This is a genomic window from Amycolatopsis sp. NPDC004079 (assembly GCF_040610415.1).
In the GTDB taxonomy this organism is placed as follows: Bacteria; Actinomycetota; Actinomycetes; order Mycobacteriales; family Pseudonocardiaceae; genus Amycolatopsis; species Amycolatopsis halotolerans.
This window is the reverse complement of record NZ_JBEXMH010000006.1, coordinates 1-55932: the sequence shown is the minus strand read 5'-3', so window position 1 is coordinate 55932 and position 55932 is coordinate 1. Positions and strand designations below refer to the sequence as shown.

The 55932-nt window shown below is 68.9% G+C and carries 57 protein-coding genes (1 of these 57 only partly in view); 33 read left to right on the top strand and 24 right to left on the bottom strand.

From position 1 onward, the window contains the following. On the bottom strand, positions 1-741 hold the 5' portion of the coding sequence (locus tag ABZX37_RS08415; protein ID WP_354737317.1) for a sugar ABC transporter substrate-binding protein. It extends 261 nt beyond the left edge of the window; the window shows 741 of its 1002 coding nt (coding positions 1-741); its start codon is at positions 739-741; its stop codon lies beyond the left edge, outside the window. A 29-nt stretch (positions 742-770) separates the two neighbouring features. Next, a complete protein-coding gene (locus ABZX37_RS08410; protein WP_354737315.1) occupies positions 771-1643 on the bottom strand; it encodes a sugar phosphate isomerase/epimerase in 873 nt (290 codons plus the stop codon). 108 nt (positions 1644-1751) lie between these two features. On the opposite strand from ABZX37_RS08410, the gene ABZX37_RS08405 reads away from it, so the two are divergent. Beyond that, positions 1752-2762 (top strand): LacI family DNA-binding transcriptional regulator, encoded by a 1011-nt coding sequence (locus ABZX37_RS08405; RefSeq protein ID WP_354737313.1) that lies wholly within the window; start codon positions 1752-1754, stop codon positions 2760-2762. Continuing rightward, entirely contained in the window at positions 2759-3760 is a 1002-nt protein-coding gene (locus ABZX37_RS08400; RefSeq protein ID WP_354737311.1) for a Gfo/Idh/MocA family oxidoreductase, read from the top strand. Before ABZX37_RS08405 ends, ABZX37_RS08400 begins: the two co-directional genes overlap by 4 nt. A 1-nt stretch (position 3761) precedes the next feature. On the opposite strand, the gene ABZX37_RS08395 is transcribed toward ABZX37_RS08400, so the two are convergent. Then, complete coding sequence (locus tag ABZX37_RS08395) at positions 3762-4358, bottom strand: TetR/AcrR family transcriptional regulator (protein WP_354737309.1); 597 nt, start codon at positions 4356-4358, stop codon at positions 3762-3764. A gap of 61 nt (positions 4359-4419) precedes the next feature. Between ABZX37_RS08395 and ABZX37_RS08390 the strand changes: the two genes are divergently transcribed. Beyond that, positions 4420-5079, top strand: a complete 660-nt coding sequence (locus ABZX37_RS08390; protein ID WP_354737307.1) for an SDR family NAD(P)-dependent oxidoreductase — start codon at positions 4420-4422, stop codon at positions 5077-5079. Between the two features lie 53 nt (positions 5080-5132). Beyond that, the gene (locus ABZX37_RS08385; protein WP_354737305.1) at positions 5133-5636 is read left to right on the top strand and encodes a GNAT family N-acetyltransferase; all 504 of its coding nucleotides are present in this window, start codon (positions 5133-5135) and stop codon (positions 5634-5636) included. 357 nt (positions 5637-5993) lie between these two features. Here ABZX37_RS08385 and asnB read toward each other — a convergent pair whose 3' ends face one another. After that, on the bottom strand, positions 5994-7835 hold the full coding sequence (asnB, locus tag ABZX37_RS08380) for an asparagine synthase (glutamine-hydrolyzing) (protein WP_354737303.1): 1842 nt from the start codon (positions 7833-7835) through the stop codon (positions 5994-5996). A gap of 424 nt (positions 7836-8259) precedes the next feature. Here asnB and kdpF point away from each other — a divergent pair, with 424 nt between their 5' ends. The 6 genes from kdpF to ABZX37_RS08350 are packed head-to-tail and all read left to right on the top strand — an operon-like array spanning position 8260 to position 15985. Continuing rightward, on the top strand, positions 8260-8361 hold the full coding sequence (gene kdpF, locus ABZX37_RS08375) for a K(+)-transporting ATPase subunit F (RefSeq protein WP_037358287.1): 102 nt from the start codon (positions 8260-8262) through the stop codon (positions 8359-8361). 1 nt (position 8362) lies between these two features. Further along, positions 8363-10024: a potassium-transporting ATPase subunit KdpA gene (kdpA, locus tag ABZX37_RS08370; protein ID WP_354737300.1), complete on the top strand. Its 1662-nt coding sequence runs from the start codon at positions 8363-8365 to the stop codon at positions 10022-10024. After that, positions 10021-12114, top strand: coding sequence for a potassium-transporting ATPase subunit KdpB (gene kdpB, locus ABZX37_RS08365; protein ID WP_354737298.1), 2094 nt, complete (start codon positions 10021-10023; stop codon positions 12112-12114). Before kdpA ends, kdpB begins: the two co-directional genes overlap by 4 nt. Position 12115: 1 nt before the next feature. Further along, positions 12116-12727 carry a potassium-transporting ATPase subunit C gene (locus ABZX37_RS08360; protein ID WP_354737296.1) on the top strand — a complete coding sequence of 204 codons (612 nt, stop codon included), beginning with the start codon at positions 12116-12118 and terminating at the stop codon, positions 12725-12727. 4 nt (positions 12728-12731) lie between these two features. Further along, positions 12732-15290 carry a sensor histidine kinase KdpD gene (locus ABZX37_RS08355; protein ID WP_354737294.1) on the top strand — a complete coding sequence of 853 codons (2559 nt, stop codon included), beginning with the start codon at positions 12732-12734 and terminating at the stop codon, positions 15288-15290. After that, complete coding sequence (locus ABZX37_RS08350; RefSeq protein WP_354737292.1) at positions 15287-15985, top strand: response regulator; 699 nt, start codon at positions 15287-15289, stop codon at positions 15983-15985. Before ABZX37_RS08355 ends, ABZX37_RS08350 begins: the two co-directional genes overlap by 4 nt. A gap of 67 nt (positions 15986-16052) precedes the next feature. On the opposite strand, the gene ABZX37_RS08345 is transcribed toward ABZX37_RS08350, so the two are convergent. Beyond that, positions 16053-16742 (bottom strand): hypothetical protein, encoded by a 690-nt coding sequence (locus tag ABZX37_RS08345; protein ID WP_354737290.1) that lies wholly within the window; start codon positions 16740-16742, stop codon positions 16053-16055. Positions 16743-16901: 159 nt separating this feature from the next. Here ABZX37_RS08345 and ABZX37_RS08340 point away from each other — a divergent pair, with 159 nt between their 5' ends. The 5 genes from ABZX37_RS08340 to ABZX37_RS08320 all read left to right on the top strand — a co-directional run bounded on the left by ABZX37_RS08340 (position 16902) and on the right by ABZX37_RS08320 (position 22804). Beyond that, on the top strand, positions 16902-17198 hold the full coding sequence (locus ABZX37_RS08340; RefSeq protein ID WP_354737288.1) for an acylphosphatase: 297 nt from the start codon (positions 16902-16904) through the stop codon (positions 17196-17198). 179 nt (positions 17199-17377) lie between these two features. Beyond that, positions 17378-20980, top strand: coding sequence for a chromosome segregation protein SMC (gene smc, locus ABZX37_RS08335; RefSeq protein ID WP_354737747.1), 3603 nt, complete (start codon positions 17378-17380; stop codon positions 20978-20980). A gap of 138 nt (positions 20981-21118) precedes the next feature. Beyond that, positions 21119-21667, top strand: a complete 549-nt coding sequence (locus ABZX37_RS08330; protein WP_354737286.1) for a hypothetical protein — start codon at positions 21119-21121, stop codon at positions 21665-21667. A gap of 168 nt (positions 21668-21835) precedes the next feature. After that, positions 21836-22177, top strand: a complete 342-nt coding sequence (locus tag ABZX37_RS08325; RefSeq protein ID WP_354737284.1) for a beta/gamma crystallin domain-containing protein — start codon at positions 21836-21838, stop codon at positions 22175-22177. A gap of 138 nt (positions 22178-22315) precedes the next feature. Beyond that, complete coding sequence (locus ABZX37_RS08320; RefSeq protein ID WP_354737282.1) at positions 22316-22804, top strand: hypothetical protein; 489 nt, start codon at positions 22316-22318, stop codon at positions 22802-22804. 54 nt (positions 22805-22858) lie between these two features. On the opposite strand, the gene ABZX37_RS08315 is transcribed toward ABZX37_RS08320, so the two are convergent. Both ABZX37_RS08315 and ABZX37_RS08310 read right to left on the bottom strand, forming a co-directional pair. Further along, complete coding sequence (locus ABZX37_RS08315) at positions 22859-24424, bottom strand: sodium:solute symporter (protein ID WP_354737280.1); 1566 nt, start codon at positions 24422-24424, stop codon at positions 22859-22861. A gap of 9 nt (positions 24425-24433) precedes the next feature. Continuing rightward, positions 24434-25648 carry an anhydro-N-acetylmuramic acid kinase gene (locus tag ABZX37_RS08310; RefSeq protein WP_354737278.1) on the bottom strand — a complete coding sequence of 405 codons (1215 nt, stop codon included), beginning with the start codon at positions 25646-25648 and terminating at the stop codon, positions 24434-24436. Positions 25649-25788: 140 nt separating this feature from the next. On the opposite strand from ABZX37_RS08310, the gene ftsY reads away from it, so the two are divergent. From ftsY to ABZX37_RS08270, 8 genes are all read left to right on the top strand, one after another. Then, positions 25789-27144: a signal recognition particle-docking protein FtsY gene (ftsY, locus tag ABZX37_RS08305; RefSeq protein WP_354737276.1), complete on the top strand. Its 1356-nt coding sequence runs from the start codon at positions 25789-25791 to the stop codon at positions 27142-27144. Between the two features lie 98 nt (positions 27145-27242). Next, a complete protein-coding gene (locus ABZX37_RS08300) occupies positions 27243-27893 on the top strand; it encodes a hypothetical protein (protein WP_354737274.1) in 651 nt (216 codons plus the stop codon). Beyond that, positions 27893-29227: a putative T7SS-secreted protein gene (locus ABZX37_RS08295; protein ID WP_354737272.1), complete on the top strand. Its 1335-nt coding sequence runs from the start codon at positions 27893-27895 to the stop codon at positions 29225-29227. The genes ABZX37_RS08300 and ABZX37_RS08295 overlap by 1 nt, the downstream gene beginning before the upstream one ends. A gap of 28 nt (positions 29228-29255) precedes the next feature. Then, positions 29256-29756 (top strand): hypothetical protein, encoded by a 501-nt coding sequence (locus tag ABZX37_RS08290; RefSeq protein WP_354737270.1) that lies wholly within the window; start codon positions 29256-29258, stop codon positions 29754-29756. Beyond that, complete coding sequence (locus ABZX37_RS08285; RefSeq protein ID WP_354737268.1) at positions 29753-30250, top strand: YbaB/EbfC family nucleoid-associated protein; 498 nt, start codon at positions 29753-29755, stop codon at positions 30248-30250. The genes ABZX37_RS08290 and ABZX37_RS08285 overlap by 4 nt, the downstream gene beginning before the upstream one ends. Then, complete coding sequence (locus tag ABZX37_RS08280) at positions 30247-30978, top strand: hypothetical protein (protein WP_354737266.1); 732 nt, start codon at positions 30247-30249, stop codon at positions 30976-30978. The genes ABZX37_RS08285 and ABZX37_RS08280 overlap by 4 nt, the downstream gene beginning before the upstream one ends. A gap of 10 nt (positions 30979-30988) precedes the next feature. After that, positions 30989-31309 (top strand): DUF4333 domain-containing protein, encoded by a 321-nt coding sequence (locus tag ABZX37_RS08275; RefSeq protein WP_354737264.1) that lies wholly within the window; start codon positions 30989-30991, stop codon positions 31307-31309. A 55-nt stretch (positions 31310-31364) separates the two neighbouring features. Then, on the top strand, positions 31365-31865 hold the full coding sequence (locus ABZX37_RS08270; RefSeq protein WP_354737262.1) for a GNAT family protein: 501 nt from the start codon (positions 31365-31367) through the stop codon (positions 31863-31865). Here ABZX37_RS08270 and ABZX37_RS08265 read toward each other — a convergent pair. Then, complete coding sequence (locus ABZX37_RS08265) at positions 31858-32622, bottom strand: IclR family transcriptional regulator (protein WP_354737260.1); 765 nt, start codon at positions 32620-32622, stop codon at positions 31858-31860. The genes ABZX37_RS08270 and ABZX37_RS08265 overlap by 8 nt on opposite strands. A 108-nt stretch (positions 32623-32730) precedes the next feature. Between ABZX37_RS08265 and aceB the strand changes: the two genes are divergently transcribed. Continuing rightward, a complete protein-coding gene (gene aceB / locus ABZX37_RS08260) occupies positions 32731-34305 on the top strand; it encodes a malate synthase A (RefSeq protein WP_354737258.1) in 1575 nt (524 codons plus the stop codon). Next, entirely contained in the window at positions 34305-35501 is a 1197-nt protein-coding gene (locus tag ABZX37_RS08255; RefSeq protein WP_354737256.1) for an aldolase, read from the top strand. Before aceB ends, ABZX37_RS08255 begins: the two co-directional genes overlap by 1 nt. A gap of 19 nt (positions 35502-35520) precedes the next feature. Here ABZX37_RS08255 and ABZX37_RS08250 read toward each other — a convergent pair whose 3' ends face one another. Next, positions 35521-35940, bottom strand: a complete 420-nt coding sequence (locus ABZX37_RS08250; protein ID WP_354737254.1) for a nuclear transport factor 2 family protein — start codon at positions 35938-35940, stop codon at positions 35521-35523. Between the two features lie 133 nt (positions 35941-36073). Between ABZX37_RS08250 and htpG the strand changes: the two genes are divergently transcribed. Together htpG and ABZX37_RS08240 are read left to right on the top strand one after the other, a co-directional pair. Then, the gene (gene htpG, locus ABZX37_RS08245) at positions 36074-37972 is read left to right on the top strand and encodes a molecular chaperone HtpG (protein ID WP_354737252.1); all 1899 of its coding nucleotides are present in this window, start codon (positions 36074-36076) and stop codon (positions 37970-37972) included. Between the two features lie 61 nt (positions 37973-38033). After that, positions 38034-39374: an 8-oxoguanine deaminase gene (locus ABZX37_RS08240; protein ID WP_354737250.1), complete on the top strand. Its 1341-nt coding sequence runs from the start codon at positions 38034-38036 to the stop codon at positions 39372-39374. A gap of 33 nt (positions 39375-39407) precedes the next feature. Here the strand turns inward: ABZX37_RS08240 and ABZX37_RS08235 are convergent, their stop codons facing one another. Both ABZX37_RS08235 and ABZX37_RS08230 read right to left on the bottom strand, forming a co-directional pair. After that, on the bottom strand, positions 39408-39872 hold the full coding sequence (locus tag ABZX37_RS08235) for a ricin-type beta-trefoil lectin domain protein (protein ID WP_354737248.1): 465 nt from the start codon (positions 39870-39872) through the stop codon (positions 39408-39410). Positions 39873-39955: 83 nt separating this feature from the next. Further along, complete coding sequence (locus tag ABZX37_RS08230; RefSeq protein WP_354737246.1) at positions 39956-41350, bottom strand: FtsW/RodA/SpoVE family cell cycle protein; 1395 nt, start codon at positions 41348-41350, stop codon at positions 39956-39958. A 161-nt stretch (positions 41351-41511) separates the two neighbouring features. Here ABZX37_RS08230 and ABZX37_RS08225 point away from each other — a divergent pair, with 161 nt between their 5' ends. Beyond that, a complete protein-coding gene (locus ABZX37_RS08225; RefSeq protein WP_354737244.1) occupies positions 41512-42198 on the top strand; it encodes a DUF998 domain-containing protein in 687 nt (228 codons plus the stop codon). Here ABZX37_RS08225 and tatB read toward each other — a convergent pair whose 3' ends face one another. The 7 genes from tatB to ABZX37_RS08190 form a co-directional block, all read right to left on the bottom strand. Further along, the gene (gene tatB, locus ABZX37_RS08220; RefSeq protein ID WP_354737242.1) at positions 42199-42555 is read right to left on the bottom strand and encodes a Sec-independent protein translocase protein TatB; all 357 of its coding nucleotides are present in this window, start codon (positions 42553-42555) and stop codon (positions 42199-42201) included. A gap of 36 nt (positions 42556-42591) precedes the next feature. Beyond that, positions 42592-43200 carry a TetR/AcrR family transcriptional regulator gene (locus ABZX37_RS08215; RefSeq protein ID WP_354737240.1) on the bottom strand — a complete coding sequence of 203 codons (609 nt, stop codon included), beginning with the start codon at positions 43198-43200 and terminating at the stop codon, positions 42592-42594. Then, positions 43197-44543: a nucleobase:cation symporter-2 family protein gene (locus tag ABZX37_RS08210; protein ID WP_354737238.1), complete on the bottom strand. Its 1347-nt coding sequence runs from the start codon at positions 44541-44543 to the stop codon at positions 43197-43199. Before ABZX37_RS08210 ends, ABZX37_RS08215 begins: the two co-directional genes overlap by 4 nt. A gap of 25 nt (positions 44544-44568) precedes the next feature. Continuing rightward, positions 44569-45459 carry a factor-independent urate hydroxylase gene (gene pucL / locus ABZX37_RS08205; protein ID WP_354737236.1) on the bottom strand — a complete coding sequence of 297 codons (891 nt, stop codon included), beginning with the start codon at positions 45457-45459 and terminating at the stop codon, positions 44569-44571. A 1-nt stretch (position 45460) separates the two neighbouring features. Then, the gene (uraH, locus tag ABZX37_RS08200; protein ID WP_354737234.1) at positions 45461-45778 is read right to left on the bottom strand and encodes a hydroxyisourate hydrolase; all 318 of its coding nucleotides are present in this window, start codon (positions 45776-45778) and stop codon (positions 45461-45463) included. Beyond that, complete coding sequence (uraD, locus tag ABZX37_RS08195) at positions 45775-46260, bottom strand: 2-oxo-4-hydroxy-4-carboxy-5-ureidoimidazoline decarboxylase (RefSeq protein WP_354737232.1); 486 nt, start codon at positions 46258-46260, stop codon at positions 45775-45777. The genes uraH and uraD overlap by 4 nt, the downstream gene beginning before the upstream one ends. A 92-nt stretch (positions 46261-46352) precedes the next feature. Next, a complete protein-coding gene (locus tag ABZX37_RS08190; RefSeq protein ID WP_354737230.1) occupies positions 46353-46829 on the bottom strand; it encodes a helix-turn-helix domain-containing protein in 477 nt (158 codons plus the stop codon). A gap of 108 nt (positions 46830-46937) precedes the next feature. Here ABZX37_RS08190 and allB point away from each other — a divergent pair, with 108 nt between their 5' ends. Both allB and alc read left to right on the top strand, forming a co-directional pair. Next, complete coding sequence (gene allB / locus ABZX37_RS08185; RefSeq protein ID WP_354737228.1) at positions 46938-48266, top strand: allantoinase AllB; 1329 nt, start codon at positions 46938-46940, stop codon at positions 48264-48266. Positions 48267-48270: 4 nt separating this feature from the next. Further along, on the top strand, positions 48271-49290 hold the full coding sequence (alc, locus tag ABZX37_RS08180; protein ID WP_354737226.1) for an allantoicase: 1020 nt from the start codon (positions 48271-48273) through the stop codon (positions 49288-49290). 85 nt (positions 49291-49375) lie between these two features. On the opposite strand, the gene ABZX37_RS08175 is transcribed toward alc, so the two are convergent. The 3 genes from ABZX37_RS08175 to ABZX37_RS08165 form a co-directional block, all read right to left on the bottom strand. Then, positions 49376-51442, bottom strand: coding sequence for a hypothetical protein (locus tag ABZX37_RS08175; protein WP_354737224.1), 2067 nt, complete (start codon positions 51440-51442; stop codon positions 49376-49378). Further along, positions 51439-51771, bottom strand: coding sequence for a type VII secretion target (locus ABZX37_RS08170; RefSeq protein ID WP_354737222.1), 333 nt, complete (start codon positions 51769-51771; stop codon positions 51439-51441). Before ABZX37_RS08170 ends, ABZX37_RS08175 begins: the two co-directional genes overlap by 4 nt. Positions 51772-51908: 137 nt before the next feature. Continuing rightward, a complete protein-coding gene (locus ABZX37_RS08165) occupies positions 51909-52085 on the bottom strand; it encodes a hypothetical protein (protein WP_167545671.1) in 177 nt (58 codons plus the stop codon). 70 nt (positions 52086-52155) lie between these two features. On the opposite strand from ABZX37_RS08165, the gene ABZX37_RS08160 reads away from it, so the two are divergent. From ABZX37_RS08160 to ABZX37_RS08150, 3 genes are read left to right on the top strand one after another with little or no spacing between them, the layout of a single operon-like run. Then, the gene (locus ABZX37_RS08160; RefSeq protein WP_354737220.1) at positions 52156-52320 is read left to right on the top strand and encodes a ribbon-helix-helix protein, CopG family; all 165 of its coding nucleotides are present in this window, start codon (positions 52156-52158) and stop codon (positions 52318-52320) included. Position 52321: 1 nt separating this feature from the next. Next, positions 52322-52648, top strand: coding sequence for a VOC family protein (locus tag ABZX37_RS08155; RefSeq protein ID WP_354737218.1), 327 nt, complete (start codon positions 52322-52324; stop codon positions 52646-52648). After that, positions 52645-53466 (top strand): class I SAM-dependent methyltransferase, encoded by an 822-nt coding sequence (locus ABZX37_RS08150; protein WP_354737216.1) that lies wholly within the window; start codon positions 52645-52647, stop codon positions 53464-53466. Before ABZX37_RS08155 ends, ABZX37_RS08150 begins: the two co-directional genes overlap by 4 nt. Here the strand turns inward: ABZX37_RS08150 and ABZX37_RS08145 are convergent. Genes ABZX37_RS08145 through ABZX37_RS08135 form a run of 3 tightly spaced genes read right to left on the bottom strand, consistent with a single transcriptional unit; the run spans position 53459 to position 55767 of the window. Then, positions 53459-53977, bottom strand: a complete 519-nt coding sequence (locus ABZX37_RS08145) for a DUF6228 family protein (protein ID WP_354737214.1) — start codon at positions 53975-53977, stop codon at positions 53459-53461. The two genes, ABZX37_RS08150 and ABZX37_RS08145, sit on opposite strands and share 8 nt — an antisense overlap. Before the next feature lie 30 nt (positions 53978-54007). Further along, positions 54008-54484: a CoA-binding protein gene (locus ABZX37_RS08140; protein ID WP_354737212.1), complete on the bottom strand. Its 477-nt coding sequence runs from the start codon at positions 54482-54484 to the stop codon at positions 54008-54010. Then, positions 54481-55767 carry an O-acetylhomoserine aminocarboxypropyltransferase/cysteine synthase family protein gene (locus ABZX37_RS08135; protein ID WP_354737210.1) on the bottom strand — a complete coding sequence of 429 codons (1287 nt, stop codon included), beginning with the start codon at positions 55765-55767 and terminating at the stop codon, positions 54481-54483. The genes ABZX37_RS08140 and ABZX37_RS08135 overlap by 4 nt, the downstream gene beginning before the upstream one ends. Positions 55768-55932 lie beyond the last annotated feature (165 nt).

The following is a 55932-nucleotide window of genomic DNA, read 5'->3' as shown; positions in this document are numbered from 1 at the left end:
GATCGCGCTCACCGCACGGGCGGCGACCTGCGAGTTCAGCGTGAGGACCGCGTCGATCGAGGAGTCGGTCTGCACCGCGCCGCGGATGCGCGACTCGGCGTCGGTCGGGTTGGAGATGTCCACCTGCAGGGTCTGGACGGTGCCGGCGAACCCGGTCTTCGCGCCGTCGCAACGCTGCGCCTGCCCGACGTTTCCGGCCTCGTGGATCACGCACAGCAGCTTGTGCTTGCCGAGGTCCTTGAACTTCTTCCCGGCTTCCTGACCGGCGATCGACTCGTTCTGCCCGACGTGCGTGAGCGCCCCGTACGCCGCGCTCTTGTCCTCGCCGGAGTTGATCGTGATCATCGGGATCCCGGCGCGCACGGCGGCTTCGATGGACGGGCGCAGCGCTTCCGGGTTCGCCATCGACACCACGAGTCCGCCGGTCTGCTGCGCGACTGCGTTGTCGATCAGCTTCGCCTGTGCGCCTGGGTCGCCGTCTGACGTGTATTCGACTTGCACACCAAGGTCTTTGCCCGCTTGTTCGGCGCCGTTCTTCACCACGTTCCAGAACGCGTCGCCCGCGGTGCCGTGGGTGATGACCGAAACCTTCAGCGGCCCGGACGGCGTCGGGGCCGCCGCGGGCGCGGTCGTTTTCGGCTCGGCGGCCGGACCGGTGCACGCCGTCAGCAGCAAGCCCGCGGCCAGCAGGCTCGCCACTGAGCGGCCGGAGCGGCCCGCGCGCTTCCAGCGATGGGACATCGTTGTCTCTCCTCGCTTGGTTTTCACGATCAGCCGGTGATTTTCCGCAGGTACGAGAGGCTGGTCGCGACGTCTTGGCCGGGGCGGTCCACCGGACTGTCGTCGCTCAGCGCGGTGTCCTGTTCCAGCACGTACCAGCCGTCGTAGCCCGCCCCGGCGACGGAGCGGACCATGGCCTCGATGTCCACGTCGCCCTCGCCGAGCGGCACGTAGAGACCCTTGCCGACGGCTTCGGTATACGGGAGCTTTCCGGTGCGGACGGCTTCGGCAAGCTCGCCGCGGACGTCCTTGAGGTGCAGATGACCGACGCGCCCGGGGTGCCGCTGGGCGAGCGCGACCGGGTCGGTGCCGCCGATCAGGAGATGGCCGGTGTCCAGGCAGAGCTGAAGATCCGAGTCCGCGAGGAAACGTTCGACCTCCGCCTCGGTCTCCACGTGCGTTCCGACGTGCGGGTGCAGGACGGTGCGGAGGCCGTGTTTCGCCGCTGTGTCGCGGATCTTGCCTGCCGTGCTGACCAAAGTGGACCATTCGGCCTCGGTGAGGGTGGGCCGTTTGTCGTAACCGTCGAGACCGGTTGCGGCGGCGAGGACGAGCATTCCGCCGTCGCAGGCCGCGAAGAGTGCCGCTGAGTCTTCCGCTTCGGCAATGGCCGCGTCCGGATTTTCGTGCAGCGGCACGGCAAGGAAGCCGCCGACGAGTTCGAGCCGGTGGCTTCCCAGGAGCGTCTTCAACTCGGACGGTTCGCGCGGCAAATAGCCAGGCGGGCCCAATTCCGTTGCGGTGACGCCCAGTTCGGTCATTTCGCTGAGCACGACAGGGGCTTCGAGCACTCGGCCCCAGCCGGGCACCTCGCAGACCCCCCACGAGATCGGGGCGGCGGCGACGCGGATCTTCGCGGTCATGGATCCCTCTCCGGTCGGGGGACAGTGCTTCGGTGCCCTTGATTAGAGCGCTCTAAGCTTGTAGCGTCCGACCCGTCGCGTCAAGCGCTTCTCCGGGGAGGTTTTCGGATGGGGAAGCCCACCATGGAGGATGTCGCCGCACGCGCCGGGGTCTCCCGGGCGCTGGTTTCGCTCGTGATGCGCAACGCGCCGAACGTCTCGGCGCAGCGGCGCGCGGCGGTGCGGAAAGCGGCTGACGAGCTGGGCTATTCGCCGCATGTGATGGCACGATCGCTGGCGAGCCGGACGTCGACGGTGCTCGGCGTGATGGTGAACGACCTGCGCAACGCGTTCTTCGCCGATGTCGTGGAGGGTCTGGACGCGGCGGCCCAGGCCGCCGGTTTCGACTTGATCCTCAACACCGGCGGCCGGATCCCCTCGCGGGAAGGTGCTGCACTGCGCAGCCTTTTGTCCTTCCGTCCCGCCGGCGTGGTGCTGTTGTCGCCAGTGGTTCCCGCCGCCGCGATCGAAGCCGCGGCACGGCAGTGTCCGGTAGTGCTGGTGTCACGGACTTCTCGACTGTCCACTGTGGATACTGTGAACGACGACGGCGAGGCTGGCGCGGCGTTGGCCGTCGAACATCTGGCACAGCTGGGGCACCGCCGGATCGCCCACCTCGACGGCGGGGGAGCGGCTGGTGCCGCGGCTCGGCGTCGAGGCTTCCGGCAGGCGATGCGGGCGCACGGTCTGGAGCCGATCGTGGTGCGCAGTGAACACACCGACACCGCGGGCGAAAAGGCGGTGCAGGAGCTGTTGTCTTCGTATTCCCCGGCACCGACCGCACTGCTGGCAGGCAACGACTTCAACGCCGTCGGCGCGATCTCGGCGCTCGAAGAACACGGTTTGCGGGTGCCGGAGGACGTTTCGGTGGTGGGCTACGACAACACGTCGCTGGCTTCCCTTCGGCACATCTCACTGACCACAGTGGACCAGCCGCGCGCGGAAATGGCACGGCTGGCCTTTGACGCGTTATTGGAACGGGTACGGGGTGAACGCACTGAACCGGTGCGGCATCTGCTTCATCCGTCCCTGGTCGTTCGGGAGACCACGGGGCCGAACTCAGGGGAGGCACAGCGATGAGGTTGGGACTGGCAGGGACCGGGCGGATCGGCGCCGCGCACGCGGAAACGCTGGCGGGTTTCGACGAGGTCACGTCGGTGGTCGTCGCGGACGTGGATCCCGCGCGAGCGCGGTCGGCCGCCGCTCGGCTCGGGGTCGAGGCGGTCGACGGTATCGACGCGCTGTTCCGGGCTGGTCTCGACGGCCTGGTCGTCGCGGCGGCCACGGACGCGCATCCGGAGCTGATCATCCAGGCGGTCGACGCGCGGGTGCCGGTGTTCTGCGAAAAGCCGGTCGCCGCGGACATCCCGGGCACGCTCGCGGTGATCGACCGGATCGCGGACTCGGACGTCCCGGTGCAGATCGGCTTCCAGCGCCGGTTCGACGCGGGCTACCAGGCCGCGCGGGTCGCGGTGGAGAGCGGGGAATTGGGCTGGCTGCACAGCGTCCGGGCGACCACTTTGGACCCGGCCCCGCCGCCCGCGGCCTATATCGCGCATTCCGGCGGCCTGTTCCGGGACTGCGGGGTGCACGACTTCGACATCCTCCGCTGGGTGACCGGCCGGGAGGTCGAGGAGGTATTCGCCGTGGGGCGCAACAAGGGCGAGCAGTTCTTCGCCGACGCCGGAGACGTCGACACGGCGGCGGTCGCGATGACCCTCGACGACGGAACCCTCGCGACGGTCTCCCTGACGCGCTACAACGGCGCGGGCTACGACGTGCGCTTCGAGGCCCTCGGCTCCTTGGGGAATGCCGTAGTGGGCTTGGACGAGCAGGCTCCGCTGCGGTCGGTGGAACCGGGCTTCGGGCCGTTGCCGGGACCGGCTTATCCAGGGTTCATGGAGCGGTTCCGGACGGCTTACGCCGCCGAGCTGCGCGCATTCCTGGACGTGGCGGCCGGGCGTATCGCGTCGCCCGCGGGGGCGGCGGATGCGCTGGAGGCGTTCTACATCGCGGAGGCGTGCGAGGTCTCGAGGCGAGAGAACCGCCCGGTGCGGGTTGCGGAGGTGCGGCGGTAGGTCAGGATCGCGGACGAAGAAGCTTCTCCACCAACGTATCCACCAAATCCCCCGGCACCGCCGCCCCCGTCAGTGCACAGTAGACAATCGGCCCCAGCAGAGCGTCCATTGTGGCCTCCGGATCCAGCACCGGGGAGATCTCGCCCACCTCGGTGGCCGTCGTCAGCATCTCGCGTTCCGCGATCTGCCGCGGTTCCAGATAGCGCTCATGGAACCGCGCCGCGGTCCCGACATCGTGCTGCGCCTCGGCCAGCAGCGTGAGATGACATTTCCCCGCCGGGTCCTCGGTCAGGAAATCCGCGAAATCACGCAGGTACGCGCGGATGCTCCCCGCCGTAGGGAGTTCCGTCGGCACCGGCAGGCGTTTAGCGCTGTCCTCGATCAGCGTGTCCAGCAGGATTTCGACCTTGGACGGCCACCAGCGGTAGATCGTCTGCTTCGCGACCCCGGCGCGGCGCGCGATCGCTTCGACGGTCAGCGCGCCGAAGCCGTGCTCGACCAGGAGGTCGTCGGCGGCGTGGAGCACGGCCAGGCGCGCGGTCTCGTCCCGCCGGTTGCCGGAGCGTGCCCTGCGGGGCTGGGAATTCACTGCGGGCATACCGGACACCTTACCGTGCTACTGTCTAGACGTGACGTCTCGTCTAGACAAGGGAGGGGCCATGGCGGTACGCCGGGCATTGGTGGTCGGAGCTTCGCGGGGGCTGGGATTGGTGCTGGTCACCGAGCTGGACCGGCGTGGGTGGGAGGTCATCGCGACCACTCGCGACGGTGCGGTGCCGCGCGAAGGGATGCGGACTGAACGGCTCGAGATGACTGACGAAGCACAGATCGCGGCGCTCAGCGACAGAGTGGACGGTCCGCTCGATCTGCTTTTCGTGAACGCGGCGATCAACCAAGGGAATCTGCCGATCGGCGAAGTGCCGACGACGATGTTCGCCGAAGTCATGATCACCAACGCGTTGAGCCCGCTGCGAGTCCTCGAAGGACTGCACGATCTGGTCGCGCCGGGCGGCACGGTCGCGGTGATGTCTTCCGAGCAGGGCAGCATCTCGATGAACGTCGAACCCGGATACGAGCTGTACAAGGCGAGCAAGGCCGCGCTCAACCAGCTCATGCGCAGCTACGCGACCCGCCACGAGGGCGACGGGCGCACCAAACTGCTCATCGATCCCGGCCACAACCGGACGCGGCTCGGCGGGCCGGACGCGCCGTTGCTGCCCGAGGAAAGCGTTCCGGCGGTCGTCGACGTGCTGGAAGCGCAGGCAGGCGAGCCGGGGCTGCAGTTCCTCGACCGCTTCGGCAAGCCCGTTCCCTGGTAACGACTGGGCCGATCGGGTAGCGCACGGCGGCTTCGCGTGCCAAGCTGCGGGGCGTGCCTGGATCCGGAGAATCCGAGATCGTGCTGATCCCGCTCGACGAGCCGGGGCTCGAGCGGCTTCTGGAAGCCGCGGTGGCCGACGCCGAACCGACTGAGGTCATGCCGCCGGTGGAAGGTCCCGCCGGCTGGACCGAAGCCCGCCGCGAAGCGTTTCTCGCGTTTCACCGCCGCCGATCGCTCAATCCGGACACCGCGATCGAGACGACGTGGGTCGTGGAGGTCGACGGCCGGGTCTGCGGGGCGGCCCGGCTGCGGCCGGTGTCCGGGCGGTCGGCGCTGGAGGTCGAGGCCGGGGTGTGGCTCGGCCGTTCGGCGCGCGGACGCGGGATCGGCCGCAAGGTGACCGCGGTGCTGCTGGACGCGGCCCGCGACGGCGGCGCGGCGAAGTTCGTCGCAACGACCACTGTGGACAATGCGGCGGCCCGGCGGCTGCTGAGCGGAACCGGCGCGGAACTGGACGTCCGCGGCGCCGAGATCGACGCACACCTCGACTTCTGACCGCTCGCCCGGCACCGCTCGCGCAAGCACCCCAATGTGGCATTGGGTGCGCTGAACGCACCGAACGCCACATTGGGTGCGTTGCCCGCTGCTCCCACTGACGTCTGTGAGGGGAACCCTGAGGGACTCAGAGTCCCTCAGGGTTCCCCTCACGGATCTCCGCAGCGCCGGATCAGGTGCATCGGCCGGGAACCTCGGCGTCGCCGACCCGGAACCCGCTGCTGAAAGAACCCCAATGCGGCATTGGGTGCACAGGACGCACCGAACGCCGCATTGGGTGCATGACACGCAACCAATGCGGCATTGGGTGCGTCAGACGCACCCAATGCGGCATTGGGGCGGTCCGGGGCGAGCGGGTCAGTCGAGTTCCAGTTCCGGCGAGTACATGTCGAACCAGTGGTGCAGGTCCAGCGCCCGGTCCATGCCGACCCGCTGCGCCTGGCTGATCGCCGCCGGGTCGGTTTCCGCCGACTGCCGCAGCCACTCCTTGCCGACCATCTGGAACATCGGGTTGTCCTTCTGCGCCAAGGCTTCCTTGAGCTGCTGCTGCAGCGCGATCGCGTACCCCGGGTCCTGAGTGGACGGATACGGGCTCTTCACCCGGTCCCGCACCGACGCGGGCAGCACGTGCTTCGTCGCGTGCCGCAGCAGGCTCTTTTCCCGGCCGTCGTAGGTCTTCAGCGACCACGGCGTGTTGTAGACGTACTCCACGAGCCGGTGGTCGCAGAACGGCACGCGCACTTCCAGGCCCACCGCCATCGACATCCGGTCCTTGCGGTCGAGCAGCTGCCGCACGAAACGGGTCAGGTGCAGGTGGCAGATGACCCGCATCCGGGACTCCCGCTCGGATTCGCCGTCCAGCAAGTCCACTTCGGACACCGCGGTCCGGTACTGGTCGGCGATGTAGGAATCCAGATCGAGCTTCTTGGCGAGGCCCGGTTCGAGCAGCGAACCCCGCTCGTCCATCAGGCTGTTGCGGAACGCCAGCCACGGGAAGGTGTCGGCCTTCACGGCGGCCTCGTCGTGGAACCAGCGGTACCCGCCGAACACCTCGTCGGCCGATTCGCCGGACAGCGCGACCGTCGATTCGCCGCGGATCGCCTTGAACAGCAAGAACAACGACGTGTCCATGTCGCCGAGGCCGGACGGGATGTCGCGGGCGCGCAGCACCTTGCGGCGGACCTCGGGGTCGCTCAGGTCGGCCGGGTTCAGCATCACGTCCTGGTGCGCGGAACCGACGAGCTTGGCGACGTCGCGGATGTACGGCGAGTCCGGGGTGTCGCGCATCTCGTCAGGCTGGAAGTTCTCCTCCTGCCCGAAAAAGTCGACCGAGAACGTGCGCAGCTGCTCGCCCTGCTCGGCCAGCCGGGCGGCGGCGAGGCCGGTGACCGCGCTCGAGTCGAGGCCACCGGAGAGCAGCACGCAGCGCGGGACGTCGGCGACCAGCTGCCGGTGGACGATGTCGGTCATCAGCTCGCGCACGCGGGCGACCGTCGTCTCCTGGTCGTCGGTGTGCTGCTTCGCGTCGAGCTTCCAGTAGGTGCGGGTGTTGATGCCCTCGCGGGTCACGGTCACGACGGTGGCCGGGTCGACCTCGTACATGCCCTTCCACAGCGACCAGCCCGGCCGCTTCGTGAAGCCCATCAGCTCGCGCAGGCCGTCGCTGTCGACCACCTTGCGCGCCAACGGGTTCGCCAGGATCGCCTTCGGCTCGGAGCCGAACAGGACGCCGTCGCGGGTGGGGTAGTAGTAGAACGGCTTGATGCCCATCCGGTCGCGGATCATCACGAGCTTCTGGTCGCGCTCGTCCCAGATCGCGAACGCGTACATGCCGTTGAGGTGGTCCACGACCTCGGTGCCCCACTGCAGGTACCCGTGCAGCACGACCTCGGTGTCGCTGTCGGTCTCCCAGCGGTGGCCCAGTTTGGTGAGTTCTTCACGAAGTTCGGAGAAGTTGTACGCCTCGCCGCTGTAGACCATCGCGATCTCGCCGTTCGGCGTCTTGACGCTCATCGGCTGCCGGCCGCCCGGCAGGTCGATGATGGCGAGCCGGCGATGACCCAGCGCGACCGAACGGCGGACCCACGTCCCCCGGTCGTCGGGTCCTCGGCAGGCCATGGTCTCGGTCATCGCGTCCGCGATCTCCTGCTGCTGCGTGAGATCGGTGTCGTAGGAAACCCAGCCCGCGATTCCGCACATACGAGACCTCCCGGAGTTTAGTTAGTTAGTTGATACAACTATTGGTTACTCAGGTGTAACACGGACCCCCGATTTTTGTCTGCCCGAATTGCACTCTCTGTCCTTGATCCACTACCAGCTGTGCCGCAAGTCACCCACCAACTACGGACAGTCACCCACCCCGGCTGACCCGAATGGCGCTTGACGTAGTGGCGCGGGTCACCGGCCGTCAAGATCGCGTAAACGCCCCCAGGTCACCGCGTCAAGGAGGCGTCAGACGGGGGTGCTCACCCTCCGCTACGACCGCACAGTGGCACTCGACCGACGGTCACCCGTGCCGGGTGACCCTTTCTGAGAGGTGCCTCGTGGCGGATTTGCTGTACGCCCTATTGCTCATCGGCGTTTTCGCGGTGCTCGCCGGTGTCCTGCGCGGGCTGGAGAAGCTGTGAGCGGCGCGGGCACCGTGGCCAACATCGTCGGCGGACTGCTGGCGCTCGGCCTTCTCGGCTACCTGTTCGTCGCCCTCGTGAGGCCGGAGAAATTCTGAGATGAGTGACGTCGCGGCCGGCTTCCTGCAAGCCGGCGTGCTCCTGGTCGCCCTCGCGGTGGTCTACAAACCCCTCGGCGACTACCTCGCCCGCGTCTTCTCCGCCGAGAAGCACCTGCGGGTCGAGAAGGCCCTGTACAAGATCGTCCGGGTCGACCCGAACACCGAACAGCATTGGAAGACCTACGCCTCGGGCGTGCTCGGCTTCTCGTTCGTTTCGGTGATCCTGCTGTACCTGCTGCAGCGCTTGCAGTCGATCCTGCCGTGGAACTTCGGCCGCGGCCCGGTGTCGCCCGCCGTCGCGTTCAACACCGCGGTTTCGTTCGTGACCAACACGAACTGGCAGTCCTACACGCCCGAGACGACCATGGGCCACTTCGTCCAGATGGCCGGGCTCACCGTGCAGAACTTCCTGTCCGCGGGCGTCGGGCTGGCCGTGGCGATCGCGGTGACGCGCGGGTTCGTCCGCTCGCGCGCCGACCGGCTCGGCAACTTCTGGGTGGACCTCACGCGCGGCACGATCCGCGTGCTGCTGCCGATGGCGTTCGTGTTCGCGCTCGTCCTCGTGGCGCTCGGCGTGGTGCAGAGCCTGCGTTCCGGCGTCGCGGTGACGAATCCGGACGGCAGCACCAGCACGATCGCGCTGGCCCCGGCGGCGAGCCAGGAAGTGATCAAGGAACTCGGCACGAACGGCGGCGGCATCTTCAACGCCAACTCCGCGCATCCGTTCGAGAACCCGAACGTCTGGACCAACGTCGTCGAGATGTTCCTGATCCTCGTCATCCCGGTCTGCCTGACCCGCGCCTTCGGGCAGCTGGTCGGCAACCGCAAGCAGGGCTACGTCCTGCTGTCGGTCATGACGGTCCTCTGGGGCGCGATGCTCGCGGTGATCTGGACGTCCGAGGCGCGCACGAACAGCCCGTCGGCACTGGCCGCGGGGGCGAATCTCGAAGGCAAGGAACAGCGGTTCGGGATCGGCGGCACGTCGCTGTTCGCCGACACCACCACCGGCACGTCGACCGGCGCGGTCAACGGCGCGCACGACAGCCTGTCCGGCCTCGGCGGCGGGGGCACGATGCTGAACATGCTCTTCGGCGAGATTTCGCCGGGCGGCGTCGGCACCGGGCTGTACGGGATTCTCGTGATGGCCGTGATCGCGATGTTCCTGGCCGGGCTGATGGTCGGGCGCACGCCGGAGTACCTGGGCAAGAAGCTCGGCAAGCGCGAGGTCACCTGCGCGGCGATCTCGATGCTGGCGATGCCCGTCGTGGTGCTGCTCGGGTCCGGCATCGCCTTGATGATCCCGGCCACGCGAGACGCGCTCGGCAACTCGGGTCCGCACGGATTGTCGGAAGTCCTTTACGGCTACACGTCCGCGGGCAACAACAACGGCAGCGCGTTCGGCGGTCTCACCGCGACCAGCGACTGGTTCCAGGCGTCGCTTTCGGTGGCCATGCTGATCGGCCGGTTCGTGCCCATCGTCGCGGTGCTCTGCCTGGCCGGTTCGCTTGCCTCGCAGAAGAAAGTTCCCGAAACCGCGGGCACGCTGCCCACCACCGGGCCGCTGTTCGGGACGTTGCTGACCGGCACCGTCGTCCTCGTCGCGGCTCTCACGTTCATCCCGGCGCTCGCGCTGGGGCCGATTGCAGAGGCATTGGCATGACCATCACCCAGGAGCGGACTCCCGAAGAGGAGACGCAGCACCACGTAGAAAACGCCGGACGCGTCGGAGCGGGCGTCTTCAGCCCGAAGCAGCTGTGGTCGTCCATGCCGGACGCACTGCGCAAACTGCACCCGAAGCATCAGCTCAAAAACCCGGTGATGTTCGTGGTGTGGGCCGGTTCGGTCCTGACCACCGTCTTCGCGGTCACCGACCCGAGCGTGTTCTCGATCCTCATCGCGGTGTGGCTGTGGTTCACCGTCGTGTTCGCGAACCTGGCCGAAGCCGTCGCCGAGGGGCGCGGCAAGGCGCAGGCGGAATCGTTGCGGCGGACCAAGAAGGAGACCGTCGCGCGGCGGCTCACCGAGGACGGCTCCGAGGAGCAGGTGCCCGGCGTGGACCTGCGCGTCGGCGATCGGGTGGTGGTCGAGGCCGGACAGGTGATCCCGGGTGACGGCGACGTCGTCGAAGGCATTGCCACGGTGGACGAATCGGCCATCACCGGCGAGTCGGCCCCGGTGATCCGCGAGTCCGGCGGCGACCGGTCCGCGGTGACCGGCGGCACCACGGTGCTGAGCGACCGGATCGTCGTGCGGATCAGCACCAAGCCCGGCGAGTCCTTTGTGGACCGGATGATCGCGTTGGTGGAAGGCGCTTCCCGGCAGAAGACGCCGAACGAGATCGCGCTGACCATCCTGCTGTCGACGCTGACCATCATCTTCCTGCTCGCCGTGGTGGCCCTGCAGCCGATGGCGGCCTACTCCGGCAGCGAGCAGTCGGTGATCGTGCTGACCGCGTTGCTGGTCTGCCTGATCCCGACGACGATCGGCGCGCTGCTGAGCGCGATCGGCATCGCCGGGATGGACCGGTTGGTGCAGCGCAACGTCCTCGCGACTTCCGGTCGTGCGGTCGAGGCCGCCGGAGACGTGTCGACGCTGCTGCTCGACAAGACCGGCACGATCACCTTCGGCAACCGGCGCGCGACCGAACTGATTCCGGTCGGCAAGTCCACTGTGGAGGATCTGGCGCGCGCGGCCCGGCTGTCCAGTCTCGCCGACGGGACGCCGGAAGGCCGCAGCATCGTCGAGTTGATCGCCGAGCAGCACGGGCTGCCCGGTGCCGCGGACGAGAGCGAGAAGCTAGCCGAGTTCGTGCCGTTCACCGCGCAGACCCGGATGAGCGGCGTCGACCTCGACGGCCGCGAAGTCCGCAAGGGCGCGACTTCGGCGGTGCGCCAGTGGGTCCGCGAGCGCGGCGGCGACGTCCCGGACGAGACCGAACGCGTCGTCGACGAGATCAGCCAGCAGGGCGGGACCCCGCTGGTGGTCGCGGAAGCCGCCGGGGGCACCGCGAACGTATGCGGCGTGATCCGGCTGTCGGACGTGGTGAAGCCGGGCATGAAGGAGCGCTTCGAGGAACTGCGCTCGATGGGCATCAAGACGGTGATGATCACCGGCGACAACCCGCTCACCGCGCGCGCGATCGCCGAGGACGCGGGCGTCGACGACTATCTCGCCGAGGCCAAGCCCGAGGACAAGATGGCGCTCATCAAGAAGGAGCAGGAGGGCGGGCGGCTCGTCGCGATGACCGGCGACGGCACGAACGACGCGCCCGCGCTCGCGCAGTCCGACGTCGGCGTGGCGATGAACACCGGGACCATGGCGGCCAAGGAGGCCGGCAACATGGTCGACCTCGACTCGAACCCGACCAAGCTGATCGAGATCGTCGGGATCGGCAAGCAGCTGCTGATCACCCGGGGCGCGCTCACCACGTTCAGCGTGGCGAACGACCTGGCGAAGTACTTCGCCATCCTGCCCGCGATGTTCACCGGCATCTTCGCCCAGCTCGGCGCGCTGAACGTGATGCACCTGGCGACGCCGAAGTCGGCGATCCTCTCCGCGGTGATCTTCAACGCGCTGATCATCGTCGGGCTGATCCCGCTCGCCCTGCGCGGCGTCCGGTACCGGCCGTCGTCGGCGTCCGCGCTGCTGCGCCGCAACCTGCTCGTCTACGGCCTCGGCGGGATCGTCAGCCCGTTCCTCGGGATCTGGGTGATCGACCTGATCGTGCGCCACATTCCTGGGATTGGCTGACATGAACGTATTGCTCAAGCAGACCTGGGCGGGCCTGCGCCTGCTCATCGCGATGACCGTGCTGCTCGGCGTCGTCTACCCGCTCGGCGTGTGGGCGGCGTCCCGCATCCCCGGTCTCCAGGGGCACGCCGAGGGCTCGGTGGTGACGCAGAACGGCCAGGCGGTCGGCTCGTCGCTGATCGGGATCGACCCGGTGCCCGCCGACGCCGCGCGCGACCCGTGGTTCCACAACCGGCCCTCCGCCGGTTCGAAGGACGTGCTCGGGCCGGGCGACCCGTCGACGTCGGGGCCGTCCAACAAGGGGCCGTACAACGAGGATCTGACCAAGGCCATCGCGCAGCGGCGGGCCCTGATCGCCCAGCGCGAGGGCGTCACCCCGGCGGAGGTGCCCGCGGACGCGGTGACCGCCTCGGGCTCGGGCCTCGACCCGGCGATCAGCGTCGCGTACGCCGATCTGCAAGTGCTTCGCGTGGCCCGAAACACCGGGTTGAGCGAGGAGAAGGTGCGGCAGCTGGTCGCGGACAACACCACCGGCAACGGGATCGGCGTGCCGGGCGTGAATGTGCTCCGGCTCAACCTTGCCGTGCATTCGGCCGCTCCTGGCGCACACTGACACAGTGAGCACCTCTGACACACCCCCGAAGCCGCGCCGAGGCGAACTGCGGATCTACCTCGGCGCGGCTCCGGGCGTCGGCAAGACCTTCGCCATGCTCGGCGAAGCGCGCCGCCGCCTCGACCGCGGCACCGACGTGGTCGTCGGCCTGGTCGAGACGCACGGCCGCAAGAAGACCGCCGACCTGCTCGACGGGCTGGACGTCGTGCCGCGGCGCACGGTCAGCCACCGCGGGCACGAGTTCGCCGAAATGGACCTCGACGCGGTGCTCGCCCGCGCGCCCGAGGTCGTCGTCGTGGACGAGCTGGCGCACACGAACGTGCCCGGCGGGCGGCACGAGAAACGCTGGCAGGACATCGACGAGCTGCTCGAAGCGGGCATCGACGTGCTGTCCACGGTCAACGTCCAGCACCTGCAGAGCCTCAACGACGTCGTCGAGCGGATCACCGGCGTCACCCAGCAGGAAACCGTGCCGGACGAGGTCGTGCGCCGCGCGGAGCAGCTGGAGCTGGTGGACATCACTCCGGAGGCGCTGCGGCGGCGGCTCGCGCACGGCAACGTCTACCCGGCCGAGCGCATCGACGCCGCGCTGGGCAACTACTTCCGGCCCGGCAACCTCACCGCGTTGCGCGAGCTGGCGCTGCTGTGGGTGGCCGATCAGGTCGACGTCGCGCTGCAGCGGTACCGCGCCGAGCAGAAGATCACCGATACGTGGGAGACGCGCGAACGGGTGGTCGTGTCGATCACCGGCGGTCCGGAAAGCGAGACGCTGATCCGGCGCGCCAGCCGGATCGCCAACCGGGCGGGCGCGGAACTGCAGGTCGTGCACATCCTGCGCGGCGACGGTCTCGCCGGGCTCGGGCCGACCGCGATGGCCCGCTGCCGCACGCTGGCCGAGGAGGTCGGCGCGACTTTCCACGCGGTGGTCGGCGACGACGTGCCGACGGCGCTGCTCGACTTCGCGCGCGGGGTCAACGCGACCCAGCTGGTGATCGGCACGTCGCGGCGGTCCCGGGTCGCGCGGCTTTTCGACGAGGGCATCGGCGCGATGGTGATCCAGCAGTCCGGGCCGATCGACGTGCACATGGTCACGCACTCCTACGCCGGCGGACGGCTGCGGGCGCGGCTGGGCACGAGCCCGCTGGCGCCGTCGCGGCTCGTGATGGGCTGGGTGCTGAGCATCCTGCTGCCGGTCGTCGCGACCGGTCTCGGTGTGCTGTTGCGCGACGCGGTCGAGTTCTCCACCGACGTGATCCTCTTCGTGCTCTCGACGGTCATCGTCGCTTTGGTGGGCGGGCTCGGCCCGGCTCTGGTGGCGTCGATTTTCGGTGCTGGGCTGCTGAATTTCTTCTTCACGCCGCCGCTGTACACGCTGGATGTGCACAGTCCGCAGAACGTCGTGACGCTGATCGCAATGATCGTGGTGGCAGTGATGGTGGCTTTGGTCGTCGCTTCCGCCGCTCGGCGGGGGGTGGCGGCGGCTCGGGCGCGGACGGAGGCGTCGCTGCTGGCGTCGTATGCGCGGACCGTGCTGACCAATCCGAATCCGATCGAGCGGCTGCTGGAGAAGGTGCGGGAGAATTTCGGCCTGACTTCCGTGACGCTGCTGGAGAAACGCAACGGCAAGTGGGACAACGTCGCTTTGTCCGGCGGCGAGCCGTGCGCTGATCCGGACGAGGCCGATGTTGACATCGCGGTGACCGCTGACGTGCACCTGACCCTGCGCGGTCGCGCCCTCCCTGCGGCAGACCGTCGAGTGCTGGAAGCCGTTGCGGGACAAGCATTGCTCGCCTTGCGACAACAGCGGATGGCCGCGGCCGCGGCGGCCGCCGAGCGGAAAGCCGAGGCGACTGAACTGCGCACGACGCTGCTGTCCGCGGTCGGCCATGACCTGCGGACGCCGCTCACGTCCATCAAGGCCGCGATCGGCAGCCTGCGCGCGCCGGACCTTTCGCTGTCCGATGAGGACACTGAGGAACTGATGGAAGCCGTGGAACTTTCGGCGGACCGGCTCGCCGGGCTGATCGACAACCTGCTCGACTCCTCCCGGCTGGCGACCGGCGCGGTCACCCCGCACCTGCGGCCGGTCGGCTACGACGAGGTGGTCGCACACGCATTGTCCAATGTGGACAACACGCAAGGCGTCCAGGTATTTGTGGACGCCCGATTGCCTTCGGTGCAAGCGGATCCGGGCTTGCTGGAACGGGTGATCGCGAACGTCCTGGACAACGCGCTGCGGCACGGCGGCGGCGACGTTTCGGCACGGGCGAGCGCGCATTCGGAGTTCGTGGAACTGCGGATCGTCGACCACGGCAAAGGCCTGCGGAAGGGCGCCGCGGAATCCGCGTTCGCGCCGTTCCAGCGGCTGGGCGGGGACCGCGACTCGACGCCGGGCGTGGGTCTGGGGCTGTCCGTCGCGAAGGGTTTCACCGAGGCGATGGGCGGTACGGTTCGCGCCGAGGACACTCCAGGCGGAGGGTTGACGGTGGTGATCTCGCTGCCGGCCTGTACCGGCCGGGAATTGGTGGAAGCCGAATCGGCTGAGGAGGGCGTGGCGCGATGACTGCCGACCCCATGGCGACGGTGCTGGTCGTCGACGATGAACCGCAGATCGTGCGGGCGCTGCGGATCAACCTCAACGCGCGCGGATACAAGGTGATCACCGCGCACGACGGCACCGCCGCGCTGAAAGCGGTCGCCGAAACGAAACCCGACGTGGTGGTGCTGGACCTCGGCCTGCCTGATCTCGATGGCACCGAAGTGATCGCGGGCCTGCGCGGCTGGACCACGGTGCCGATCATCGTCCTGTCCGCGCGCGGCGATTCGGCGGACAAGGTGCAGGCGCTCGACGCGGGCGCCGACGATTACGTGACGAAACCGTTCGGAATGGACGAACTGCTGGCCCGGCTGCGGGCCGCGGTGCGACGTTCGTCGGTGGCGGGCACGGACGGCGCGGAAGCCGTGGTGGACACCGGATCGTTCACGATCGACCTGGCGGCGAAGAAGGTCCTGCGCGAGGGCCGCGAGGTGCACCTGACCAAGACCGAGTGGGGAGTCTTGGAACTGCTGGTGCGCAACCGGGGACGGCTGGTGGCGCAGAAGCAGTTGCTGCACGAGGTGTGGGGGCCGTCGTATGAGACGGAATCCCATTATCTGCGAGTGTATCTGGCGCAGTTGCGGCGGAAACTGGAACCGGAACCTTCCCGGCCGCGGCATTTGCTGACGGAGCCGGGGATGGGGTACCGCTTCGAAGCCTGACCTGGCCGAAAAGCCGTGAGGGGAACCCTGAGGGAATCAGATTCCCTCAGGGTTCCCCTCACGACTTTCAGCGGCTGGTGGAACTCGTCGGGCCGGAGTCCGAAGTGGACGCGCTCGGCGAGGACGACGGCTGGCCGCCGGTCGAGCTGCTGCCCGGCGGGGGCTTCGGCGACGTGCTGTCCGAGGACGACGGCGGGGTCGGGTCGGACGAGGTCGACGTCGGCGGGGTCACCGTGTGCGTCGGCGGCGACGTCGTTCCGCCGCCCGGGTGGGTCGGCGGGTCGCTGCGTTCGGACGTGGTGCCGCCCGGCGGCGGAACCTGGCCGCCCGGTTGCCCGCCGGGCTGACCGGCGTTCGGCGGAGGAGTGAGCACGCTCGTGGTCGGCTTCCCGTCCGGACCCACTCCCACCACCGTGGTCGGCGTCGGCGGGGCGGTCTGGCCGGGCGTCGGCGAGCCGGGGACGGTCATCGGGCCGCCGGGGACGGCGTTGCCCGGGACGACGACCTGCGAGCTGCCCTGCAGCCCGCCCTGGCCGCCGCCGGTGCTGTTCGTCGCGGTGTCGGTGACCGAGCCGGGGCCGGCCAGTTCGGCGACCGCGGCGAAGGCCGTCGCGACCACGAGGCCGCTGACGCCCAGGATCGCGTAGCCGGAGCGGCTCAGCCTCCCGCTCGCGCCCTTCGGCGGGGCGGTGGGGGCAGCGCTCACCGCGATCTCGGGCGACGCTGAGCTTGGTTCAGGCCCGTCGGGACGGGACATGCAGGCTCCTTAGGAGAGTCAACGCTCAAGTCGAGGGGCGGCACGGGGGAGCGGGGCTCCGGCCCCGGATGCCAGGCGGGAGGTTATCACTGCTCAGGACCCGTTCGCGCGACCGAGGGACCGGGCCGTCACGGTCCGCAGCCGGGGGCGTGCGGCAGGATGGGGCCGGTGAACGAGCAGGAAACGCCCGTCCGGCTGGCAGCCTGGGTGCACGGGCAGGTGCAGGGAGTCGGTTTTCGCTGGTGGACCCGGAGCCGGGCGCTCGAGCTCGGGTTGACCGGATTCGCCAGGAATCTCCCGGACGGGCGTGTTGAGGTCGTCGCTGAGGGTAGCCGGGACCACTGTGGGCAACTGCTGGCCGCGCTGCGCTCGCGAACCTCACCCGGACGAGTGGATCAGGTAGTTGAACGCTGGACCGCCGCGAAGGGCGGGCTCGAAGGATTCCTCGAACGCTGAGCCGGGCGGGGCGGCTGCGGCTGATGGGGTGCTTGGGGTTGCCGGGGCGGTCGGACCTGTGCTAGGCGCGCCCGGGCGGCCTGGCCTCCCACCGAGCTCGGGAACCCCCGGGTAGCCTGTCCCGAACCGGGGGAACCGGTAGCCATCCAGTACCCGTGGCCAAGAGGGGTCGGCAGCACGTGCACCTGAAAAGCCTGACGCTCAAGGGCTTCAAGTCCTTCGCCTCGGCGACCACGCTGCGCTTCGAACCCGGCATCACCTGCGTGGTCGGCCCGAACGGCTCCGGAAAGTCGAACGTCCTCGACGCGCTGCGCTGGGTCATGGGCACCCAGGGCGCGAAGGACCTGCGCGGCGGCAAGATGGAAGACGTCATCTTCGCCGGCACCGCGGGCCGCGCGCCGCTCGGCCGCGCCGAGGTCACGCTCACCATCGACAACGCCGACGGCGCGCTGCCGATCGAGTACGCCGAGGTCTCCATCACCCGCCGGATGTTCCGCGACGGCGCGAGCGAGTACGAGATCAACGGCGACCGCTGCCGCCTGATGGACGTCCAGGAACTGCTGTCGGACTCCGGCATCGGCCGCGAGATGCACGTCATCGTCGGACAGGGCCAGCTCTCGGCGATCCTGGAGTCGAAGCCCGAGGAGCGGCGCGCGTTCATCGAGGAGGCCGCCGGCGTCCTCAAGCACCGCAAGCGCAAAGAGCAGACCCTGCGCAAGCTCAACAACATGCAGGGCAACCTCGACCGGCTCACCGACCTCACCACCGAGCTGCGCCGCCAGCTGAAACCGCTGGGCAAGCAGGCCGAGATCGCGCGCAAGGCCCAGTCGGTGCAGTCCGACCTGCGCGACGCCCGGCTCCGGCTGTTCGCCGACGACCTGGTCACCCAGCGCGAATCCATCCAGCGCGACGAGGCTGACGAACGTACCGCCCGGCAGCGCCGCGCCGAAGTCGAGCAGGCGCTGGAAATCGTGTCCGCCGAGGAAACCGAGCTGGAGGCGTCGCTCGCCGAGGACGCGCCGCGGCTGCAGATCGCGCAGGAGACTTGGTACAAGCTGTCGGCGCTCACGGAACGGCTGCGCGGCACCGTGCGGCTGGCGGTGGAGCGTCAGCGGCACCTTTCTTCCGACGTCTCCGCGCCCACTGGCGGCCGTGACCCGGAGGAACTGCTCGCCGAGGCCGAGCAGGCCGCGGAGCGCGAGCAGGAGCTGACCGAGGCGGTCATGGAGGCCCGCGAACTTCTCGCGGAAACCGTGCTGCGCCGGGAAGATCTCGAACAGCGAGTGCAGGCCGCGGAGCGCGCGCACTGGGCCGCGGTCCGGGCGATCGCCGACCGTCGTGAGGGCATGGCGAAGCTGACCGGTCAGGTCGAAGCGCTGCGCAGCAAGAACGGCGCGACCGCGGAAGAAGTCGACCGGCTGACGGTTGGTCTGCAGGAAGCCGCCGAGCGTGCCGAGATCGCGGTCGAGGAGCTGGAAGAAGCCAAAGCCGTTGGCGGCACGGAGGAATCCGACGACGCCGACCTGCAGCAGCGCCACGACCGCGCGGTGGAGGCGAACAACGCCGCCAAGGCCCGCGTCGAAGAGCTGGTGAAGGCAGAGCGCGGTTCGGAGCGCGAGATCGCGTCGGAGAAGGCGCGCGTCGAGGCGCTGTCGATGGGGCTCAAGCGCAAGGACGGCGCGGGCGCGCTGCTCGGTGCGTCCGCGGAATTGCCGGGCCTGCTCGGTTCGGTCGCCGCGTTGCTCACTGTGCAGCCGGGCCATGAGGTCGCGCTGGCCGCCGCGCTCGGGCCGGTGGCCGACGCGGTCGCGGTGTCCGGCGGCGAGAACGCGCTGTCCGCGCTGAAGTACTTGAAGGACACCGATTCCGGCCGCGCGGGGATCGTTCCGGTCAGCGCTGGGTCCACTGTGGACACCAGCTCGTGGCCGATGCTGCCCTATGGCGCGCGCTGGGCTCGCGAGGTCGTCAACGCGCCGGAACAGCTGCGTCCCGCGGTCGAGAAGGCGCTGGACCGGCTCGCGCTGGTGCCGGATCTGGACGCCGCGCGGCAGCTCGTGGCCCAGCACCCGCAGGTGCGTGCGGTCACCGCCGAGGGCGATGTCTTCGGGGCCAACTGGATCGCCGGTGGTTCCGCCGCCCGCGAGAGCGTGATCGAGGTGCAGGCGGCGGTCGACGAGGCGCAGGAACGCTTGCGCACGGCCGAACGCGCGCTGGAGCAGTACTCCGCGGAACTGGAAGGCGCGCGCGCCGAGCAGCAGTCTCGGCGCGAAGAGGTCGGCCAGGCGAAGGACGCGCTCGGCGACGCCAAGGTGCGCAAGGCCCGTTCGTCCGAGCGGCTCAACCGGTTGCAGCAGGCCGCGCGGTCCGCGCAGGCCGAGGTCGAACGGCTGACCCAGCAGCGCGCGAAGGTCGAGCAGAGCCGCGAGCACGCGCTGGAACAGTTGGCAGAGCTGGAAGAACGGCTCGCCGCGGTCGCCGAGCAGCCGGTCGAGGACGACCCGGACACCGCCGAGCGCGACGAGGCCGCCGAGCAGCTCGCCGTGGTGCGGCAGGAAGAAGTCGAAGCGCGGCTCGCGCAGCGCACCGCCGAGGAACGTGCGCGCAGCATCGCCGGGCGCGCGGAATCGTTGCGCCGCGCGGCTTACGCCGAGCAGCAGGCTCGCGAGCGCGCGGCCAAGGCCCGGGAAGCGCGCGAGCGCGGCGCGGAAATCGCGAACGCGGTCGTCAACGCCGGTGAGTTCGCGTTGGAGCGCATCGAGATCTCGGTGCAGCGCGCGGCCGCCGAGCGCGACGAAGCCCAGGCGCAGCGCCAAACCCGCGAAACCGCGCTCACCGCGGTGCGCGCGAAGGTGCGCGAGCTGTCCGGCGAACTGGAGAAGCTGACCGACGCCGTGCACCGCGACGAGGTGCTGCGCGCCGAGCAGAAGCTGCGGCTGGAAACGCTGGAAGCGAAGATCGCCGAGGACTTCGGCATCGGGCTCGCGGACCTGGTCGAGGAGTACGGCCCGGACGTGCCGGTGCCGCCGAGCGCGGGCGAGATGGCCGAGTACGAGGCGGCCAAGGAGCGCGGCGAGGACGTCACGCAGCCGCCGCCGATGCCGTTCGACCGCGACACCCAGGCCCGCCGCGCCAAGCGCGCGGAGAAGGACCTGACCCTGCTGGGCAAGGTGAACCCGCTGGCGCTGGAGGAATTCGCGGCGCTGGAGGAGCGGTACAAGTTCCTCTCCACCCAGCTGGAAGACCTCAAGGACACCCGCAAGGACCTCGAGGCCGTCATCAAGCAGGTCGACGAGAAGATCCTGGAGGTCTTCGCCTCGGCCTACGCCGACGTGGCGCGCGAGTTCGAGACCGTCTTCGGCGTGCTGTTCCCCGGCGGCGAGGGCCGGATGGTGCTCACCGAGCCGAACGACCTGCTCGCCACCGGCGTGGACGTCGAGGCGCGCCCGCCGGGCAAGAAGGTCAAGCGGCTGTCGCTGCTGTCCGGCGGCGAGAAGTCGCTGGTCGCGGTCGGCATGCTGGTCGCGATCTTCCGTGCCCGCCCTTCGCCCTTCTACGTGATGGACGAGGTCGAGGCGGCGCTGGACGACACCAACATGCGCCGGCTGATCGGCCTGCTGGAGCAGCTGCGCGATTCGTCGCAGCTGATCATCATCACGCACCAGAAGCCGACCATGGAGATCGCCGACGCGCTGTACGGCGTGAGCATGCAGGGCGACGGCATCACCAAGGTGATCTCGCAGCGGCTGCGCGCGGCGGACGAGGAACCGGTCCCGGCTTCCTGAACGGGGTTGCGCCGTCCGGGGCGATCCTGCCCGAACGGGCAGGCCTGACCGGACAGCCGTCCGATCGGCCAACTGCCGCCGTGCCCGCACGTCTTCAGGGGTGTTCGAAAGCAACGCATCCTGGAGGGGATTCGACAAATGCGCACCATGGTGGCCCGCACCCTGATTTCCGGTTCGATGCTCGGCGTTGCGCTGGCAGTCGCCGCGTGCGGCGGCGGTTCGCAAGCCGGGCAGGCCGCGGCGGTGCAGAGTTCGCTCTCCGCCGCGCCGACCGCTTCGTCGGTGGCAGCACCGAGTTCTTCCGCCACGCCCGCGCCGTCCACTCAGGCGCAGGCCCCGACGCACGCGAGCAAGCCCAAGCCGCACCCGACCTCGGCCAAGCCGCAGCCCAGCGACCGCTTGCCGGGCAAGGGCGAACTCGGCAACGGCGCGGACTGCGGGCCGATCGACGGCCCCGGCGGCAAGGTCGACGTGGTGACCGAGGCGATGCCCGCCGGAACCGTCGGCTGCACCGAGGCGATCGACGTGATGTCCGACTACCTCGCCCAGGCGCCGACCAAGGCGCAGGGCACCGGCCGTTTCCTCGACGTCGACGGCTGGAACTGCGGCTACGACGGCGGAAACGGCGGCAGCAAGCAGATTTTCTGCGGCAGCAAGGGACTTTCGTTCCACGGCAAGGCTGTCTGAGCGAGGTCCGTTTCTCTCGCACCCCGGGTACGAACGGGTAGAAGCGGGCGCGACGGCTGTCCGGGCCAAGCCCGCTGCTGGCACGGTCGATCTCGTCCGGCGGCGCGGTTTCGCCGCGGGCCGGGCTCACCTTCAAGGCAGCACTGGGAGAAAGGTTCCACAGCGATCATGCCTTCACTCGTCAAGAGACTCGCGATCGGCGGCGCCGCGGCGCTCGCGCTGGCCGTCACCGTTCCGGCCGGTCAGGCGTTCGCCACCGACCGGGTAGCCTGCAACGGCCGCACCGACTTCGTCCAGCTGCGCCTCGCGGGCGGAAACCCGTGGGACGGCAGCGATGTCGCCTGCTTCGCCAATTCCGGCGCGGTGTACGTGGACCTGGGCGGCGTCACCCGGGTCGACTCCGGCAACAACTCGGTCACCCTGTACTGGGACGGCGGCCAAGCCAGTCTCGGCCACTGGCAGGGCGCCGACCTGAACTTCGTGCACGTGCGGCAGGTCGTCATCCGCTGACGGATTTCCCGCGACGGCCCGGCTTCTCTCGGGAAGCCGGGCCGTTTCGCGGAGAATCGCCGCCACACTGCCGTCCCGGGTGTCACCGATTAGGGTGATCTTGGCCGATCGGCGGCTGCCTCAGGGAGGACTGTGTTCATGCGGTTCACGCGCACGATGGTTGCCGCGGCGTCGGTTCTCTCGCTGGGCGTGCTGGTCGTGGCGTGCGACGGGAGCGCTGACCAGGCTGGTTCCGTCTCCTCCCCGCCGTCGGTCCCGCTCACTGTCACGTCCGCGCAGTCGAGCGCCCCGGCCGCGTCCCCGGGCAAGACGGCCAGCCCCGGCAAGTCCGCGAGCAGCGGCCCGGACACCGGCGAAACGGTCGGCCCGCCGGTCGACTGCGGCCCGATCGACGCGCCGAACGGCAAGGTGGGCCTGATCGCCACCGAGACCAAGGCGGGTCGTCCTGGCTGCACCGAAGCGATCGACGTGATCACCCAGTACTTCCAGGACGCGCCCAAGAAAGCCGAGGGCACCGCGCACGTGCTGAACGTGAGCGGCTGGCGGTGCATGGCCGACACCGGTGCGCAGGGCAGCGGGCGGATCGGCTGCGACAAGGACGGCCTGGTCTTCTACACCCAGCCGTAACGACGTCGTGCGTGGTGATCTCGGCTAGAACCGGGATCACCACGCATGAGCTTTCTACGCCGCGCTCTCCGCGGGTTCTTCGAGCTTCTCGACGTTCGGGTCCACCCCACGCCGCCGCAGCGACAACAGCCCGCCCACCACCAACGTGATCAGCACCCCGGCGAAGGTGTACCAATACGTCGCCAGCGGCACGAGCGTCTTCGTCGCCGCGCCGAAGTGGATGTGCACCTCGGTCGTCGCCTTGTCGAATTTCACGAACAGGATCAGGAACGCCATCCCGACCACTGAGCAGGCGAACGCGATCACCGCGTCGGACTGGCGGGCCTTGCGCACCAGCAGGCCGAGGAAGAACGAGCCGAGCAGCGCGCCGTAGGTGTAGCCGACGATCCCGAGGCCCTGCTGGATCACCGGGTCCTTCGAGTTCGTGAACATCGAGGCGAAGACCGCGAACACCGCCGCCCAGATGAGTGTCCACATGCGACCGTGCCGGAGCAGCTTGGCGTCCTCGATCGACTTGTGCGTGAACCGCTGGTAGAGGTCGGCGATGGTGGAGGTGGACAGCGCGTTGAGCGCGGACGCGAGCGCGCCCATGGTCGAGGCGAGGATGCCGGCGATCAACAGCCCGGCCAGGCCGACCGGCAGGTCGTTGACGATGAAGTTGGAGAACACGTCGTCGCCGGACATCTTCCCGGCCGCGACCGCGGTGGCCGTCGAGCCGGTCTTGCCGCCGGTGTAGACCCACAGCATCGCGCCGACGAGCAGGAACAGCGCGAACTGGATGAACACCACGATGGACGAGCCGATCAGCGCGCGCTGGCCGTCGCGCAGGTTCCGGCACGACAGCAACCGCCCGACGATCAACTGGTCCGCGCCGTGCGAAGCCATCGACAGGAACGCGCCGCCGACCACCGCGCAGAGGAACGCGTACGGGTTGGTGAGCAGGTTCGACGCGAAGTCGGTGAGCTGGAACCGGCCCTGGCTCGAAGCGATCTGCGTCCAGCCGGACGGCAGCTTCGTGGACAGGAAGATCACCGCGCCGATCGCGCCGAGGATGTAGAGCGACCACTGGATGACGTCGACCCAGATCACCGACTTGATGCCGCCGACGAACGCGTAGATCACGGTGAGCAAGGTCAGCAGCACGACGATGTGCCAGTACTCGGTGTGGATGCCGTAGTGGCTGAGGATCGCCTTGATCGGGATCGCCCCGGCGAACAGCCGCAGCCCCTCGGCGAGCAGCCGCGTCACCACGAAGGTGACCGACGCGGTGCCCTGCAGTCCGCGCCCGAAGCGGCGGCCGAGGAATTCGTACGCGCTCACGTAGTTGCCGCGGAAGTAGCGCGGCAGCAGTACGAACGCGGCGATCACGCGGCCGATGATGTAGCCGAAAGCCACTTCCAGGAACAGGAAGGCGCTGCCGAACACGAGCCCGGGCGTGGAGATCACGGTGAGCGTGGACGTCTCGGTGGCCACCACGGAGAGCGTGACCGCCCACCACGGCATGCTGCGCTCGCCGACGAAGTAGTCGTTCGCGGACTTCTGTCTGCGCCCGATCAGCACGCCGATGACCGGCATCGCCGCGAGATACACGATGACGATCACCAGATCGACTGGATTCATGGGGTTCTCCTACCGTGATTGCCCGGATTTCGCGACCCGGAGCCGGGTCGCGGCGCCCCCCAGCGGGGCGGGGAGATTCAGGGGAGCCGCGCCCGGCGTCAGCGCGCCGAGCAGGCGGGGACCGCTCGCGCCGGTGGCAGAGGGCAGCGTCGCCGGGACGCCGCACCAGCTCAGCCAGCCGAGCAACGCGGTCAGGTAAGCCTCTTTTCCGGAGCCGGGAAGGCCGAGGTCGTCGCTGGTGCGGAGCGCGCCGTCGGGCAGAAGCCGGGTCAGCGCGGCCATCGTGGCGGGGTTCGCGACGCCGCCGCCGGACGCGATGACGGTCGCGACGCCGTGCCGCCGGCATTCCGCGGCGACCGTCGCGGCGGTCAGTTCGGTGAGCGTGGCCAGCAGATCCTCCGGGGACAACGGCGGCAGTCCGGACAGGGCTGCGTCAAGGTATCCGCCGTGGAAGTGCTCTTTGCCAGTGGATTTCGGGGCAGGGGCGGCGAAATAGGGGTCGGCGAGCAGCCGGTCGAGCAGGTCTTTCCGGACTGAACCGGCGAGCGCGAGCCGCCCGTCGACGTCGGCGGACAGCTTGCCGTCGCTGACATGGGCGGCGGCGAGATCGAGCAACGCGTTGGCCGGGCCGGTGTCGTACGCGAGCACCTTGTCGGTCTGCGTGACCACGGTGATGTTCGCGATGCCGCCGAGGTTGAGCGCGGCCACCGGAGCACCGGTCTCCTCGGCGAGGCCGCGCAGCCACATCGCGTCGAGCGTGCTTGCCAGCGGCGCGCCCTGGCCGCCCGCGGTGATGTCGCGGATGCGGAGGTCGGCGATCACCGGCACCCCTGTGCGCTCGGCGATCCACGCCGGCTGGCCGAGCTGGAGCGTGCCGAGCGCGACGCCGTTCTCGACCCAGTGATAAACGGTCTGGCCGAGCGAGGCGATCACGTCCACCGGCCCGTACGCGGCGATCCCGCGCGCGGCCGCGTCCGCGAACGCCTGGCCGACCCGGGTGTCGAGGACGGTCAGCTGCCGCGCGCTGCTCGGCCGCGGCGGGAGGGCGTCGAGGAGGTCCGTGCGGAGGTCGGCGGGATAGGGCACGTCGAGCTCGCCGAGCGGGGTGAGGACGACTGTCCCGTTGTCGTCGCGGATTTCGGCGACCGCGACGTCGATCCCGTCCACAGAGGTGCCCGACAGCAGCCCGAGGACGCGGAAACAGTGGCCGGCGGGGGTGGTCATCCGATGTGGTCTAGTCAACGCGGAAGGGGTGGCGCAAGACGCCTCGTGGAGTCTTGGCCGAATCGGAACCGTTCGCGTTACTCGTTGGCCTCCGGGTGGGGTGTCCCGTGGCTTGTGCACGCGGATGACAGGATGGTCGCGTGTCGAGTTCCTGGTTCTGGATCGTTGTCGTCGCCGTCGTCGTCCTGGTCGCCATTCTGGTGTCCGGGCTGCTCATCGCGCGCAAGCGGCGGATCAGCATGGCCGAGCGGCGCGAGGTCGAGGAGAAGCCGAAGGGCGGCGGGTACGCCGCGAGCGGCGGGATCTCCTTCGCTTCCGGCGGGACGGCCGTCGAGGCCAAACCCGAGCCTTCGCCTGAGCCCGTCCCCTCCCCGGAGCCGGTGGTCGAGCACCCCGTCGAGGACCGCACCGAAGTCGACGGTCAGCCCGCGGTCGGCGACGACGCCGCGGTCCCGCGCGACTCCGACCAGCGCACGGTGCGCGACGTCAAGCTCCCCGAGCCGGTCGAAGAAGAGGCCCCCGAGGCGGTCGTCCCGGGAACGGTCGAGCCCATCGAGGAGATCGAGTCCCCGGCCGGTCGCCTCGAGCGCCTGCGCGGCCGTCTGGCCAAGTCCCGCTCGGTGTTCGGCCAGAGCCTCCTGGGCCTCCTCGGCGGCGGTGACCTCGACGAAGACTCTTGGCAGGACGTAGAAGACACGCTGCTGCTGGCGGACCTCGGCGCCGCCACGACGACCCAGATCGTGGACCGCCTGCGCGACGAACTGAACCGCCGCGCAGTGCGTACGTCGGACGAGGCGCGCGAACTGCTGCACGAGGTGCTGACCGCGGCGCTGTCCACGGACGCCGAGCGCGCGGTCCGCGCCCTGCCGCACGAGGTGGACGGCAAGAAGCAGCCCGCGGTGGTCCTCGTCGCTGGAGTGAACGGCACCGGCAAGACCACGACGACCGGCAAACTGGCGCGAGTCCTGGTGGCACAGGGCGGAACCGTGGTCCTCGGCGCGGCCGACACCTTCCGCGCCGCCGCCGCCGACCAGCTGCAGACGTGGGGCGAGCGCGTCGGCGCGTCGGTCGTGCGAGGCAAGGAAGGCGCGGACCCGGCGGCGGTCGCGTTCGACGCGGTCAAGCAGGGCATCAGCGAGGGCGTGGACACGGTCCTGATCGACACCGCGGGCCGCCTGCACACGAAGACCGGCCTGATGGACGAACTCGGCAAGGTGAAGCGAGTCGTGGAAAAGCAGGCGAAGGTCGACGAGGTGCTGCTCGTGCTGGACGCCACGACCGGACAGAACGGGCTCGCGCAGGCGCGGGTGTTCGGCGAGGTCATCGACGTGACGGGAATCGTCCTGACGAAGCTCGACGGCACCGCGAAGGGCGGGATCGTGTTCCAGGTCCAGCGGGAGCTCGGGGTGCCGGTGAAGCTGGTCGGACTGGGCGAGGGGCCGGACGACCTGGCGCCGTTCGAGCCGGGTGCGTTCGTGGACGCTTTGCTGGGCTGATTCCCCCCAGGTGGGTGAACGAAGGTCAAACCGGTGAGCTCGTCCCCCCTTGTCTGCGACGGTGTGTAGCGGCGCAGTCACAGCAACGAGGGGTGGGCATGTCGGGCGGTTTTGGCGCGGTCCCGGAAGAGTTGTTCCGGACCGCGAATACGATCGGGGATCTCGTCGGCGGTTCGTCGGGCATGCCTTGGCAAGGTCCGAGCGGTGACTACGGGCATCCACAGCTGCAGGCCGGGTGGGCCGGGTTCCTCGAATCGATCGAGGCCGAGGTGGCGCGGCTCGCCGAGCAATCCCAGGGGCACGGCGACAACCTGCGGACGGCGGCGGGAAAGTACCTGCAGTCCGACGACAGCGCGACCGGCGCAGTCGGCACGTTCGGCACCGGCCTCGGGGATCTGTTCGGCGACGGCAGCGGCGGCCGGGCCGGGAGCGGGATCGATCCGCTGCCCGGAACTGGGATCGGCGGGCCGGGCGAAGCGAAAATCGGCAGCAAGCTCGACGGGGTTCCTGGCGGCGGCTGGACCGGCGGACTCACCCCCGACCAGCTCGAAGGACGTCTCGGCAAGCCGGAGGGCGGGCTGCACGACGTTCCCGGCGGCGGCTGGACCGGCGGGGCGACTGGCCGCATCAGCGGGTCGATCGACGACGACGGGCCGCTGACCGTCATGAGTCCCGAACGGTCCCGGCAGTTGTTCCCCGGTTCGACCGGCGGGACCACTCGCGGCGACGGTGAAGGGCCGGTGTACTGATGGCCGCGGAACTGGGGCAGAGCCTCGATCCCAAAACGTTGATCCCCGGCGAGCCGCTGCTGCTCTCCGGCGATTTGCGCAAGCTGGTCCAGAACATCGAGAAGATGTCGGCTATCTCGGAGGGGCTTGCCGCGATCAGTCCGCAAGAGTGGACCGGCGACGCCTCCGATGCCTTCCGCGAGGTCTTCGGGAAAGAGCCGCAGAAGTGGATCGACACGATCGGCATTCTCGGCAAAGGCGCCGATGCGCTTGCCGATTACGGGGATACTCTGACCTGGGCGCAGTCTGAGGCGCAGCGGGCAATCGAACTTTTCACGCAGTCGCAGGCAGCATCTCGGGCCGCGGCCGCGGATTACAACGTCCAGGCGCAGCAGGCCGCATCGCTCGGGCAGGAGATGTACCCGTTCGCGGACCCCGGTCAGAGCGGCACCGCTCAAGCCCAGGAGGTGCTGGGAGGCGCGCGCAACCGACTCGAGGAAGTCGGTGCGGGAATCGCGGAATTGCTCGGATTCAGCCCGGAGGACGACGGCACTTACTCGAAGGAACTCGGCAAGGAATCCGCGGACAAGGGCAAGAAATCCGAGTGGGAGCGCGGGAACCAGTCCGACGGGATGCTGACGGACAAGGTCGACGGCGTCCTCAAGCTCCTCGGCATCGATACGCACGACGAGACTTCCGCCGCGTCGGCCAGCGCGTCTGTCGCCGAAGGCAAGACGAACGGCTCGTTCGGTTCGGATCTGTTCGGCGGCAGCGGGAAGATGGGCGGAGCGGTGCTCGGCGCGGACGCTTCCGCGCACGGCAGCATGAACAGCCTCGGCATGAGCGGCGACGCATCCGCGGAGGCGTATCTGGCCAAGGGCAGCGCCGCGGGAGAATTGCACGGGCCCAAGCACGTCAGCGTGAGCGGCTCGGCCGACGGCGCGATAGACGCGCACGCCTCGGCTTCGGGCTCGCTCGGCTGGACCGGTGGAAAGGCCCAGATCGGTGCCGGAATCGGCGCGCACGTCGGGGCGGACGCCGGTGCCGAGGTCGGCGGTGTCAAAGCTGGTGTGCACGGCGGTCTTCGGGCTGGCTTCAGCGCGGACGCCAGTGCCCAGTTCGGCATGGGAGACGACGGCAAGTTCCACGTCGGCGCCTCGGCCGGCCTCTCCGTCGGCATCGGCGGCGAGCTGTCGTTCAATATCGCGATCGACCCGAAGGAGGTCGCGAGTACCGTCCACGATGTCTCGAATGCCGTGGGCACTGTCGCGGATTCCGTCGGCAACGCGGTGTCCGGTGCGAGCCACGACATCGCGGACAGCGTAAATGCGGTCGGGCGCACCCTCGGCTTCTGACCCCGACCTAGATCCGGAGAGAGCGCAAGTGGCAGCTACCATCCCTGTTCCTATCCAGTTTTCATTGCCGGAGGGCTGGCGTTCAGTGCCGCCGGACGACGTGGGCACACCGGAATCGGCGTTTGTGGCGCTGTGCCCGTCGGAGGCGCGCCAGGGGTTCACTCCGAATATCTCGATCAGCGGGGAGATCCGCCAATCAATCGATTTGATCGCGATCGGGGACGAGGCGGTCGACAACCTGCGCGCCGCCGGCGCGCAAGGCGTCAAACTGGGACGGCGGGACGAGACCGGCACGGCGGCGAACCCCGGGCTGGCCCAAGCCGTGAAGCTCGTCGTCCCCTTGGGCGGCAGGACTGTCGACTTGGTGCAGTACCAGGTTTTTCTGCTGATTCGCGATCAGCGGGACCTGCGCCGGGAAGCGGTTCTGCACGTCGTGCTGTCGGCTCTTCTCGAAGAGCAGTTCCAGCGGGTGATCGGCGATTTCCAGAAATTCCTCGAGACGATTCAACCGGAAAAGGCTTCCTCATGAACGAAACGGCCCGGCAATTGCTGGCGCGGATCGAAGCGATCGACACCGCCGCCAAGCACAATGAGCGCAACGCCGAGACCTATCGCATGATGGCGGAAGAGCTGCAGGAGGCTCAGGGAACGGCGATGTCGCCGGACGGTGTGGTCACGGTCGTGGCCGGCGCCGGCGGCGGAATCAATTCCATTACGTTCGGCGAACGCGTGCGGGAGGCGGCACCCGAGGCGCTTTCGGCCAGTGTCATGCGCGCGATCGCGGAGGCGCAGGCGAAAGCGGCCCGGTTGCAGGCCGAGGTCGTGCGGAGGAATTTGGGCAGCACCGAGGTGCTCGACCGGGTGCTTGACTCCGACGAGCAGCTCTTCGGTGCGCAGCGGCCGTCTGCCGTTGTGCCGCACGAGGCACCGGCCGCCAGTGCGCGCCCGGCCGCTGAGAAGTGGGCTGAAGAGGAATACGAGGAAGTCGCCCTCTTCGACGACGGGGACGAGCCGCGCCGATGAGCCTGGCGTGGATCCTCTTCATCGTGCTCGGCGGCACCGCGTTGTTCGCCGGCGCGATGATCTGGTTCTTCGTGTGGCTGAACCGCGGCGACAAGAAGCTGGTGGCGCTCCTGCAGGAGGAATGCGCACGGCGCGGATGGACCTACGAGGAGCGCAACGACGCGTATTGCGCGCAGTACAACGAGGGCGATCGGTTCGTCGTGCGGAACTGGGGAGAACGCGTCCTCCAGCCGATGGCTCCGATCACCCATCGCTATTGGGCCAATCGGGCGCGCCACGTAGTGACCGGAGTGCACCGGGGCCGCCCGTTCGTCGCTGCGCGGCTCAACCTCTCCGCGATCCAGGGCGAGCCGTCCGATCGGCCGGTGGTGTGGGTGTGCGCTCCGGGCACGAGTCCGGTGCTGGAGATCACCCGGGTCGCCAAGCTGCAGAGCCGGATCAACGCCGGGATCGGCCAAGGCGACATCACGGTCGGCGATCCGGAGTTCGACGACGCGTTCGAAGTGCGGTCCAGCAGTCCGGAATTCGCTCAGGCTGTGCTCGGACCGGCCGTCACCGCGTACTTGAAGACCGGTTCGCCCGCTTTTCAGGGCTTCACGCTGATCAACGGCCGGCTGCTCTTCAGGGAGTGGCTGAACGACCATCGGGACCCGAAGAAGCTGCTGGCCGCGCTCGATGAGCGCTGCGATCTGCTCGACCGCATTCCCCCATCCGTCTGGACCAGGTAGGAGATCTGCTGTGCATCGTTCGGTTCGTCCTGTATTGCTCGCTTTCTGCGGGCTGGCCCTCACCGCTTGCAGCTTCTCGGTGTCGGTCGGCAACGACATCTCCAAAGCTGACCTCGAGAAGAACATCTCCACTGTCCTCGAGCAGTCGAACAACGGGCGGCGGCCGGATTCGGTCACCTGCCCTGGGCCGATCAAGGCGGAGAACGGGCAGACGGCCCGCTGTTTCCTGACCGGTGGCGGCGTGAAATACGGTCTCACCGTGACTCTCTCCAAGGTCAACGGGTCCAATGCCACTTACGAAGTGAAGGTCGACGACAAGCCGATGCAGTGACCGAACGCGCACCGCCGTTGCGAGACCAAGCCGCCCTTGATCAGAGGCCGATGAATTGACCGCCAGCGATGACCCCCGCGTCACCCTCCGCCTGCTCGGCGAAGCAGACCGAACCAGGGTCCACGAGATCCTCTCCGCGCCGGAAGTGGCGCAGTGGTGGGGCGAACCCGGCGAGGAGACCGACGGCCTGCTCTCGAAAGAGGGCGACCAGCACGCCTACGCCATCGAGTACGAGGGCCAGACCGTCGGCGTGATCCAGAGCTGGGAAGAGCTCGATCACCGCTACCGGCACGCCGGAATCGACCTCGCCGTGCACCCCGACCACTACGGACTCGGGCTCGGTGCGGAGGCGATCCGGATCCTGGCCCAGCGCCTGTTCGACCAGGGCCACCACCGGCTCACTATCGACCCGGCGGCGGCCAACGTCCGCGCGATTCACGTGTACGAGAAGCTCGGCTTCCGGCGCGTCGGGATCCTTCGCGATTACGAGAAGGGACCCGACGGGACCTGGCACGACGGACTGTTGCTGGACCTCCTCAAGGGCGAACTCAAGTAGCCGGCAGCTGCTGCGAAAGCCGGTCCGCGATCTTTTGCACCACCGGCGCGATGTGGCTCACCGCGTCCGCCGTCAGGCGTCCCGACGGGCCGGAGACCGACACCGCCGCGGGAACCGGCGCGCCGGGGATCGCGACGGCGATGCAGCGCACCCCGAGTTCCTGTTCCGCCTCGTCCAGCGCGTAACCCTGTCCGGCGATCTTCTTCAGCTCCACCGCCAGCGCGTCCGCATCCGTGAAGGTGTGCTCGGTGTACGCGGGCATGCCGGTGCGTTCCAGCAGCGACGCGACCTCGTCGGCGGGCAGTTCCGCCAGCATCGCCTTGCCCACCCCGGTGCCGTGCGGCAGCAAACGCCGGCCGACCTCGGTGAACATGCGCATCGAGTGCTTTGACGGCACCTGTGCGACATACACCACCTCGTCGCGTTCCAGCACCGCCAGGTTCGCCGTCTCGCCGACCTCCTCGACCAGCTCCACCAGCAGCGGCCGCGCCCACGCGCCGAACTGCATGCTCGCGTTCTCGCCCAGCCGGATCAGCCGGGCGCCGAGCGCGTAGTGCCGGTTGGTGTTCTGCCGGACGTAGCCCAGCGACACCAGCGTGCGGATCAGCCGGTGGATCGTCGGCATCGGCAGCCCGGACAGGGTCGCCAGCTCCGACAGACTGGCCTCGCCGCCCGTGTCCGCCAGGTGCTCCAGCAGCTCGAACGCACGCTGCAGGGACTGGACGCCGCCGTCTCGTCCGCTCTTCTCAGCCGCCACCAGTGGTCCTCCTCACAGACCCGATTGATGTTCCGCTATGCAGAAACTATAGTCCGTCAGGTAAAAACCGTAGGGACGTTATCCAAAGCACTACTCGGGGTGTTGCGCATGTCTGAGGTCCAGGTTCTCGGCGGGTCCGTCGAGCGTGGGGACGAGATTCTGACGCCGGAAGCCCTCGCTTTCGTAGCGGGCTTGCACGACGAGTACGCCGCGCGGCGCGACGAACTCCTCGTCGCGCGGGGCAAGCGGCGCGAGGAGGCCCGCACCACCGGCCGCCTCGATTTCCTGGCTGAGACCAAGGAGATCCGCGAAAGCGACTGGCAGGTCGCCGGCGCTCCGGCCGCGCTGCGCGACCGCCGCGTGGAGATCACCGGTCCGACCGATCGCAAGATGACCATCAACGCCCTCAACTCCGGCGCCAAGGTGTGGCTCGCCGACTTCGAGGACGCCAACACGCCGCACTGGGCGAACGTCGCGGGCGGCCAGGTCAACCTGTCCGACGCGATCCGCGGCACGATCACGCTCGACCAGAACGGCAAGCACTACGAGCTGAAGCCGGACGTCGAGCACGCCACCATCGTGGTCCGCCCGCGCGGCTGGCACCTCGACGAGCGCAACCTGACCTTCGGCGGCCGCAAGGGCGTCGGCGCGCTGGTCGACTTCGGTCTGTACTTCTTCCACAACGCGCAGGAGCTGCTCAACCGCGGCAAGGGCCCGTACTTCTACCTGCCGAAGATGGAAAGCCACCTCGAAGCGCGGCTGTGGAACGACGTGTTCACCCACGCGGAGAAGGCGCTCGGCATCCCGCACGGCACCGTCCGCGCGACCGTGCTGATCGAGACCATCCCGGCCGCGTTCGAGATGGAAGAGATCCTCTACGAACTGCGCGAGCACGCCTCGGGCCTCAACGCCGGGCGCTGGGACTACCTGTTCAGCGTCATCAAGTACTTCCGCGACGCGGGCGAGAAGTTCGTGCTGCCGGACCGCAACTCGGTCACCATGACCGCGCCGTTCATGCGCGCCTACACCGAACTGCTGGTGCGCACCTGCCACAAGCGCGGCGCGTTCGCGATCGGCGGCATGGCCGCGTTCATCCCGAGCAAGGACCCGGAAGCCAACAAGGGCGCCTTCGACAAGGTGCACGCCGACAAGTCGCGGGAGGCCGGGGACGGCTTCGACGGTTCGTGGGTCGCGCACCCGGGCATGGTCGCACTCTGCAAGGAAGAGTTCGACAAGGTCCTCGGCGACCGGCCGAACCAGCTCGAGCGCACCCGCGACGAGGTGAGCGTGACCGCCGACCAGCTGCTGGACGTCGCCTCGACGCCGGGCAGCGCCACCGCGGCGGGTCTGCGCGCGGCGGTCGACGTCGGCATCCGCTACCTGGCCTCGTGGCTGGGCGGCAACGGCGCGGCGGCGATCCACAACCTGATGGAAGACGCCGCCACGGCCGAGATTTCGCGGTCGCAGGTGTGGCAGTGGGTCAAGAACGGCACGAAGCTGGACAACGGCGAGACGGTCACCGCGGAGCTGGTGCGCGGGGTCGTGGCCGACGTCCGGGGCGAGCTGGCGGCCGAGGTCTCCGACGACCTGCTGAAGCCCGCGGTCGAGCTGTTCGAGCAGGTCGCGCTGGCCGACGAGTTCCCGGACTTCCTGACCCTGCCGGCGTACGAGCACATCCAGTAATGGGCGGCGGACGGCTCGCCGAGGACGTCTACACCGCCGCCGACGCGCGGTTGGCCGAGGCCGACGCGCGCGTGGCGGCGCGGTATCCCGGCGAGTCTCCGGGCCGTCGTCCGGTGCACACGGTGTACGTGCCGGCGTCGCAGTACCGCACGCGCCTGGTCGCCGATTGGGGCAAGCAGGCGATGCGGGTCTTCGTCGAACACGGCGACCTGCTGAACCTCGACCCGGAGGTGGCCGAGCGCGTCCGCGAGAAGCTCCTCACCGAGCCGATCGAGGACCTCCGCATCGACTTCGAGGACGGCTACGGCCATCCCGGCGACGAAGCGGAGGACGCGGCCGCGGAGGCCGCCGGGCGCACGCTCGCGACCACCGGCGGTACTCCGTTCGTCGGAATCCGGTTCAAGAGCTTCGAAGCCGCGACGCGACGGCGGGGCATCCGGACGCTCGATCTGTTCCTGTCCGGCTTGCTGTCCGAAGGATCGCTGCCGGACGGATTCGTGGTGACGCTGCCGAAGGTCACCGCGGTCGAGCAGGTCGAAGTCGCCGCGGAAGTGTTGGGGCGACTGGAAACCGCGTACGGACTCGCGGACCGCGCGCTGCGGTTCGAGGTGCAGATCGAGACCGCGCAGTCGATCCTTTCGACGGACGGCACGGTCTCGGTGGCGCAGATCATCCAGGCTGCCGACGGCCGGTGCTCCGGGCTGCATTACGGGACCTACGACTACAGCACCGGTCTCGGCATCAGCGCGGCGTACCAGAGCATGGCGCACCCCGCGGCCGACTTCGCGAAGCAGTTGATGCAGGTAGCGGCTGCCGGAACGGGCGTGCGGCTGTCCGACGGTTCGACCAACCGGCTCCCGGTGGGCGACGACCTGCCGGGCGCGTGGGCGGAGCATCTGCGGCTGGTCCGGCGGTCGTTGGAGAACGGCTTCTACCAGGGCTGGGACCTGCACCCGCACCAGCTGCCGACCCGGTACGCGGCGACGTACGCCTTCTACCGCGAGGGCGCCCCGGCGGCGGCAAAGCGGTTGCAGGACTACGCGTCGAAGACGGCCGGGGGAGTGCTGGACGAGCCCGCGACGGCAGAGGCGCTGGCCCGGTATCTGCTCGGCGGTTACAACTGCGGGGCGTTGGCGGAAGCGGAGTTGCCGTTCGAACCGGCGCGGCTGGACGCGTACGCGCGGCGGCAGGCCTGAACGATCGCGAGTGCCCGCGCTACTCGGCGCAGGCACTCGCGATCGCCGCGGTGTCCCAGTAGAACGGGTGCACCTCGGCGATCCGCCCGTCCTCGATCCGGAGCGCCTGCAGGATCGGGAACTCCAGCTCCCGCCCGGTCGTGCGCGTCCGGGCACGGACCTGGGTGCGCACCACCGACGTCGCGCCGAGGGCGAGGAACTCCTGTTCGCCGATCTCGAACGACTCCCAGATCCGGCTCATCTCGAGGAAGAACTTCTCCAGCCCGGCGTGGCCGTGCCAGTCGCCGCCGAACGGCAGTCCGTCAGCCTGGTGAAGTACGACATCCTCGGCGAAATACGGGGCCAGCGGGGCAAAAGAAGCCGAACCGGGGCCGCCGGCGACGAAATACTCGGCTTCGGCTCGGTACATGCCGTTGAGCACGGCAGCGGGATCAGTCACGGTCGCCAGCCTGGCCAGGCGGGGAGGGCGCCGCTGGCGGCAATCGGACTTCGCGGTCTCCGCACGTTTTGTCGTACGCGCTCGGTAGACTTCAACCCGGTCTTTTGAGGGCGGGAAAGGAAACACTAAAGCCATGGCTGAGGAAACCGGGACGGTCGAGACGCTGGAGTTCCAGTCCGAGGCGCGCCAGCTGCTGCAGCTGATGATCCACTCGATCTACTCGAACAAGGACATCTTCCTGCGCGAGCTGGTCTCCAACGCCTCCGACGCGCTGGACAAGCTGCGCCTGGAGACGTATCGCGACAAGGATCTGCGGGCCGAGACCGAGAACCTGCACATCGAGATCCTTCTCGACTCCGAGGCGCGCACCCTCACCGTGCGCGACAACGGCATCGGGATGAGCCGCGACGACGTAGTCAACCTGATCGGCACCATCGCGAAATCCGGCACCGCCGACTTCCTGCGCAAGCTGAAGGAGTCGAAGGAATCCGCGGGCCAGGACCTGATCGGGCAGTTCGGCGTCGGCTTCTACTCCAGCTTCATGGTGGCCGACAAGGTCACCCTGGAGACCCGGCGCGCGGGCTCCGACGAGGGCGTCCGCTGGAAGTCCAGCGGCGAGGGCACCTACACGATCGAATCCCTCTCCGACGCCCCGCAGGGCACCTCGGTGACGCTGCACCTCAAGCCGGTCGACGACGAGGATCACCTCTACGACTACACGTCGCCGTGGAAGGTCCGCGAGATCGTCAAGCGCTACTCCGACTTCATCACCTGGCCGGTGCAGATGGCCAAGGAAGGCACTGCGACCGAGGAAGAAGACGACGCTGGCGGTCTCGAGACCGTCAACTCGATGAAGGCGCTCTGGGCGCGTTCGAAGGACGAGGTCTCCGACGAGGAGTACCACGAGTTCTACAAGCACATCAGCCACGACTGGACCGACCCGCTCGAGACGGTCCGGATGCAGGCCGAGGGCACTTTCGAGTACCAGGCGCTGCTGTTCCTGCCCTCGCGCGCGCCGGTGGACCTGTTCATGCGGGACGCGAAGCGCGGCGTGCAGCTGTACGTCAAGCGCGTGTTCATCATGGACGACTGCGAAGCGCTGATGCCGAACTACCTGCGCTTCGTGAAGGGGGTCGTCGACGCGGCGGATCTGTCGCTGAACGTTTCGCGCGAGATCCTGCAGCAGGACCGGCAGATCCGCGCGATCCGGCGGCGGCTGGAGAAGAAGATCCTCTCGACGGTCAAGACGATGATGACCGAGGAGGCCGAGAAGTACGCGACGTTCTGGCAGGAGTTCGGCCGCGCGGTCAAGGAAGGCCTGATCGACGACCCGGAGAACCGGGAGCAGATCCTCGAGATCTCGTCGTTCGACTCGACCAACCACGCGGACAAGCCGACCTCGCTGCGCGACTACGTGTCGCGGATGAAGGACGGCCAGGAGCACATCTACTACCTGACCGGCGAATCGCGCACCGTCATCGAGAACTCGCCGCACCTGGAAGCGTTCCGCGCCAAGGGGTACGAGGTGCTGATCCTCACCGACCCGGTCGACGAGATGTGGACCGAGTCGGCGAGCGGCTTCGACGGCAAGACGTTCCAGTCGATCGCGAAGGGCGAGGTCGACCTCGGCGACGAGACGTCCGAGGAGAAGAAGGCCGAGTACGAGGACCTGCTGAAGTGGATGTCGGCGACGCTGACCGACACCGTCAAGGAGGTCCGGCTGTCCTCGCGGCTGACGACGTCCCCGTCCTGCATCGTCGGCGACGCGGGCGATCTGACTCCGACGCTGGAGAAGATGTACCGCGCGATGGGGCAGGAACTGCCGCCGGTGAAGCGGGTTCTGGAGCTGAACCCGGAGCACGCGCTGGTGACCGGCCTGCGCAAGGCGTTCGCCGAGCACCCGGAGGACACCTCGCTGGCCGAGACGGCGGAGCTGCTGCACGGGATGGCGTTGCTGGCCGAAGGCGGGGAGCTGAAGGACCCGAGCCGGTTCTTGGGGCTGGTGGCGGATCGCGCGGCCAAGGCGTTGTGACTCATGAGTGGCGGCGCCGGTTAGAACCGGCGCCGCCATTCACGAGCTTGAGGAGGTTCGCATGAGGACAGTCGTCGAGAACGCCGCGATCGCCACAGTCAGCGGCCCCGAGCACCGCAACGGCCACGTCCTCATCGAGGACGACCGCATCGCCGCCGTCGGCGACGGCGCCTTCGCGGGGACGGCGGACGAACGCGTAGACGCCGCTGGCTGCCTCGTCACGCCGGGCCTCGTCAACACGCACCACCATCTGTACCAATGGGCCACCCGAGGCCTAGCCGCTGACCACACACTGTTCGAATGGCTCGTCGCGCTGTACCCGGTGTGGGCCAAGCTGGACGCTGAGATCACGCACGCCGCGGGCTCCGCCGGAATGGCGCGGCTGGCGCTGACCGGCTGCACGACGGTCGCCGACCACCACTACGTCTTCCCGGCCGACGGCGGCGATCAGGTGGCCGCGCTCGTCGCCGCGCGGGAGCGGATCGGCCTGCGGCTGCACCTGGTCCGCGGCTCGATGGACCGCGGCGAATCGGACGGCGGGCTGCCGCCGGACAGCCTGGTCGAGACCGCCGAAGCCGCCCTTCTTGGCACCGAAGCCGCGATCGACCGCTACCACGACGCCTCGACGGGCGCGCACCTGCAGATCGCAGCAGGCCCGTGCTCGCCGTTCTCCGTCACCGAGCGGCTGATGGCTGAGTCGGCCGAACTGGCTCGCCGCAAGGGCGTCCGGCTGCACACGCATCTGGCCGAAACCCAGGATGAGGAAAAGCAATGCCTCGCCGAAACCGGCCTCACGCCCGCGGAGTACGCGGACAAACTGGGCTGGCTGGCGTCGGACGTCTGGCTCGCGCACACCGTGCACCTCGCGCCCGACGCGATCCGCCGATTCGGCGCGACTGCTACGGGTTCCGCGCACTGCCCGACGTCGAACGGCCGTCTGGGCACCGGAATCGCTCCGGTGCGGGACTTGCTCGACGCGGGTGCTCCGGTCGGATTGGGCGTCGACGGCGCGGCTTCGAGCGAATCTGGCGGGTTGGCGGAGGAGCTGCACCAGGCGTTGCTGCAGGCCCGGCAACGCGGCGGGTCGACGGCGCTGACGACGCGGGAAGCGTTGTGGCTAGGCACGATGGGCGGCGCGCGCTGCCTCGGCCGGGAGCGTGACCTGGGCTCGGTGGAGGTCGGGAAGCTCGCGGATCTGGCGGTGTGGGACCTGAGCGGGCTGAACTACGCGGGGATCGATGACCCGGTCGCGGCGTTGGTGCTGGCCGCGCCGCCGCCGTTGCGGAGGCTGTTCGTGGGCGGGAAAACGGTGGTGGAGAAGGGACAGCTCAAGACGGCCGACGAATCGTCGATCGCGGGCGAGCTGGCGAAGGCGAGCGCTCGGCTGCGGGAAGACCGGTAGGCCGCCCTCCCGGGCGACCCACCGGTTCCGCGATCAGGCTCGTTCCACGGTCCACAGCGCGGTCGGCGCGTGGCAGATCCGCACCCCGACCGCTTCGGGGCTGCCGCCGCTGTTGTTCAGGCAGAGCCCGGTCTGCACGTTCTTGAAGTACTTGTTCGTAGTGGACGAGGTCGTCCAGTCAGTGGTGTTGGACGAGCAGGACGTGGTGAACACGGCCGTTCTGCTCGCGGCGAGGCAGGCGTTGGTCTCCAGGTTCCGGAACTTGCCCGGGGCGAAGTTGGTCCATGCCTGGTTCCGCCCCTCGTTGCACTTGAGCGTGTAGACGTCGCCCTTGGTGTTGCTGTCCAGGCAGACGCTGGTTCCCGCGCGCTGGATGTAGAAGTTCGCGATGACGGCAGCGGATTGTTCCCCCGCGGAGGCGGTTCCGGACAAGGCGGCAGTCAGCATCGCCGCGGCCGCGCCGGCCCCGGCGAGCCGCAGCATTCCCCTCGATGACATGTCAGTCCTTTCGCAGTAGATGACCGGACGGGAGACACGCTGCCGGGCGTCGTCCCCAAGCCGTCCCCGTCTCGTCATCCAGCTCACTGCGGCCGTCTGACCAGCACCGTTCCCGCCTCCGCCAGAGGTGCCCGCACCGCCTGCACCGGATCGGTCGTGCTCGGCTTGCGCGCCGCGTCGGAGATCCGCAGCAGCAGCGCGACCAGGATGTAGTTCGCGAGCAGCGACGAGCCGCCCTTCGACAGGAACGGCGCGGTGATACCCGTTTCCGGGATCAGCTTCGTCACCCCGCCCACGACCACGAAAATCTGCATCACCACAGTGAACGCGAGCCCGCCGCCGAGGAGTTTGCCGAAGCTGTCGCGGACGGCCAGCGCGTGCCGCATCCCGCGCAGCGCGATCAGCAGGTACAGCATCAGCACTGCGGCCAGTCCGAGAAAGCCCAGTTCCTCGCCGATGCTGGCGGTGATGAAGTCGGTGTTCGCCTCGGGCACGATGTCCGGCCTGCCCGCGCCGAGGCCGGTTCCGCCCATGCCGCCGGTGCCGAGGCCGAACAACCCTTGCGCGACCTGGTACCCGCCGCCGGCCTGGTCGTAGGTCGCGAGCGGGTTCATCCAGTTCGCGACCCGCTGCCGCACGTGGTTGAACAGGAAGTACGCCAGCACGCACCCGCCGGCGAACACCGTCAGCCCGGCGTACACCCAGATCACCCGCTCGGTCGCGAGGTAGATCATCACCAGCACGATCCCGAAGAACAGCAGCGAGGCGCCGAGTTCCTTCTCGAACGCCAGCACCGCCACACAGCCGAGCGCGGCGAGGATGATCGGCCCGAGGTCGCGCGCCCGCGGCAGTTCGACGCCGAGCACCTTCCGCCCGGCCACGCGGAACAGTTCCCGTTTCGCCACCAGGGTGGTCGCGGCGAAGACGATCAGCAGCAGCTTCGCGAATTCGCCCGGCTGGAGCGACAGCGGGCCGATCCTGATCCACACCTTCGCGCCGCCCGCTTCCGACAGCGACGCCGGCAGCAGCGCGGGCAGCAGCACAGCGACGATCCCGGCCAGCCCGGCGAGATAGCCGTAGCGGGTCAGCACGCGGTGATCGCGCACGAACCCGAGCACGGCCAGGAACAGCACCAGCGCCACGACCGTCCAGAGCACCTGCTGCCCGGCGACGGCCGAGTACACCTTGCCCCGCTGCACCGCCTGTTCGGCGAGCCCGAGGTCGATCCGGTGGATCACCACCAGGCCGAGGCCGTTCAGCAGCACGGTGCACGGCAGGATCAGCGGGTCCGCGTACGGGGCCCAGCGCCGGACCGCGAGGTGCGCCACCGCCGCGACCGCGGTGAACGACGCGCCGTAGCCGACGATCGAGAAGTTGATCTGCCCCAAGGCGTTCGCGTCCACGAGGAGGAACGCGAACCAGACGATCGCCACCGCGAGCAGGAGCAGCCGCAATTCCGTACCGCGCGCGGCAGGCATGAATTTCCCGTCTTTAGCGAGCAGTGAACGGCCGCGAGGGTAGTCACGATTTCTGGCAGGACGCTGAGAATGCACGGCAATTCGGCCAGACTGTCCGAAAGCGGCGAGTTCGCGGCCAGGATATGCTTCGGAAAATCGGACGGGCGAGCGGAGAACAAGCGGTGGCGACAGAACTGACCCCGGTGCCGATCCAGGCGCCGGCGCCAGCCCCGTCGGCGACAGGAACGAAACTCGCGCTCGGTGCGGCGGTGGCCGCGGTGCTGGTCGCGGCCGCGTTCCTGGTGGTGCTGCACGTCGACCGCTACTGGGGCCCGATCGACCCGGTCAGCGCGATGCTCAGCGACTACGCCTGGACTCCCGGCTGGTGGATGTGGGCGGCGGCGATGCTGCTGACGTCGGCCGGTTCGGTGGTGGTGGCGCTGGTCCTGCGCCGCCGGGGGATCCTGTACGGGCCGCTGACGGTCTTCGCGACGGCCGCCTGGTGCGCCGGGCTCGCGGCGGTGGCGTTGTTCACGAAGGACCCGCAGGGAAATGCGGTGTCGTGGGTCGGCAAAGTGCATCTCGGCGCGACCGGGATCAGTTGTGTGAGTTTGCCGTTAGCCGGCTGGCTGCTCGGCTGGGCGCACCGGAATTCGCCGCGATGGCGAGGCTTTGCGCGCTGGTCGCGCATTCTGGCGCTGACCGCGGTGCCGTTCTTTCTGCCGTTTCTCATTCCGTTCGCGGCTAATGTCGCGTTCGGGCAGCATCTGCCGACCGTCGCGACCGGGCTCGTGGAACGGGTGATGGCGGTGCTGGAACTGGTCGAACTGCTCGTGCTGGCCGGATGGGCGTGGCGCGCGGCGGAATGATCAGGTGGCGTCGGGATCGACCGGCGGCCGCTCGTTGGCCCGCAACGGAACCGGCGCCGGAGCGGGAGGGGGCGCCGGGCTGGCGGCCGGGGGCGTGTCGTCGAGCAGATACCTCGTCACGGCGGCCCGGGGATTGCCGATCCGCAGGGACTGCAGTTCCTGCAACGGTTTCCGCAGCTCCTGGTACTCCGGGCCGAGTTCCGCTTCGAGCTGGGCCTTGGTGCCCGCGGCGAACCCGCGGGCCCGTTTCACGGTCTGCGCGACCCAGCGCGCGGCCTCGGGCAGCCGTTCCGGGCCGAGGATGAACAACCCGGCGAGCAGCAGAATAACGATGTGGTCGATGCTGAGACCGAACACCGGCCACCTCCCGCGGACCCGGATGTTGGCTCCAGCTTAGCCGTCCCCGGTGCGGCGTTTCCCGTCGTCACCCAGTTCGGTCAGCAGCCGTCGCGCCACGTCGACCACCGCCGCGCCCGCGACCGCCATCGGTTCGGTCGTCCGCATGGAGCGGCACAGCACGAACGCGCCCTCCAAGCTGGTCACCAAGGCGAGCGTGAGCGTGCGGGCGTGCTCGTCGGGAAGGCCGAATGCGGAGAAGCCCTTGGTGCCCGCTTTGGTCCACGCCTCGAACACGTCCGCGGTGGCCTTGCGCAGGGGTTCGTTCGTGGTCGCCACTTCGAGCGCGACGGTCGCGATCGGGCAGCCCTCGACGTAGTCCGTGTCGAGCAGCGTGGTGACCGCGCCCGCGAAGAAGCTTTCGAGGCCGGTGATCAGGTCCGGCGCCGGGGAGATGAAGACCTCGAACAGTTGCGCGTACTGCATCCCCGAGGTGCGTACCACTTCTTCGCCCAGCTGTTCCTTGCCGCCGGGGAAGAAGTGGTACACCGACCCGAAGGGCGCGCCGGCCTTCTCGACAATCTGCTTCATGCCGGTGCCCGCGTACCCGCCTTGCCGGAACAACTCCGCCCCGGCGGCGAGGATGCGGTCCTTGGTGCCAGTCACGCCACCGAGGATAGCTCCTTGACAGTAGAGCGTTCTATCAAGCGCGGCCGGAGCGCCAGGTTGAGCACCACCGCGGTCACGCAGCCCGCGCTGATCCCGGAGTTGAGCACGACCTGCAGCGCCGCCGGGAAGCCGGAGTAGAAGTCCGGCATGACGATCGGGATCAGCCCGACGCCGAGCGACGCGGCGACGATCGCGACGTTGATCGGATGCTCGAACGACGCCTTCGCGAGCGTCCGGATGCCGCTCACCGCGACGCTGCCGAACAGCACCAGCCCGGCCCCGCCGAGCACCGGCTGCGGCACCAGCGCGACGATCCCGCCGGCCATCGGGAACACGCCGAGCAGCACGAGCACCACGCCGCTGGCCGCGACCACGTACCGGCTCACCATGCGGGTGAGCGACACGAGCCCGATGTTCTGCGCGAACGCCGTGCAGGCGAACCCGCCGAAGATCGTGCCGACGGCGGTGGAAAGCCCGTCCGCGCGCAGGCCGTCGGCCAGTACGCGGCTGGTGGTCGGCCGGTCCACGATCTCGCCGAGCGCCAGCAGGTCGGCGGTGCTCTCCGCCATCACCACGAGCATCACGATGAGCATCGAGACGATCGCCGCGACGTCGAACGTCGGCGTGCCGAAGTGGAACGGCGTCACGATGCCGAACACCGGGGCCTGCCGGAGCGTCGACGTGTCGACCTGGCCGAGCGGCCACGCCGCGGCGGTGCCCGCGACCAGGCCGAGCAACAGTGCGATCCGGCTCCAGAACCCGGTCAGGAACCGGGTGAAGACGAGCACCGCGACCAGCGTGATCCCGGCCAGCACGAGCCCGCTGGGCTTGGCCGACTTGTGCTGCGCGGCGATCCACTGCACGGCGACCGGCAGCAGGGAGATCCCGATGAGCGTGATGACCGTCCCCGTCACCACCGGCGGGAAAAACCGCGTCAGCTTGGAGAAAAACGGGGCGGCGAGCACTACGAACACGCCGCCGGCGAGCGTGGCGCCGTACACGACGCCCAACGCGTTGCCGTCGCGATGCTGTGCCGCGATGGACAGAATCGGCGCTACGGCGGCGAAAGTGACGCCGTTGACCAGCGGCAGTCTCGCGCCGAAGCGCCAGAAGCCGAGGGTTTGCAACAGGGTGGCCAGTCCCGCGGTGAACAGCGCCGCGCTGATCAACAGCGTGAGCTGGCCGGGGGAGAGGCCGACGGCCGCGCCGATGACGAGCGGTGGCGCCACCACTCCGGCGTACATGGCCGCGACGTGCTGGATTCCTCCGAGGATCAACTGCGGCAGCGGAGGCGCCGCGTCCACGGGGTGCCGAGAAGGTCGTTCCTGTGTAACTGACATGCGCTCTCCCGGAGGGGACTCGGGGCTAGAGCACGGCGTCGGTCCAGGCCGGGCCGGGCTCTTCGGCTTCGTCGCGGACCACCGTGCCTTCGATGAGGCCGTACGGTCGGTCAGCGGCGTAGAACACCTCGTTGTGGTTCTCGAGGCCGAAGGGGCTTAGATCGACGAGGAAATGGTGCTTGTTGGGCAGAGAGAACCGGATCTCGGCTACTTCCGGCCGTGCCCGCAGCACGGCTTCGCCCATCGCGTACAGGGTCTGCTGCAGCGAAAGACTGTGCTTGGTGGCGAACGTCTCCAGGAGCGTCTGCCGGATCTCCCGATGGCTCTTGGCCCAGTCGATCCCGGTGAATCCCTCGTAACGCCAGCGCGCGGTGACGGCGGTGGCGAGAATGCGGTCGTCGGTTTCGACGAGCGTGGTGTATTCGTCCTGCGGGTACCCGTGGAATTCGGACCCGGTGGACTTGAGCACCACGAGACCGTCCACTCCGGACACGACCCAGGCGCGGTCGGCGTGCACGGTGACGGTGGTGGTGCGGCGTTCGCCGCCGGAGCTGCTGAACGAGTGGGCGTGCGGCGCGCCGTCCACCGTGATGCGGTCCCACTCCTGCTCTTCGACGGAGACCCGCGCGCCGGTGATCTTTTCCTGCGTGTCGACGAACCGCCTGCCGAGCCGGAGGGCGAAGTCCTCGATCTCGCCGACGTCCTGCTGTTTGGCGAAGGCGTACATCGTGTTCTTCTGCGTGTCGGTGGCCAGCACGGCGGAGTTGTCGCCGGTGAGATGCGTGGCCGACAGGTCGCCGCGCAGCGCCGAGGACACCGTGAGGTCGCGCAGGTGGTGCACGCCGCCGGTGCGCCGGACGGTGACGAGGCGGACCTCGGCCTTGCCGTACTGGTTGGGGCCCAACGAGATTCCCATGTCAGCTCCCGCGATAGGTGGAATAGGCGAACGGGCTCAGCAGCACCGGCACGTGGTGGTGCGACGTGCCGTCGACGATCCGGAAAGCGATCGTGACGTCGGGGAAGAACGCCTCCGGGCCGAGGTAGCCCCCGGTGTCGAAGATCAGCCGGTACACCCCGGGGTCGAGCGTGTCCGGGCCGAGGTCGCGGATCCGGCCGTCGTCGTCGGTCGCGCCCTCGGCGATCAGCGAGCCGTCCTGGCGCTCGAAGCGCACGGCGATCCCGGCGGCGGGCTTGCCCGTGGCGGTGTCGAGGACGTGCGTCGTTACGAGGCTCATGCTGTTACCGCTTTCGCGAGGCGCAGTTGCGCGATCTTGGCCAGCTCCGCGCCGGCGACGTCGAGTTCGATCTCCGGGTCGTTGCCCAGCCGGGACCGGAGGTTCGCGAGCAATTCCTCGCCACTGCGGCCGCTCGCGCATACCAGGAACACGTGGCCGAAACGTTCTTCGTATTCGGCGTTGGCGGCGGCGAATTCGTCCGCATTGTCCACTCCGGACTGCTCCGAACGGGACCAATCGGCGTCGCTGCCCTTGCTGGTGGGGCGTTCCCCGATCCTCGGGTGCGCGGCGATCGCGTCGCGGATCTCGTTGCGCCGCAATGGGGTCACGCTGTCCGCGCTCTTGCTCAGCGCGGCGAAATCGGCGTACGGGCGGCCGTCGAGCACGGTGTCGACCCAGCGCGGTACGGCCAGGCAGGCGGTGAGCGTCGGCCGGAGTTCGGCGGCGGATGCGGAGTTGAACTCGGCGAGTGCGAGCGGCAACGGAATCTCCTCCGGGGAGGTGGTGTTCCGCTGACCGTACGGCCGGGTCGAGCGTGCGTCAACACTTTGTTGAATCGCGGCTCACAGCTCTTTCAGTCGGCTTCCCGGTTGAGGTAGTTGTAGACCGTGAACCGCGTGACGCCCAGTTCCTCAGCGACCGCCGAAACCGATTTCCGCAGGTTGAAGGCCCCGCGCTCGCGCAGCAGGCGGACCGCGCGCTGCTTTTCCGGGCGGTCGAGATCGCGGAGTTTCGAGCCGAGTTCGCGTTCCACGTCGGCGATCAATCGCGACAGCGCGCTGTTGAGTTCGACCGCCGGAACGGTGTCGGAATCGTCGGTCCGGCGCAGTTGCAGGGTCACCCGGGTGGCCCCGCCTTCGAGGGCGGCGCGGGCGATCGACGGCAACGCGGCGAACAGTTCGTCGGCGCTCCCGCGGGCCAGGGTGCCGAGCGGGCCGAAGTCGGTGTCGAGCCCGGCCGCGTCGGCGGCGTCGCGGGCGCGGACGGCGTGCTCCGGCGGTGCGCCCTCGCCGCGGAACGGCTCGCTGGTGAACTCGGCTTCCAACTTCACCCGGTGACCGTAACGTGGGAGGGACGGCGTTGACGAGCCGGGAAGGACGTGTCTAATCTCGGTGGGCGAAAGACTCTTTCCGTAACGTGGAACTGGAGGGTGCCGTCGATGGACCTCGTGGTGCGGGCCGCGCGTGCGGTGACCCCCGCCGGTCTCGGCCCGGCGACGATCGGTGTTGAGCACGGCCGGATCGTCGCGGTCGAACCCGGTGTCGTCGAGATGGCCGGTGCGCGGGTCGTTGACCTGGGCGAAGACGAGGTGCTGCTGCCCGGTCTCGTGGACACCCACGTACACGTCAACGACCCTGGCCGCGCCGAATGGGAGGGCTTCGAGACCGCGACGCGCGCGGCCGCGGCCGGCGGCGTCACGACGATCGTGGACATGCCGCTCAACAGCCTGCCGCCGACGGTCGACGTGGCCGCGCTGGAGGTCAAGCGCAAGGCGGCGAGCGGCCGGGTGCACGTGGACGTCGGGTTCTGGGGCGGCGCGATTCCCGGCAACGAAGGCGATCTGCGCGGTCTGCACGACGAGGGCGTCTTCGGCTTCAAATGCTTCCTGCTGCACTCCGGCGTCGACGAGTTCCCTCCGTTGGACGCGGCCGGCCTGGAATCCGCGCTGCGCGAGCTGAAGTCGTTCGACGCGCAGATGATCGTGCACGCGGAGGATTCCGAAGCGATCGACGCGGCCCCCGATCCGCACGGCGAGAAGTACCACGACTTCCTCGGTTCCCGCCCGCGCGGCGCGGAAAACCTGGCCATCACGCACGTGATCGAGGCGGCTCGGCGCACCGGTGCCCGCGCGCACGTCCTGCACCTGTCCTCTTCGGACGCTTTGCCGCTGATCGCCAGCGCGCGCCGTGAGGGTGTCGCGCTGTCGGTGGAAACCTGTCCGCATTACCTGTCGTTCGTCGCGGAGGAAATCCGGGACGGGGCAACGCAATTCAAGTGCTGCCCGCCGATTCGCGAGGCAGCGAACCGGGAATTGCTGTGGCAGGGTTTGGCGGACGGCACGATCGACACGATCGTCAGCGACCATTCGCCGTGCACGCCGGAGCTGAAACGCTTTGACACCGGCGATTTCGGTCTCGCCTGGGGCGGTATTTCCAGCCTGCAGCTCGGGTTGCCCGCGATCTGGACGCAGGCCCGCCAGCGCGGCTTCGGTCTCGTCGACGTGGTGCGATGGATGGCCGAGCGCCCGGCCGCGCAGGTGGGGATGACGCGCAAGGGCAAGCTGGAAGTGGGCGGTGACGCCGATTTCTGCGTCTTCGCGCCGGATGAAGCTTTCGTCGTGGACGTCGCGAAGCTCGCGCACCGCAACCCGGTGAGCGCGTACGACCAGCGCCCGCTGGCCGGCGTCGTGCGCGGCACCTGGCTGCGCGGCGAGCCGGTGACCGGCGACGAGCCGAGGGGGACTTTGCTGACCCGGGGCAATTGCTGAAGAGATGGAGGAGCACGTGTCCGACCGTCCGGAGTGGACTACCCAGCCCGATCTGGCCTCGCGCCTGTTCGGGGGCACCGTGATGTGGGCGAGCGACGAACTGTTCGCCGAGAAGGAAAACCTGGTCAACCCGTGGCGGCCGGCGCACCGCGCCGAAACGTTCGGCCCGAAGGGCCAGGTGTACGACGGCTGGGAGACCCGGCGGCACCGCGAACCCGGCGACGACCACGCCCTGGTCCGCCTCGGCCTCGGCGGCGTGGTGTCCGGCGTGGTGGTGGACACGGCGTTCTTCAAGGGCAACTACCCGCCGTTCGTGTCCGTGGCCGCGACGTCCGTCCCCGGCTACCCGAGCGCGGCGGAGTTGCAGGACGCCGACTGGGACGTCCTGGTCGACCACGAACCGGCGGTCGGTGACTCGGAGAACTACTACAAGGTGACGTCCCCGCGTCGCTACACCCACGTACGCCTCACCCAGCACCCCGACGGCGGCGTCGCACGACTGCGAGTGCACGGTTCGCCCGTGCCGGACCCCTCGCTGCTTGACCCGCGCTCGCTGGACTTGGCAGCTTTGGAAAACGGCGCGGTCGTCACCGGATGCAGCGACATGTTCTATTCGTCGCCGAACAACATGCTGTCGCCGGGCCTCGCCGCACACCAGGCGGAAGGCTGGGAAACCGCCCGCCGCCGCGACGACGGCAACGACTGGGCGACGGTGCGGCTGGCGGGCGCGGGCTTGATCCGGTTCGTGGAGCTGGACACCAGCAACCTCAAGGGAAACGCGCCCGGCTGGGCCTCGGTGAGCGGCCGCGTGGACGAGGGCGAGTGGGTGGAACTGTTGCCACGCACCAGGTTGCAGCCCGACACCCGCCACCGCTTCGCCCTGGCGGACGACGGCCCCGAGGTAACGGAGATCCGCCTGGACATCTACCCGGACGGCGGCCTCGCCCGGCTTCGCCTCTTCGGCGAACTGAGCAAACGCGGCCGGGAAGCCGTGACCGCGCGGTTCGCCGAGACGTCCGACTGAGTTTTTGGTCCGTGAAGGGCCCCTTGAAGGAATCTGATTCCCTCAAGGGGCCCTTCACGGCTGTTCCTGCCTCAGCGGGGCGCGACTACTCCCCGCCGCCCCCGTCAGCCGCGGGGTCCGGGTGCTCCTTGCGCCACTCCTCGTCGGAGATGTTCCAGGCTTCCTGCGCCTGCATCTGGATGTCGGTGATCGACTTGTCGAAGTTGACCGCGTCCTTGCCGACCCAGCCGGCGAAGTTCTTGCTGCTCTTGCCGTCGGCCAGGGTTTTCATGAAGGCGAACAGCCGGGGGTTCTTCTTCCACTGGTCCTCCGGCCACTTCATGACGTCCTTCCAGACGTTCTTGCCGCCGGTGAACTTCTTGATCTCGGGAAGGTCGAAGGCCGTCTGCATCCAGCCTTCGTGCTTCTTCATCCAGCTGAACTCGTAGGGCTTGAACGCGGACTGCGGGCCGGAGGAGCCCCCGCTCCCGCCGCCGCCTTCGCCGCCGCCCTGGTTGCCTTCTTGGTGGTTGTTACCGCCCGCGTTGTCTTCGTGGTGGTTGCCGCCGGTGTTGTTGTCGTGGTTGCCGCCGCCCGCGTTGTCTTCGTGGTTCGTGTTGTTGCCCGGCTGGTCTTCGTGGTGGTTGTTGCCGCCGGGGTTGTCTTCGTGATGGTTGTTGCCGCCCGGCGTGTCTTCGTGCGGGGTGTTGTTGCCGCCGGGAGTGTCCTCGTGGTGGTTGTTGCCACCCGGGGTGTTGTCGTGGCCGGTGTTGTTGCCCGGCGTGTTCTCGTGGTTGCCGCCGCCACCGGGGGTGTCCTCGTGGTGGTTGTTCCCGCCGGGGGTGTTGTCGTGGCCGTTGCCGCCCGGCGTGTTGTCGTGGTTGCCCCCGCTGCCCGGGGTGTCCTCGTGATGGCTATTTCCGCCCGGGGTGTCGTGCGGGCGGTTGGGCGGCGGGTTGAAGTGCTGGTCCGCGGCCAGCCAGGTGTCGAACGGATCGTCCTCGTGCGGCTGGTTGTTCGGCCGCTCCTCGTGCGGGTTGTTGTTCCCGCCCGGCGCGTCTTCGTGATGGTTGTTCCCACCAGGGGTGTCTTCGTGGTGGTTGTTGCCGCCGGGGGTGTCTTCGTGCGGGGTGTTGTTCCCGCCGGGGGTGTCCTCGTGATGGTTGTTCCCGCCCGGCTGATCCTCGTGGTGGTTGTTGCCACCCGGGGTGTCCTCGTGCGGGTTGTTGTTGCCACCGGGAGTGTCTTCGTGGTGGTTGTTGCCGCCGGGGGTGTCTTCGTGCGGCGTGTTATTCCCGCCGTGACCGCCCTGCCCGCCGCCCCCGCCGCCGCCGTGGCCCCCGGAGCCCCCGGGGTTGAGGTCGGTCATCTCGTGGTTGTTGCCCCCGCCGTGCGTCCCGCCGCCACCGCCGCGCGAGGGCTTGACCTTCTCCGCCAGCTGGGCCAGCCTGCTCGCGGTCCGCCCGCCGAGGCCGACCACCCGCGCGATCTTGGACGCCATCGTCAGCGCCAGCGAGATCCCCGACCGGATCACGTTGCCGACCCCGACCACGATCGACGCGCCGAACGTGAACGCCGCCATCGCGAGCGCGATCAGCATGGTCGCGATGACGTCGCCGAGGAACGTCGTGATCAGGTCGCGGATCAGCGACCGCACCACGGAGACCAGGGCCATTGTCGTCTTGACCACGTAGCCCGCGGCGTCGACCGCGTGCCCGGCGCTGTCGATCTGGCCGCGCCGGTCGCCGATGTTCTTCTTGAACGCCTCGGCGCCGTCGCCCTGCCAGTTGGCGACCGTCTTCTGCAGCGTGGTGTCCAGGTCCTTCGCCGCGTTGCGCAGATTCTCGGCGGTCTTGTGCAGTTCCTCGGCCATCTTGTTGATCGCCTCGGGTTTGCCGGCGAGCTTGTCGAGGCCCTCTTTGAGGAACGAGATGTGCTCGATCAGCCAGCCGAGCCCGGCGGCGATGAGCTTGCCGAACGGGTCCATGACGAACGCGGCGGTGTCCGCGATCGCGCCGACGATCGACACGCCGATCTCGACGCCGACCGCGGCCGCGTCGCCGCCGTGCAGGTTCTGGATCTCCTGGATCGACGAGACGACGCTGTGCCAGCTGTCCGCGACGCCCGCGCCGGTCGTGCTGTTCGAGTCGGTGATGGGAACGACCGCGCTCATTTCACCTGCTCCGGCTTGAACTTGTCGAACGCCTTCGCGAGGTCCTGGTCGCCCTTGCTGTACTGCTCGCTGGCCTGGCGCGTCTTGTCCGCGCTGTCGGTCACGTCCTTCGCGACGCCGTGCAGGTTGTCGGACACGACCTTCAGCGCGATCCGCGCGGGAATGGCGAGCACCTGCGCGAGCACGACGCCGAACGCGTCGATGTCCCCGCCGTTGGCGTCGTCCACCGCCTTCGCGGAGTCGTTCACCGTCGGCACGGTCGTCTTGTCCATGTACTCGCTGAATTTGTGCAACTCGTCCGTGTGGACGGTGAAGCCGTTCCCTGCCACCAACACTCCTTCGCCTGCCGCGATCGGGCCGCGCCGAGTAGAGCAGCGGCGGCTGAACCGCAGGCGACGTCCGTGCGGACGAAGGTTGAACGAGAGGGCTTCCTGCCCGAGCGTCCGGGCCTGGCTGCCCTCGCGGGTCAGCCCCGGGCGCTCGGCCGGTTCAGATAAGCGGAGAAGGACGACAGCAGTGCCGCGACGCCGACGATCGCGGTGACCCACCACGGGCCGCCGCTCACCAGGTTGAACACGAACGCGGCAGCCATCAGGACGGCGGCGATGATGTTCCTGATCTGCAGCCCGGAGGGTTTCGCCATGTCCCCACCTTCTCATGGCGGCGGCGGGCGGGGCTTGTCCGCCGCTGGCTAGATTGCTAGCATCCTAGATATGGCCGGTGAAGAGGTCAAACAATTCAACGTCTACCTGCCGGTCGAGCTGATCAAGCAGGTGAAGTACCGGGCGATCGAGAACGAGCAGTCGCTGTCCGCGCTGGTCACCGCGGCTTTGCGGGCTTACCTCGATACCCCTTCCGCACAACGAGAGGACGGCTGACATGAGCGACGGCATCACCATGCTTTTCCTGGAGACGCACAACTGGGGCAAGACCGCGAAGTTCCTGCAGCGCGTGGGGTTCAGCCTCGATTTCGAGACCGATCACAACTCGGGCCAGCTGTCGAACGGCGACGGCGTGCCGGTGTTCGTCGCCGAGGTCCCCGAAAGCCAGGAGCCGCGCACGAGCGTGGTGGTGGCGGTGCCGGACGAGTCGGCCGACGCGGGGCTCGACGTCGTCACCCCCTTCGAGGACACCCACTACGGCACGCGCGAGATGACCGTGCGGGACCCGGACGGCCGGGCCTGGATCCTGCGGGCCCCGAAGTGAGCGAGCCGGACCACACCGCGGTGCGCGTCGCGTTGTGGCGCGCACTGCACGTGCTCGCCGATCCGCCGCCGCACGCGCTGGCCGACGAGATCGGCCTCCAGCTGGCGGATCCCGGCCCGGACTGGCGGTCCCGGCCGGACATGGACCTCGGCTTCACCCAGCGGTTCCGCGCGGGAATCGCGCTGCGCAGCCGGTTCGTCGAGGATCTGGTCCGCGAACGCGGGGTTTCGCAGTACGTCCTGCTCGGCGCCGGGCTGGACACGTTCGCGCAGCGGGAGCCGGAGCTGGGCGTGCGGGTGTTCGAGATCGATCAGCCGGGCACGCAGGAGTGGAAGCGGGAACGGCTGGCCGCTCTAGGGCTGCCCGCCCCGTACCGGTTCGTGCCGGTCGACTTCGAATCCGGCGAGCAGTGGCCGGAACGCTTGGTCGCCAACGGTTTCGAGCTCGCGAAGCCTGCTGTGGTGGCTTCGACGGGCGTCAGCATGTACCTGACCCGAGAGGCGAACGCCGCGACGTTGCGCGCGCTCGCCGGGTTCGCGCCGGGCACCGTGGTGGCGATGACGTTCCAGATGCCGGAGGAGTACCTGGACGGACCCGACCGCGCGGCCCGGGCAGCGGCAATGAAGGGCGCGAAGGCGGCCGGGACGCCGTTCGTGAGCTTCTTCGCGCCGGACGAGATGCTGGAGTTCGCGCGCGAGTGCGGTTTTCAGGACGTCCAGCACGTCAGTGCGGTTGAGCTGAACAAGCGGTATCTGTCGGGTCGTTCGGACGGGTTGGAGACGGCGGGGGAGGAGTTTCTGGTGGCGACGGTCAGCTGAACTCGTTGTCGCTCTCGTGGTATTCGACGGGAAACCCTTCGGCGGTAAGGAAAGCGTGCATCTGGGCGGCCAGGTCGTCCTTCTCCGCGCCAGCCTCCATTGAGGTCGTGACCGTGGCTTCCCATTCGCCGTACACGGAGTGCCGCCACGGCCGGATCGTCCACGCCAGTTCGATGTGCCCGCCGGAGCGGAACGTCGCCGAGACGATCAGGTCGCGGTCGGCGTTGACCCAGCGTCGCTCGCCTTCCCAGCCGCGGAAGTCGAGGTTGTCGAGGAATCGGGCGAGGCCGCGACCCGTGACGTAGTTGTCGACGCCCTCCAGCCGGGCGTCGATTCCGGGCGCTTGGACATGGACGGTGAAGAACAACCGCCGGTCCAAGTGGTGGATGGCCGCGTGTCGCTCGCCGAACCGCACCGTGACCGGTTCGCCGCTGAACATCACTTCGAGATCGTCCAAACAGATCATCTCGGTTTGGGGGCGCAGCCAGCCGTGCGGGCAGTTCGGGTTCACTCGCCAACCGTACTCAGGCCAGCACCCGGTTTACGGTGCCGTTTGCCGCCGGGAACTGATCACCCCGGTGTTGAACCCGGCGAGATGCAACCCGCCCGCGAACCGCGCGTGCTCGATCTTCACGCAACGGTTCATCACCACGTCCAACCCCGCCTCGCGGGCGCGGTCCGCCACCGGTTCGTGCCACAACCCCAGCTGAAGCCACAACGTCCGCGCTCCGGCGTCGATGACCTCCTCGGCCACCCCGGGGAGGTCATCGTGCTTGCGGAACACGCTCACCAGATCCAGCTCACCCGGCACCTCCGCCAGCGACGGATACACCGGCCGCCCCAGCAACGTGTCGAGTCGCGGGTTCACGAAGTTGACCTCGTACCGCGTCGAAGACAGCAGATACGTCGCCACGAAGTAGCTCGGCCGCGCGGGATTCGCCGACGCGCCCACGACCGTCACCGATTTCGTGCGCCCCAGGAGCCGCCGCCGTTCGACCGCGCCGACGTCGTAACTCATGCGTTCACCGCCTTGTCGAGGGCCTGGTCGAGATCCCACAGCAGATCCTCGACGTCCTCCAGCCCGACCGACAGCCGGATCAAGTCCGCGCCCACGCCGGCCGCGGCGAGCTGGTCCTCGGACAGTTGCGCGTGCGTCGTCGAGGCTGGATGGATCACCAACGTCCGCGCGTCGCCGACGTTCGCCAAGTGCGACAACAGCTCCACCGACTCCACGAACTTCTCGCCCGCCGCGCGGCCGCCCTTGACCCCGAACGAGAACACCGCGCCCGGACCCTGCGGCAGATACCGCGCGGCCCGCTCGTGATCCGGATGATCCGGCAACCCCGCGTAAGACACCCACGCGACCCGCGGATCCGCGTTCAGGTACTCCGCGATCGCCCGCGCGTTGACGACGTGCGCGTCCATCCGCTGCGGCAACGTTTCCACGCCCTGCAGCAGCAAGAACGCCGAATGCGGCGACAACACCGCGCCGATGTCGCGCAACTGCTCCGCGCGCAGCCGCGTGCAGAACGCGTACTCGCCGAAGTTCTCCCAGTACTTGAGCCCGCCGTAGCTGTCGACGGTCTCGGTCATCCGGGGGAAGTTTCCGTTGCCCCAGTTGAAAGTCCCGGCCTCGACGACGACCCCGCCGAGCGTCGTGCCGTGCCCGCCGAGGAACTTCGTCGCCGAGTGCAGGACGATGTCCGCGCCGTGCTCGATCGGGCGGCAGAGGTACGGCGTGGCGAGCGTCGCGTCGACCACGAGCGGGATGTCGTGCGAATGCGCGAGATCGGCCAGTCCGGCGAGGTCCGCGATCGCGCCGCTCGGGTTGCCGATCACCTCGGTGTAGATCAGCTTCGTGCGGTCGGTGACCGCTTTGGCGTACTCCTCGGTGTCGCCGTGCACGAATGTCGTCTCGACGCCGAACCGCGCGAGCGTCCCGGTGAGCTGCGTGACCGTCCCGCCGTACAGCCCGGCCGCCGACACGATGTGGTCACCGGACTCCGCGAGCGCCGAGAACGTGAGGAACTCCGCCGCCTGCCCGCTGGCCGTCGCGACCCCGCCGATGGCCCCTTCGAGACTCGCGACGCGCTCCTCGAACGCCGCGACGGTCGGGTTGCCGATCCGGCTGTAGACGTTCCCGTACTTCTGCAGCGCGAACAGGTTCGCCGCGTCGGCCGCGTCCTCGAACACGAAGCTGGTCGTCTGGTAAATCGGCACCGCACGGGCCCCGGTGGCGGGGTCGGGAGTGCCGCCGGCGTGCAGGGCGCGGGTGCGGAAGCCCCAGGTACGTTCGCTCATCGACCGCCACGCTACCCAGTGCCTCCGCCGCCGACCATCCCTCCCGAAGAGTGATCCGGCCAAGGTCCGTGAGGGGAACCCTGAGGGAATCAGAGTCCCTCAGGGTTCCCCTCACGGACTTCGGCACGCCGCCATACGCGTAATTTTTCCGCCAGCGTCACGTCC

Bases quoted from the DNA above. Each gene is read 5' to 3' on its own strand.
- ABZX37_RS08210 (WP_354737238.1), bottom strand. From the start codon at position 44,543: ATGTCAGTTACACAGGAACGACCTTCTCGGCACCCCGTGGACGCGGCG.
- ABZX37_RS08360 (WP_354737296.1), top strand. From the start codon at position 12,116: ATGAACGTATTGCTCAAGCAGACCTGGGCGGGCCTGCGCCTGCTCATC.
- ABZX37_RS08280 (WP_354737266.1), top strand. From the start codon at position 30,247: ATGAGCCTGGCGTGGATCCTCTTCATCGTGCTCGGCGGCACCGCGTTG.
- ABZX37_RS08315 (WP_354737280.1), bottom strand. From the start codon at position 24,424: ATGAATCCAGTCGATCTGGTGATCGTCATCGTGTATCTCGCGGCGATG.
- ABZX37_RS08350 (WP_354737292.1), top strand. From the start codon at position 15,287: ATGACTGCCGACCCCATGGCGACGGTGCTGGTCGTCGACGATGAACCG.
- ABZX37_RS08295 (WP_354737272.1), top strand. From the start codon at position 27,893: ATGGCCGCGGAACTGGGGCAGAGCCTCGATCCCAAAACGTTGATCCCC.
- ABZX37_RS08390 (WP_354737307.1), top strand. From the start codon at position 4,420: ATGGCGGTACGCCGGGCATTGGTGGTCGGAGCTTCGCGGGGGCTGGGA.
- kdpB (WP_354737298.1), top strand. From the start codon at position 10,021: ATGACCATCACCCAGGAGCGGACTCCCGAAGAGGAGACGCAGCACCAC.
- ABZX37_RS08235 (WP_354737248.1), bottom strand. From the start codon at position 39,872: ATGTCATCGAGGGGAATGCTGCGGCTCGCCGGGGCCGGCGCGGCCGCG.
- ABZX37_RS08345 (WP_354737290.1), bottom strand. From the start codon at position 16,742: ATGTCCCGTCCCGACGGGCCTGAACCAAGCTCAGCGTCGCCCGAGATC.
- ABZX37_RS08155 (WP_354737218.1), top strand. From the start codon at position 52,322: ATGAGCGACGGCATCACCATGCTTTTCCTGGAGACGCACAACTGGGGC.
- ABZX37_RS08140 (WP_354737212.1), bottom strand. From the start codon at position 54,484: ATGAGTTACGACGTCGGCGCGGTCGAACGGCGGCGGCTCCTGGGGCGC.
- ABZX37_RS08135 (WP_354737210.1), bottom strand. From the start codon at position 55,767: ATGAGCGAACGTACCTGGGGCTTCCGCACCCGCGCCCTGCACGCCGGC.
- ABZX37_RS08175 (WP_354737224.1), bottom strand. From the start codon at position 51,442: ATGAGCGCGGTCGTTCCCATCACCGACTCGAACAGCACGACCGGCGCG.
- ABZX37_RS08330 (WP_354737286.1), top strand. From the start codon at position 21,119: ATGCGCACCATGGTGGCCCGCACCCTGATTTCCGGTTCGATGCTCGGC.
- htpG (WP_354737252.1), top strand. From the start codon at position 36,074: ATGGCTGAGGAAACCGGGACGGTCGAGACGCTGGAGTTCCAGTCCGAG.
- ABZX37_RS08310 (WP_354737278.1), bottom strand. From the start codon at position 25,648: ATGACCACCCCCGCCGGCCACTGTTTCCGCGTCCTCGGGCTGCTGTCG.
- pucL (WP_354737236.1), bottom strand. From the start codon at position 45,459: ATGGGAATCTCGTTGGGCCCCAACCAGTACGGCAAGGCCGAGGTCCGC.
- ABZX37_RS08400 (WP_354737311.1), top strand. From the start codon at position 2,759: ATGAGGTTGGGACTGGCAGGGACCGGGCGGATCGGCGCCGCGCACGCG.
- asnB (WP_354737303.1), bottom strand. From the start codon at position 7,835: ATGTGCGGAATCGCGGGCTGGGTTTCCTACGACACCGATCTCACGCAG.
- kdpA (WP_354737300.1), top strand. From the start codon at position 8,363: ATGAGTGACGTCGCGGCCGGCTTCCTGCAAGCCGGCGTGCTCCTGGTC.
- ABZX37_RS08395 (WP_354737309.1), bottom strand. From the start codon at position 4,358: ATGCCCGCAGTGAATTCCCAGCCCCGCAGGGCACGCTCCGGCAACCGG.
- ABZX37_RS08160 (WP_354737220.1), top strand. From the start codon at position 52,156: ATGGCCGGTGAAGAGGTCAAACAATTCAACGTCTACCTGCCGGTCGAG.
- ABZX37_RS08405 (WP_354737313.1), top strand. From the start codon at position 1,752: ATGGGGAAGCCCACCATGGAGGATGTCGCCGCACGCGCCGGGGTCTCC.
- uraH (WP_354737234.1), bottom strand. From the start codon at position 45,778: ATGAGCCTCGTAACGACGCACGTCCTCGACACCGCCACGGGCAAGCCC.
- aceB (WP_354737258.1), top strand. From the start codon at position 32,731: ATGTCTGAGGTCCAGGTTCTCGGCGGGTCCGTCGAGCGTGGGGACGAG.
- alc (WP_354737226.1), top strand. From the start codon at position 48,271: ATGGAGGAGCACGTGTCCGACCGTCCGGAGTGGACTACCCAGCCCGAT.
- ABZX37_RS08325 (WP_354737284.1), top strand. From the start codon at position 21,836: ATGCCTTCACTCGTCAAGAGACTCGCGATCGGCGGCGCCGCGGCGCTC.
- ABZX37_RS08230 (WP_354737246.1), bottom strand. From the start codon at position 41,350: ATGCCTGCCGCGCGCGGTACGGAATTGCGGCTGCTCCTGCTCGCGGTG.
- ABZX37_RS08285 (WP_354737268.1), top strand. From the start codon at position 29,753: ATGAACGAAACGGCCCGGCAATTGCTGGCGCGGATCGAAGCGATCGAC.
- ABZX37_RS08300 (WP_354737274.1), top strand. From the start codon at position 27,243: ATGTCGGGCGGTTTTGGCGCGGTCCCGGAAGAGTTGTTCCGGACCGCG.
- ABZX37_RS08255 (WP_354737256.1), top strand. From the start codon at position 34,305: ATGGGCGGCGGACGGCTCGCCGAGGACGTCTACACCGCCGCCGACGCG.
- ABZX37_RS08165 (WP_167545671.1), bottom strand. From the start codon at position 52,085: ATGGCGAAACCCTCCGGGCTGCAGATCAGGAACATCATCGCCGCCGTC.
- ABZX37_RS08320 (WP_354737282.1), top strand. From the start codon at position 22,316: ATGCGGTTCACGCGCACGATGGTTGCCGCGGCGTCGGTTCTCTCGCTG.
- ABZX37_RS08340 (WP_354737288.1), top strand. From the start codon at position 16,902: ATGGGGCCGGTGAACGAGCAGGAAACGCCCGTCCGGCTGGCAGCCTGG.
- ABZX37_RS08410 (WP_354737315.1), bottom strand. From the start codon at position 1,643: ATGACCGCGAAGATCCGCGTCGCCGCCGCCCCGATCTCGTGGGGGGTC.
- allB (WP_354737228.1), top strand. From the start codon at position 46,938: ATGGACCTCGTGGTGCGGGCCGCGCGTGCGGTGACCCCCGCCGGTCTC.
- ABZX37_RS08240 (WP_354737250.1), top strand. From the start codon at position 38,034: ATGAGGACAGTCGTCGAGAACGCCGCGATCGCCACAGTCAGCGGCCCC.